Origin of the sequence: Amycolatopsis sp. NPDC006125 (genome assembly GCF_040614195.1) — a bacterium.
In the GTDB taxonomy this organism is placed as follows: domain Bacteria; phylum Actinomycetota; class Actinomycetes; order Mycobacteriales; family Pseudonocardiaceae; genus Amycolatopsis_E; species Amycolatopsis_E tucumanensis.
In genome coordinates this window covers 1-51,711 of record NZ_JBEXTZ010000061.1, presented here as the reverse complement: position 1 = coordinate 51,711, position 51,711 = coordinate 1, and the positions used below count along the sequence as shown (strand labels likewise).

Annotated in this window: 46 protein-coding genes; 19 read left to right on the top strand and 27 right to left on the bottom strand. The window is 72.5% G+C overall.

What is annotated here, in order from left to right; all coding sequences use genetic code 11:
• Positions 1–143: 143 nt before the first annotated feature.
• Positions 144–1,706, bottom strand: coding sequence for a dGTP triphosphohydrolase (dgt, locus tag ABZ193_RS27535; protein ID WP_027936326.1), 1,563 nt, complete (start codon positions 1,704–1,706; stop codon positions 144–146).
• A 110-nt stretch (positions 1,707–1,816) separates the two neighbouring features.
• Here dgt and ABZ193_RS27530 point away from each other — a divergent pair, with 110 nt between their 5' ends.
• The 3 genes from ABZ193_RS27530 (at position 1,817) to ABZ193_RS27520 (ending at position 4,827) form a co-directional block, all read left to right on the top strand.
• The gene (locus ABZ193_RS27530; protein WP_308191200.1) at positions 1,817–3,529 is read left to right on the top strand and encodes a GGDEF domain-containing protein; all 1,713 of its coding nucleotides are present in this window, start codon (positions 1,817–1,819) and stop codon (positions 3,527–3,529) included.
• 111 nt (positions 3,530–3,640) lie between these two features.
• On the top strand, positions 3,641–4,108 hold the full coding sequence (locus tag ABZ193_RS27525) for a hypothetical protein (RefSeq protein WP_237339019.1): 468 nt from the start codon (positions 3,641–3,643) through the stop codon (positions 4,106–4,108).
• A gap of 419 nt (positions 4,109–4,527) precedes the next feature.
• The gene (locus ABZ193_RS27520; protein ID WP_354712001.1) at positions 4,528–4,827 is read left to right on the top strand and encodes a hypothetical protein; all 300 of its coding nucleotides are present in this window, start codon (positions 4,528–4,530) and stop codon (positions 4,825–4,827) included.
• Here the strand turns inward: ABZ193_RS27520 and ABZ193_RS27515 are convergent.
• The 7 genes from ABZ193_RS27515 to ABZ193_RS27485 form a co-directional block, all read right to left on the bottom strand.
• The gene (locus ABZ193_RS27515; RefSeq protein ID WP_020421256.1) at positions 4,824–5,216 is read right to left on the bottom strand and encodes a metal-sulfur cluster assembly factor; all 393 of its coding nucleotides are present in this window, start codon (positions 5,214–5,216) and stop codon (positions 4,824–4,826) included. The two genes, ABZ193_RS27520 and ABZ193_RS27515, sit on opposite strands and share 4 nt — an antisense overlap.
• On the bottom strand, positions 5,213–5,656 hold the full coding sequence (gene sufU / locus ABZ193_RS27510) for a Fe-S cluster assembly sulfur transfer protein SufU (protein WP_017982994.1): 444 nt from the start codon (positions 5,654–5,656) through the stop codon (positions 5,213–5,215). Before sufU ends, ABZ193_RS27515 begins: the two co-directional genes overlap by 4 nt.
• Entirely contained in the window at positions 5,657–6,943 is a 1,287-nt protein-coding gene (locus ABZ193_RS27505) for a cysteine desulfurase (protein WP_354711999.1), read from the bottom strand.
• Positions 6,944–7,063: 120 nt separating this feature from the next.
• Positions 7,064–7,834, bottom strand: a complete 771-nt coding sequence (sufC, locus tag ABZ193_RS27500; RefSeq protein WP_237339016.1) for a Fe-S cluster assembly ATPase SufC — start codon at positions 7,832–7,834, stop codon at positions 7,064–7,066.
• A 41-nt stretch (positions 7,835–7,875) separates the two neighbouring features.
• Complete coding sequence (gene sufD / locus ABZ193_RS27495; protein ID WP_020421259.1) at positions 7,876–9,042, bottom strand: Fe-S cluster assembly protein SufD; 1,167 nt, start codon at positions 9,040–9,042, stop codon at positions 7,876–7,878.
• A gap of 1 nt (position 9,043) precedes the next feature.
• Complete coding sequence (gene sufB, locus ABZ193_RS27490) at positions 9,044–10,492, bottom strand: Fe-S cluster assembly protein SufB (RefSeq protein ID WP_020421260.1); 1,449 nt, start codon at positions 10,490–10,492, stop codon at positions 9,044–9,046.
• Entirely contained in the window at positions 10,489–11,202 is a 714-nt protein-coding gene (locus ABZ193_RS27485) for a metalloregulator ArsR/SmtB family transcription factor (protein ID WP_157358746.1), read from the bottom strand. The genes sufB and ABZ193_RS27485 overlap by 4 nt, the downstream gene beginning before the upstream one ends.
• 422 nt (positions 11,203–11,624) lie before the next feature.
• Here ABZ193_RS27485 and mptB point away from each other — a divergent pair, with 422 nt between their 5' ends.
• The 5 genes from mptB (at position 11,625) to ABZ193_RS27460 (ending at position 16,996) form a co-directional block, all read left to right on the top strand.
• Positions 11,625–13,235, top strand: coding sequence for a polyprenol phosphomannose-dependent alpha 1,6 mannosyltransferase MptB (gene mptB, locus ABZ193_RS27480; protein ID WP_020421262.1), 1,611 nt, complete (start codon positions 11,625–11,627; stop codon positions 13,233–13,235).
• A gap of 24 nt (positions 13,236–13,259) precedes the next feature.
• A complete protein-coding gene (locus ABZ193_RS27475) occupies positions 13,260–14,186 on the top strand; it encodes an ABC transporter ATP-binding protein (RefSeq protein WP_020421263.1) in 927 nt (308 codons plus the stop codon).
• Positions 14,187–14,251: 65 nt separating this feature from the next.
• Entirely contained in the window at positions 14,252–14,977 is a 726-nt protein-coding gene (locus tag ABZ193_RS27470) for an ABC transporter permease (RefSeq protein ID WP_157358747.1), read from the top strand.
• A 15-nt stretch (positions 14,978–14,992) separates the two neighbouring features.
• Entirely contained in the window at positions 14,993–15,970 is a 978-nt protein-coding gene (locus ABZ193_RS27465) for a COX15/CtaA family protein (protein WP_237339014.1), read from the top strand.
• A gap of 111 nt (positions 15,971–16,081) precedes the next feature.
• Positions 16,082–16,996, top strand: a complete 915-nt coding sequence (locus tag ABZ193_RS27460) for an acyl-CoA desaturase (RefSeq protein ID WP_020421266.1) — start codon at positions 16,082–16,084, stop codon at positions 16,994–16,996.
• A gap of 3 nt (positions 16,997–16,999) precedes the next feature.
• On the opposite strand, the gene ABZ193_RS27455 is transcribed toward ABZ193_RS27460, so the two are convergent.
• Complete coding sequence (locus tag ABZ193_RS27455) at positions 17,000–17,305, bottom strand: hypothetical protein (protein ID WP_020421267.1); 306 nt, start codon at positions 17,303–17,305, stop codon at positions 17,000–17,002.
• 78 nt (positions 17,306–17,383) lie between these two features.
• Between ABZ193_RS27455 and ABZ193_RS27450 the strand changes: the two genes are divergently transcribed.
• Positions 17,384–18,355, top strand: coding sequence for a quinone oxidoreductase (locus ABZ193_RS27450; RefSeq protein ID WP_027936331.1), 972 nt, complete (start codon positions 17,384–17,386; stop codon positions 18,353–18,355).
• Here the strand turns inward: ABZ193_RS27450 and ABZ193_RS27445 are convergent, their stop codons facing one another.
• From ABZ193_RS27445 to ABZ193_RS27435, 3 genes are read right to left on the bottom strand one after another with little or no spacing between them, the layout of a single operon-like run.
• Positions 18,356–19,573 carry an MFS transporter gene (locus tag ABZ193_RS27445; RefSeq protein ID WP_354711996.1) on the bottom strand — a complete coding sequence of 406 codons (1,218 nt, stop codon included), beginning with the start codon at positions 19,571–19,573 and terminating at the stop codon, positions 18,356–18,358.
• The gene (locus ABZ193_RS27440) at positions 19,570–20,925 is read right to left on the bottom strand and encodes an MBL fold metallo-hydrolase (RefSeq protein WP_354711995.1); all 1,356 of its coding nucleotides are present in this window, start codon (positions 20,923–20,925) and stop codon (positions 19,570–19,572) included. Before ABZ193_RS27440 ends, ABZ193_RS27445 begins: the two co-directional genes overlap by 4 nt.
• A 6-nt stretch (positions 20,926–20,931) precedes the next feature.
• Positions 20,932–21,588 carry a methyltransferase domain-containing protein gene (locus ABZ193_RS27435; protein ID WP_354711994.1) on the bottom strand — a complete coding sequence of 219 codons (657 nt, stop codon included), beginning with the start codon at positions 21,586–21,588 and terminating at the stop codon, positions 20,932–20,934.
• Between the two features lie 90 nt (positions 21,589–21,678).
• On the opposite strand from ABZ193_RS27435, the gene ABZ193_RS27430 reads away from it, so the two are divergent.
• Positions 21,679–22,326 carry a metalloregulator ArsR/SmtB family transcription factor gene (locus ABZ193_RS27430; protein ID WP_354711992.1) on the top strand — a complete coding sequence of 216 codons (648 nt, stop codon included), beginning with the start codon at positions 21,679–21,681 and terminating at the stop codon, positions 22,324–22,326.
• 49 nt (positions 22,327–22,375) lie between these two features.
• A complete protein-coding gene (locus ABZ193_RS27425; protein ID WP_354711990.1) occupies positions 22,376–22,777 on the top strand; it encodes a hypothetical protein in 402 nt (133 codons plus the stop codon).
• Positions 22,778–22,812: 35 nt separating this feature from the next.
• Here ABZ193_RS27425 and hpnH read toward each other — a convergent pair whose 3' ends face one another.
• From hpnH to hpnC, 7 genes are read right to left on the bottom strand one after another with little or no spacing between them, the layout of a single operon-like run.
• Entirely contained in the window at positions 22,813–23,817 is a 1,005-nt protein-coding gene (hpnH, locus tag ABZ193_RS27420) for an adenosyl-hopene transferase HpnH (RefSeq protein ID WP_020421274.1), read from the bottom strand.
• A 3-nt stretch (positions 23,818–23,820) separates the two neighbouring features.
• The gene (ispH, locus tag ABZ193_RS27415) at positions 23,821–25,293 is read right to left on the bottom strand and encodes a 4-hydroxy-3-methylbut-2-enyl diphosphate reductase (RefSeq protein ID WP_354711988.1); all 1,473 of its coding nucleotides are present in this window, start codon (positions 25,291–25,293) and stop codon (positions 23,821–23,823) included.
• On the bottom strand, positions 25,290–27,191 hold the full coding sequence (gene shc, locus ABZ193_RS27410; RefSeq protein ID WP_020421276.1) for a squalene--hopene cyclase: 1,902 nt from the start codon (positions 27,189–27,191) through the stop codon (positions 25,290–25,292). The genes ispH and shc overlap by 4 nt, the downstream gene beginning before the upstream one ends.
• Positions 27,192–28,202: a polyprenyl synthetase family protein gene (locus ABZ193_RS27405; RefSeq protein ID WP_020421277.1), complete on the bottom strand. Its 1,011-nt coding sequence runs from the start codon at positions 28,200–28,202 to the stop codon at positions 27,192–27,194.
• Entirely contained in the window at positions 28,199–29,554 is a 1,356-nt protein-coding gene (gene hpnE, locus ABZ193_RS27400) for a hydroxysqualene dehydroxylase HpnE (protein ID WP_354711987.1), read from the bottom strand. The genes ABZ193_RS27405 and hpnE overlap by 4 nt, the downstream gene beginning before the upstream one ends.
• Complete coding sequence (gene hpnD / locus ABZ193_RS27395; RefSeq protein ID WP_237339003.1) at positions 29,551–30,411, bottom strand: presqualene diphosphate synthase HpnD; 861 nt, start codon at positions 30,409–30,411, stop codon at positions 29,551–29,553. Before hpnD ends, hpnE begins: the two co-directional genes overlap by 4 nt.
• Complete coding sequence (hpnC, locus tag ABZ193_RS27390) at positions 30,408–31,304, bottom strand: squalene synthase HpnC (protein WP_084506185.1); 897 nt, start codon at positions 31,302–31,304, stop codon at positions 30,408–30,410. The genes hpnD and hpnC overlap by 4 nt, the downstream gene beginning before the upstream one ends.
• A 136-nt stretch (positions 31,305–31,440) precedes the next feature.
• Here hpnC and ABZ193_RS27385 point away from each other — a divergent pair, with 136 nt between their 5' ends.
• Positions 31,441–32,658: a PucR family transcriptional regulator gene (locus ABZ193_RS27385; RefSeq protein ID WP_235716248.1), complete on the top strand. Its 1,218-nt coding sequence runs from the start codon at positions 31,441–31,443 to the stop codon at positions 32,656–32,658.
• Positions 32,659–32,662: 4 nt separating this feature from the next.
• Here the strand turns inward: ABZ193_RS27385 and ABZ193_RS27380 are convergent, their stop codons facing one another.
• Together ABZ193_RS27380 and ABZ193_RS27375 are read right to left on the bottom strand one after the other, a co-directional pair.
• Entirely contained in the window at positions 32,663–34,624 is a 1,962-nt protein-coding gene (locus ABZ193_RS27380; protein ID WP_354711986.1) for a phosphatase PAP2 family protein, read from the bottom strand.
• 75 nt (positions 34,625–34,699) lie between these two features.
• Complete coding sequence (locus ABZ193_RS27375) at positions 34,700–35,290, bottom strand: dihydrofolate reductase family protein (RefSeq protein WP_354711985.1); 591 nt, start codon at positions 35,288–35,290, stop codon at positions 34,700–34,702.
• A gap of 89 nt (positions 35,291–35,379) precedes the next feature.
• Here ABZ193_RS27375 and ABZ193_RS27370 point away from each other — a divergent pair, with 89 nt between their 5' ends.
• The gene (locus tag ABZ193_RS27370; protein ID WP_354711984.1) at positions 35,380–35,832 is read left to right on the top strand and encodes a helix-turn-helix domain-containing protein; all 453 of its coding nucleotides are present in this window, start codon (positions 35,380–35,382) and stop codon (positions 35,830–35,832) included.
• 757 nt (positions 35,833–36,589) lie between these two features.
• Here ABZ193_RS27370 and ABZ193_RS27365 read toward each other — a convergent pair.
• The 6 genes from ABZ193_RS27365 to ABZ193_RS27340 all read right to left on the bottom strand — a co-directional run bounded on the left by ABZ193_RS27365 (position 36,590) and on the right by ABZ193_RS27340 (position 43,224).
• Positions 36,590–37,276: a hypothetical protein gene (locus tag ABZ193_RS27365; protein ID WP_027936334.1), complete on the bottom strand. Its 687-nt coding sequence runs from the start codon at positions 37,274–37,276 to the stop codon at positions 36,590–36,592.
• A 110-nt stretch (positions 37,277–37,386) separates the two neighbouring features.
• Positions 37,387–38,364 carry a DMT family transporter gene (locus ABZ193_RS27360; RefSeq protein WP_020421285.1) on the bottom strand — a complete coding sequence of 326 codons (978 nt, stop codon included), beginning with the start codon at positions 38,362–38,364 and terminating at the stop codon, positions 37,387–37,389.
• Positions 38,365–38,406: 42 nt separating this feature from the next.
• Positions 38,407–39,168, bottom strand: coding sequence for an SDR family NAD(P)-dependent oxidoreductase (locus tag ABZ193_RS27355; RefSeq protein ID WP_020421286.1), 762 nt, complete (start codon positions 39,166–39,168; stop codon positions 38,407–38,409).
• A gap of 105 nt (positions 39,169–39,273) precedes the next feature.
• The gene (locus tag ABZ193_RS27350) at positions 39,274–39,861 is read right to left on the bottom strand and encodes an FKBP-type peptidyl-prolyl cis-trans isomerase (protein ID WP_354711982.1); all 588 of its coding nucleotides are present in this window, start codon (positions 39,859–39,861) and stop codon (positions 39,274–39,276) included.
• 9 nt (positions 39,862–39,870) lie between these two features.
• Positions 39,871–42,159, bottom strand: a complete 2,289-nt coding sequence (locus ABZ193_RS27345) for an AAA family ATPase (RefSeq protein WP_354712003.1) — start codon at positions 42,157–42,159, stop codon at positions 39,871–39,873.
• A gap of 87 nt (positions 42,160–42,246) precedes the next feature.
• Positions 42,247–43,224 (bottom strand): heme o synthase, encoded by a 978-nt coding sequence (locus tag ABZ193_RS27340; RefSeq protein WP_027936336.1) that lies wholly within the window; start codon positions 43,222–43,224, stop codon positions 42,247–42,249.
• A gap of 297 nt (positions 43,225–43,521) precedes the next feature.
• On the opposite strand from ABZ193_RS27340, the gene tkt reads away from it, so the two are divergent.
• The 6 genes from tkt to pgl are packed head-to-tail and all read left to right on the top strand — an operon-like array spanning position 43,522 to position 51,672.
• Complete coding sequence (gene tkt, locus ABZ193_RS27335) at positions 43,522–45,627, top strand: transketolase (protein WP_354711981.1); 2,106 nt, start codon at positions 43,522–43,524, stop codon at positions 45,625–45,627.
• Positions 45,628–45,650: 23 nt separating this feature from the next.
• On the top strand, positions 45,651–46,760 hold the full coding sequence (gene tal / locus ABZ193_RS27330) for a transaldolase (protein WP_354711979.1): 1,110 nt from the start codon (positions 45,651–45,653) through the stop codon (positions 46,758–46,760).
• Between the two features lie 4 nt (positions 46,761–46,764).
• A complete protein-coding gene (locus ABZ193_RS27325) occupies positions 46,765–48,381 on the top strand; it encodes a glucose-6-phosphate isomerase (RefSeq protein ID WP_020421292.1) in 1,617 nt (538 codons plus the stop codon).
• Positions 48,378–49,910, top strand: a complete 1,533-nt coding sequence (gene zwf / locus ABZ193_RS27320) for a glucose-6-phosphate dehydrogenase (RefSeq protein ID WP_020421293.1) — start codon at positions 48,378–48,380, stop codon at positions 49,908–49,910. The genes ABZ193_RS27325 and zwf overlap by 4 nt, the downstream gene beginning before the upstream one ends.
• Positions 49,907–50,893 (top strand): glucose-6-phosphate dehydrogenase assembly protein OpcA, encoded by a 987-nt coding sequence (gene opcA, locus ABZ193_RS27315; RefSeq protein ID WP_020421294.1) that lies wholly within the window; start codon positions 49,907–49,909, stop codon positions 50,891–50,893. The genes zwf and opcA overlap by 4 nt, the downstream gene beginning before the upstream one ends.
• Complete coding sequence (gene pgl / locus ABZ193_RS27310; RefSeq protein ID WP_020421295.1) at positions 50,893–51,672, top strand: 6-phosphogluconolactonase; 780 nt, start codon at positions 50,893–50,895, stop codon at positions 51,670–51,672. Before opcA ends, pgl begins: the two co-directional genes overlap by 1 nt.
• Positions 51,673–51,711: the final 39 nt, after the last annotated feature.

Below are 51,711 nucleotides of genomic sequence, written 5' to 3'. Positions count from 1 at the left end.
GTTGTCAAGGCGGGAAAGCGTGCCTTGACAACCCTGGTCGGCGACTAAAGATCGGCTGTGGATCGGGGGCGGGGGAGGTCTGGTTGGGGTAGTCGGTGGCGTTGCGTTGCCGGCCGGCGGTTGGTTGCTGGATGGCGTGCTGGTCAGAGCACGAAGCTGTCCGACCACGGCTGGCCGGATCGGCCGGAGAGCGCGTCCAGCAGGCTGACCGCCTGCTTGTCCGTCAGCGACGACACGAAGTCGATCACCGCGCGGCCCCTCGCCAGCCCGCGCACGGCGTCGGCGCCCGCGACCGGCTCGCCCGTCGCTCCGACCAGCAGTTCGGGCGCGTTCCGGGCCAGGTCCTCGAACTCCGACTGCGCCAGCTCGACCAGGTCGTGCAGGCGCCGCGGCAGGCGCGACACCTCGTCCCGGTCGGCGAGCCACGCGTCGAGCGCGTCGACCAGCGTCGTCAGCAGCGAGGCCTGTCCCCGCTGGTGGAGGGCCAGTTCCGGGCGCAGCAACACGAACCGGCGGTGCACGAACTTGAGCACCTGCACCTCGTGCCACTGGGCGGTCCGCAGCGACACGTGCCCGGCCCGGGTGGACGGCGACGGCAGCACGATCACGCCGTCCACCAGCCGGTGCGTCCACCGCGCGGAGAACGCCGCCGTGGCCTGCTCCGCCTCGATCGAACCGTCGAACGGCTCCGCGAGCAGGCCGTCGACCAGCTCGGCCCGGATCCGCGACACCGCGTGGGCGAACGCGTCGTCGTCGACGATCCACGCGTCCTTGGCGTGCATGCGGCGCCGCAGCTGCTCCAGCGACCGGCCGGGGCGGCGGATCTGCGCGGCGAGCGTCGCGTTGTCCAGTCCGGCCAGCTCCACCGCGTGGTCGAGCCACTCCCCCAGCTCGGCGGCCACCGGCGCGTGCTGCAGGACCCCGATGCGGTGGAAGTCCTGGATGTCGTGGATCGCGTAGGCGAGGTCGTCGGCGGTGTCCATCACGGACGCCTCGACGGTCTGCTGCCACGGCTCGATCCGCCCGGCGAACGGCCTGCGCGCGGCCACCACGTCGTCCAGCTCGGTGCAGTACGCGGAGAACTTGCTCGACCCGGTGCCCGGCGCCTCGTCCGGCTCGGCGGCGCCCCGCGGCGGGATGCGCATCGCGGCCGGGTGCGGGTCGGGCCAGTGCAGCCGCGCCCACGGGTACTTCAGCACCGCCGCCCGCACGGCCGCGGTGAGGTCCAGGCCGACCGCCGCCGGGCCGCGCACGTCGGTCGTGGTGATGATCCGGAACGTCTGCGCGTTGCCCTCGAACCCGTCCGGCAGCGAGAACCGGTGCCGGGCGATGCGGTCCAGCACCTGCTCCCCCAGGTGCCCGAACGGCGGGTGCCCGAGGTCGTGGGCGAGCGCGGCGGCCTCGGCGACGTCCGGGTCGAGCCCGCCGAGCTTGCCGATCAGCTCGGCGGAGTCCACCGAGGACAGCAGCCGCTGCGAGATGGCGCGGGCGACCTGGGCGACCTTGAGGCTGTGCGTGAGCCGGTTGTGCAGCAGACCGGACCCGGCCGCGCTGACCACCTGGGTCACGCCGCCGAGCCGGGCGAAGAACGGCGACACCACGATGCGGTCCCGGTCGGCCCGGAAGGGGTTGTCGGCCAGGTCGGACCACGCCGGTTCGCTGGCGTTCTCCCGGCGTAGCGTCCGCGGATCGGGTTCCATGCGCATCACCGTATCTGTCCCGCCCGTACCCCCGCGGGAGTACGCTGCCCGCCCCGCAGGTGAACATCAGTCGACATCTCTTTCAATACGACCACCTCACCAGCGAAGATCGGTCCGTGCGCCCAGTCCGGTTCGCCTTCCAGCCGCTCTACAGCCTGAACACCGGCGGCATGGTCGCGCTCGAAGCGCTGGCCCGCCCCGCCGAGGGGTCCGTGCACGAACTGCTCGACACCGCGCGCCGCGAACGGCGCCTCGTCGAGACCGACATCGCGCTGGCGTGCGACGCCGTCCGCGCGGAAGCCGACCAGCAGACGCTGCTGCCGCTGCACCTGAACATCACGGCCGCCACCGCGGCCGCGCCCGCGGTCGATCCTCTGCTCGACACCCTCGCCCGCGTCGGCAAGCGGCCGCGCGAGGTGGTGCTGGAGGTCGGGCCGCCGTTCTGCTCGGTGTGGCCCGAACAGCTGCTCGCCGGCCTGCACCGGCTCGGCGAGCTGGGTTTCCGGCTCGCGCTGGACGGCCTCGGCCGCGGCGACCTGCCGTTCGCGATGCTCGCGGCCGCGCCGGTGGACGTCCTCAAACTCGACCGCAGCGTGCTGCGCGGGCTACCCGGTGACGCCGGCTCGGTCGCGGTCGTCGAATCCCTGCTGCACTTCACGTCCCGGACCAACGCGCGACTGGTCGCGACCGGGGTCGAGACCGAAGCGCAGCTGGGAGCGGTGCGCCGCCTGGGGGTGCGCATCGCTCAGGGCAACCTGTTCGCCCCCGCCCGGGACGGGGTGAACCTGGGGCATCTGCTCACCCCGGCGATCCCGGACCCGGAGGAGCGCCTCACGCCGGGGCCGCTCACCACGCCGCGCGTGCGGGACTTCCTGCGCCCGGCGAGCACCCTGCCGCACGACGCGACCTGCGACGACGTCCGCACCGCGCTGGCCGCGGGCGACGCGCCGAGCGGCATCGTCGGGATCGACGCCGACGGGCGGCCGCGGTGGTCGATCGACCGCACCCGGTTCCTGGTGTCGGTCACCGGGCCGTACGGGCACGCCCTGCACGCGAAGCGCAGCGCGGAACGGCTCGCCGACAGCCCGCACACGATCCACGCCGACGCGGGCGCGCTGGAGCTGCTGGAGCTGGTGACCGACGCGGACTGGGGCCGCACCGGCGACGACGTGGTGGTGGTCGACGACGCGGGCCGCTGCCTCGGTGTGGTGCTCGTGACCGAGGTGGTGCGCGGGGTGGCCGAGGCGAAGGTCGAGGAGGCGGCGGCGCTGAACCCGCTGACACGGCTGCCGGGCAGCGACACGGTGGCGCGGGACGTGGACCGGCGGATCGGCAGCCGGGAGGCGTTCGTCGCGGCGTGGCTGGACGTCGACTCGTTCAAGGCGGTCAACGACAACGCCGGTTTCGCCGCCGGGGACGACCTGATCCGCGCCATCGGCCGCACCCTGACGGACCTGGCGTCGCGGCTGCCGAGGATGGTGGTGAGCCACGTCGGCGGCGACGACTTCCTGATCGCCTGCGACGTGGACGAGATCGGCACGATCGCGGGCGCGCTGCTGGACACGCCGTGGAGCGCGGAGGGCATGCCGGTGACGGTGTCGCTGGCGACGCTGGTCTGCGCCACGGCGACGATCGAGTCCTACCGGGAGGCGTCGCGGCTGCTGGCGCCGCTGAAGAAGCAGGCCAAGTCGGTGCCGGGGTCGAGCTGGGTGCTGGGCCGTCCTGGTTCGGAGCGGGTCGAGGTGCTGCGCGGCCGTTCGCGGCACGCGCTGCCGGAGCAACGGCCAGCGGGGCCGGTGGGGCCGGTGGGGTTGAGCCGCGCCGGGTAGGGGCGCAGCCCGTCGGCCGGTACTGCACAGGTGGTCGCGGTGAGCGTGCCGGAGCAGTGCCGGGGAGGCGTGCAACCGGCGGGCCGCGTGGTCCGTCTGGGAAGCATGCGGATGTTGCCGGTGTTGGCGCTCGGGCTGGCTGTGCTGACGGCGTGCGGGGCGTCGGAGGGTGCGGCGGGCGGTGAGCGGGCCTGCACGCTGATCGGTGCGATGCCGGGGATCAGTCTCGACGTCGCGCCGCGGGCGGATGTCGCGGGCGCTGAGGTGACCGCCTGCTGGGGCGCGGACTGCCGGACCTGGCGGCCGGACCTGCACCGCGCGACGACCGCCGAACCGCAGGGCTGCACCGGCACCGGGCCCGACGACACGTGCTCGGCGCGGGTGGTGGAGACCGGTGGGTGGTACGCCTTCGTCGACGTCCCCGACCTGCGGGAGGGGCCGGTGGAGATCACGGTGGTGCTGACGAACGCGGCCGGGGTGGAACTGGCCCGCACGACGCAGGCCACCGCCGCCGAGCTGGTGTACCCGAACGGCCCGGACTGCGGCGGCGGCGTTCCGCAGGCGAACATCCGGGTATAGACGATGCGGAACCACCCGGCACTGCTGGCCGCCCTGGCAGCCTGCGGCGGCGTTTCGCACGCGGACGTCGGGGGTAGACGGTGCGGAACTGCCCGGCACTGCTGGCCGCCCCCGCGGCCTACGGCGGCGTTCCGCAGGCGAACAACCGGGAGTAGACGATGCGGACTCGCCCGGCGCTCCGTCTGGCCTCGGCCGTTCTCGCAGCTTCCGGCGGCGTACCGCACGCGAACGTCAGGGTGTTGACGATGCGGAACCACCCGGCACTCCTGCTGGCCATCCTCGCGGACTGCGGCGACGTCCCGCAGGTGAACAACCGGGGGTAGACGATGCGCGCGGCACTCCTGCTGGCCTCGGCCGTCCTCGTGGGCTGCGGCGGAGCGCCGCACACCACTGAGGTCCTCCGTCGGCCGTGTCCCGCCGTGGCCCTGGTTCCCGGGATCTGGCTCGACGTGGGGCCACGGCCCGGCCAGGTCATCACGGCCGCGACGGTGACGGCGTGCCGCGACGGCGTCTGCCGGACCGAACAGGCGTCACTCGCTCCGCAGGACACCGGGTGGACGGGGTTCGCCGCGTTCGACGATCTGCGCGTCGGTCCCTACGAAGTCACCGTCGTCCTGCCGGGCGGCACCCCCACAACGCAGAACACCGCCGCGCGGCTCGAGTTCCCTGGTGGGCCCGAGTGCGGCGGCGGTGTTCCGCGGGCGGAAATCCAGCTCTAGACGGTGAAGCCCAGCGCCCGGAGCTGCTCCCGGCCGTCGTCGGTGATCTTTTCCGGGCCCCACGGCGGCATCCAGACCCAGTTGATCCGGAAGTCCTTCACCACGCCGGCCTGGCCGACCAGCACGGACGCCGTCTGGTCCTCGATCACGTCGGTCAGCGGGCAGGCCGCCGACGTCAGCGTCATGTCGATCGTGGCGGTGTTGTCCGGCTCCACGCGGATGTCGTAGACCAGCCCGAGGTCGACCACGTTGATGCCGAGCTCGGGGTCGACGACGTCCCGCATGGCCTCCTCGATGTCCTCGATCTTGGCCACGTCCGCGGCCGGCGGCTGCGCCTGCTCGGGCAGGTCCTCCGCGGTGCGGCCCTCGCGCGTCTGCTCCTCGGTCACTTCTCGGCTCCGTTCGTGCGGGTCAGCGCATCCTTGAACGCCATCCAGCCCAGCAGGGCGCACTTCACCCGCGCCGGGTACTTCGACACCCCGGCGAAGGCGACCGCGTCCTCCAGCACATCCTCGTCCGGCTCGATCTGGCCGCGGCTCTGCATCATCTCCACGAAGGTGTCCATCGTGGACAGTGCCTCCGACACGGTGTGACCGGTCACCAGATCGGTCAGCACCGACGCCGACGCCTGGCTGATCGAGCAGCCCTGCCCCTCGTAGGAGACGTCGGCGACCTTGTCGCCCTCGACCTTCAGCCGCAGGGTGATCTCGTCACCGCAGGTCGGGTTGACCTGGAACGACTCCGCGTCGAAGGGCTCCCGCAGGCCGTGGCCGTGCGGGTTCTTGTAGTGGTCCAGGATGATCTCCTGGTACATGCTCTCCAGGTTCACCTACGCCACCCCGAAGAACTTCTGCGCCTCGCGGACACCACCGAGCAGCGCGTCCACTTCGGACAGATCGTTGTACAGGTAGAACGTCGCCCGCACGGTGGCGGGCACCTGGCAGACCCGGTGCAGCGGCCACGCGCAGTGGTGTCCCACGCGCACGGCGATGCCCAGGCTGTCCAGCACCTGGCCGGCGTCGTGCGGGTGCACGCCGTCGACGACGAACGCCACGGTCGCGCCGCGGTCGGCGCTGTCCCCGGGACCGATCAGCCGGACGCCGGGGATCTCGGCGATCCCGGCCAGCGCGGCCTCGACGAGCGCGTGCTCGTGCGCGGCCACCCGCTCCATGCCGATCGCAATCAGGTAGTCCACCGCGGCGCCGAGCCCGACGGCCTGCGACGTCATCGGCACGCCGGCCTCGAACTTCTGCGGCGGCGGCGCGAACGTGGTGCGCTCCATGGTGACCAGCTCGATCATCGACCCGCCGGTGAGGAACGGCGGCATCGCTTCGAGCAGCTCGCGGCGCCCGTAGAGCACGCCGATGCCGGACGGCGCCAGCATCTTGTGCCCGGAGAACACCGCGAAGTCCACCCCGAGGGCGTGGAAGTCGACCGGGAAGTGCGGCACCGACTGGCACGCGTCGAGCAGTGTCAGCGCGCCGACCTCGCGGGCCCGGCGGACGATCGGCTGGACCGGGTTGATCGTGCCGAGCACGTTGGACTGGTGCGCGAACGCGACGATCTTCGTGCGCTCGTTGACCAGCTCGTCCAGGTTGGACAGGTCCAGCCGGAACGTGTCGGTCAGGTCGAACCACCGCAGCGTCGCGCCGGTGCGCTGGCACAGCTGCTGCCAGGGCACCAGGTTCGCGTGGTGCTCCATCGCGGTGATGACGATCTCGTCGCCCGGCCCGATGCGGAACCGCTCGGCCTCGGGTCCCGCGGTGGCCGCGTTGCTCATCGCGTACGCGACCAGGTTGATGCCCTCGGTGGCGTTCTTGGTGAACACCAGCTCGCCCGGGTCCGCGCCGACGAACTCGCCGGTGCGGGCACGGGCGTACTCGTAGGCGTCGGTCGCCTCTTCGGCGAGCTGGTGCGCACCGCGGTGCACCGCCGCGTTCGAGGTCTCCAGGAACCGGCGCTCGGCGTCCAGCACCTGGGTTGGCCGCTGCGAGGTGGCGCCGGAGTCCAGGTACACCAGGGGTTTCCCGTCGCGCACGGTGCGCGACAGGATGGGGAAGTCGGCGCGCAGCGCAGCGACGTCCAAAGGCGTGTTGGCCGCGGCTGTGGTGGTCATGCGCGCCAACTCCTCTCTCGCGGTGTCAGTTCGGGCTCGGAGGCACATCCGGGCGAAAATTGCGAAGCCGCCTGGATGTGCCGACCGGGTGCGGGTGTCCCGCACAACACAGCAACAACGTCAGACCGCCGCGGCTTCCTTCTTGCCGGTGTACTTGACGTAGCCGTTCTCCTCCAGCTCGTCCGCCAGCTCCTTGCCGCCGGACTCGACGACCTTGCCGTCGGCGAAGACGTGCACGAAGTCGGGGGTGATGTGGCGCAGGATCCGCGTGTAGTGCGTGATCAGCATGACGCCGACCTCGTTGTTGGCCTTGTACTCGTTGACGCCCTCGGAGACGATCCGCAGCGCGTCGACGTCCAGGCCGGAGTCGGTCTCGTCCAGGATCGCGATCTTCGGCTTGAGCAGCGCCAGCTGCAGGATCTCGTGGCGCTTCTTCTCACCGCCGGAGAAGCCCTCGTTGACGCTGCGCTCGGCGAACTCGGCCGAGATCTCCAGCTTGGCCATCTCGTCCTTGACTTCCTTGACCCAGTGGCGCAGCTTCGGCGCCTCGCCGCGCACGGCGGTGGCCGCGGTGCGGAGGAAGTTCGACATGGACACGCCCGGCACCTCGACCGGGTACTGCATCGCCAGGAACAGCCCGGCGCGCGCACGCTCGTCGACGCTCATGTCGAGCACGTTCTCGCCGTCCAGCAGCACCTCGCCGGAGGTCACCTCGTACTTGGGGTGGCCGGCGATGGCGTAGGACAGGGTCGACTTGCCCGAGCCGTTCGGGCCCATGATCGCGTGCGTCTCACCCGAGCGGATCGTCAGGTTGACGCCCTTCAGGATCTCCTTGGCGCCCTCGTCGGTGGTGACGCTCGCGTGCAGGTCCTTGATTTCCAGTGTGGCCATGGCCCTTTTTCGTCTCTGTCTCTCGTGGTGGAAGGAGTGGCTCAGCTGCCGACGGCTTCGAGTTCGGCCTCGATCGCCTCGGCCAGGCGCTCGCGGACCTCGGGAACGTCGATCTTCATCAGGATCTCGTGGAAGAACCCGCGGACGACCAGACGCCGCGCCTGCTCCTCCTCGATCCCACGCGACTGCAGGTAGAACAACTGCTCGTCGTCGAACCTTCCCGTGGCGCTCGCGTGCCCGGCGCCGGCGATCTCACCGGTCTCGATCTCCAGGTTCGGCACCGAGTCGGCGCGTGCGCCCGTGGTGAGCACGAGGTTGCGGTTGAGCTCGTAGGTCTCGGTGCCCTCGGCCGCGGCCCGGATCAGCACGTCGCCGATCCACACCGCGTGCGCGTCGTCGCCCTGCAGCGCGCCCTTGTACATCACGTTCGACTTGCAGTTCGGGACCGCGTGGTCGACGAAGAGGCGGTGCTCCTGGTGCTGCCCGGCGTCGGCGAAGTACAGGCCCAGCATTTCCACGTCGCCGCCGCGGTCGGCGAACGTCGCGGTCGGCGAGACGCGCACCAGGTCGCCGCCCAGGGTGACCACGATGTGCTTGACCGTGGCGTCCTTGCCGAGCCGCAGGTGCTGCTCGGAGACGTGCACCGCGTCGTCGGCCCAGTCCTGGACGCTGACCACGGTGAGCTTGGCGCCCTCGCCGACGACGAACTCGACGTTGTCGGCGTAGGTGCCCGAGCCGAGGTGGTCGAGCACGACCACGCCTTCGGCGTAGGCCTCGGCGCGCACCTGCACGTGGCCGTAGGCGGTGTTGCCCTCGCCGGGGCCGGTCAGCCGCAGCACGGTCGGCTTCGACGCCTTGGTCTCCTTGGGCAGGGTCACCAGGGTCGCCGCGGCGAACGAGCTGTACGCCTGCGCGGCGATCCGGTCGCTCGGGACACCGGCCTGGCCGAGACGCTCGTCCTCGCGGCCGACGGTCTCGACGCGCACCTCGGGGGCGGCGTCGACGTCGACCTTGACCTCGCCGGAGGCCGTGGCGGTGCCGTCGTGCAGCCCGCGCAGCCGCTTCATCGGGGTGAAGCGCCAGTTCTCCTCGCGGCCGCTGGGGACCTCGAAGGCCTGGACGTCGTACCCGGTGAAGCGCTCCGCGCGGGAGGCCGCCGGAACGACGGCCTCCGCTGCGGCAGCGGTGTTCTCAGCAGACACCGTCATGTCAGCCGACGGCTCCTTCCATCTGCAGTTCGATCAGGCGGTTCAGCTCGAGCGCGTACTCCATGGGCAGCTCGCGCGCGATGGGCTCGACGAACCCGCGCACGACCATCGCCATGGCCTCGTCCTCGGTGAGACCGCGGGACATCAGGTAGAACAGCTGGTCCTCGGAGACCTTCGACACCGTCGCCTCGTGGCCCATCGACACCTCGTCGTTGCGGATGTCGACGTAGGGGTAGGTGTCCGAGCGGGAGATGGTGTCGACCAGCAGCGCGTCGCACTTCACCGTCGAGGCGGAGTGGTGCGCCCGCTTGGCGACCTTGACCAGGCCGCGGTAGGAGGTGCGGCCGCCGCCGCGCGCCACCGACTTCGACACGATGGTCGAGGAGGTGTGCGGCGCCAGGTGCTCCATCTTCGCGCCGGCGTCCTGGTGCTGACCCTCGCCCGCGAAGGCGATCGAGAGGACCTCGCCCTTGGCGTGCTCACCCATCAGGAAGACCGACGGGTACTTCATGGTCACCTTGGAACCGATGTTGCCGTCGATCCACTCCATGGTCGCGCCCTCTTCGCACTTGGCGCGCTTGGTGACCAGGTTGTAGACGTTGTTCGACCAGTTCTGGATGGTCGTGTAGCGGCAGCGGCCGCCCTTCTTCACGATGATCTCGACGACGGCCGAGTGCAGCGAGTCCGACTTGTAGATCGGCGCGGTGCAGCCCTCGACGTAGTGCACGTAGGCACCCTCGTCGACGATGATCAGGGTCCGCTCGAACTGGCCCATGTTCTCGGTGTTGATCCGGAAGTAGGCCTGCAGCGGGATGTCCACGTGCACGCCCGGCGGCACGTAGATGAACGACCCGCCGGACCACACCGCGGTGTTCAGCGCGGAGAACTTGTTGTCACCGGCCGGGATGACCGAGCCGAAGTACTCCTGGAACAGCTCCGGGTGCTCCTTGAGGCCGGTGTCGGTGTCCAGGAAGATGACGCCCTGGGCCTCGAGGTCCTCGCGGATCTTGTGGTAGACGACCTCCGACTCGTACTGGGCCGCGACGCCGGCGATCAGGCGCTGCTTCTCCGCCTCCGGGATGCCCAGCTTGTCGTAGGTGTTCTTGATGTCCTCGGGCAGCTCGTCCCAGCTGGCGGCCTGCTGCTCGGTGGAGCGGACGAAGTACTTGATGTTGTCGAAGTCGATGCCCGACAGGTCCGCGCCCCAGTTCGGCATGGGCTTGCGCTCGAAGAGCTTCAGCGCCTTCTGGCGCGCCTCGAGCATCCACTCCGGCTCGCTCTTCTTCGCGGAGATGTCAGCCACCACGTCGGCGTTCAGCCCGCGGCGGGCGCTGGCGCCCGCGGCGTCCGGGTCGGCCCACCCGAACGCGTAGTTGCCCAGGGACTCGATGGTCTCTTCCTGGGACAGCGGCGTCGTGGTGGGATTGCGCTGCTCGGCAGCGGCAGTCATTCGCGTTCCCCTCCGTCCGGAGCTTTCGCTTGCAGACCCGGCGGATTTTCCGCAGGGACGTGTGTCGTGCACGCGGCGTCACCGCGTGCGATGGTCGCCAGCCGCTGGACGTGGGTGCCCAGCAGCTTGGCGAACGCCTCGGTCTCCGCCTCGCACAGCTGCGGGAACTCAGCGGCGACGTGGGCGACCGGGCAGTGGTGCTGGCACAGTTGCGCGCCGGCACCGGTGGCCGATGCGCCCACCTGGCGGGTGGACGCAGCGTAGCCTTCCCTGGTCAGGGCGGCGGCCAGGGCCTCCGCCCGGTGTGCGGGGCCGTCGGCCGCGTTGACCGCGGCCCGGTGCGGCTCGACCAGGGCGGCCACCCGCCGCTCCGCGAACGCCCGCACCGCGTCCTCGCCCGCGTGCTCGGCGAGGAACCGGATGGCGGCGACCGCGAGGTCGTCGTAGGCGTGCCCGAACCGCGCCCGTCCCGTCTCGGTGAGCAGGAAGAGCTTGGCCGGGCGGCCCCGGCCACGCGGTCCGCGCCGGGGCGCGTCCCGCGTCTCGGCCTCCCCGTCGGCGACCAGGGCGTCCAGGTGGCGGCGCACGGCGGTCGGGCTGATGCCCAGCCGCTCCGCGACGACACCCGCCGTCATGGGGCCGTCCTCCAGCAGGAGGCGGGCGACCTCGTGGCGAGTCCGCCCTTCCGGGGTGGCCTGAGCGGGCACCACGGCACCGGGACGGCTCGCGCCGTCCTCGTGCTGGGTGGTCCCGCTGTTTTTCACAACATAAGTGTGTCGTATTTCGGGCGGGGAGGCAAAGAGTGGTCATCTCACGGTGAGCGGGGTCACTGCGCCGGAAGCGTAGGCGCTGGTCGGGGCCGGTCGGCGAGGTCGGCCGGGTCACTCTGGTGGGTGAGCGCGGCGTGCCACCCGCCGCCGGACGTGCGCGCCCCGGCCGCTCGGCTCGCGCCCGCCGCGAGCTCCGCACCCAGGGGCGCGCGCCCGACCCACCACCGCAAGTCCCCCAGGGCTCGCGTACCGCGCCCGGAGCGGCGGCGGCCTGCTCCACCGCACGTCAGACACGGTGTTCGCGCTCGTGAACTGCCCTTCACCACAGCCCTTCGCGGCGTCGATACCCTCTCTGTGTGGCATTGGGCGAGCAGAGCACCGGTGGCGGTGCGGTGGCGGTACCGCTGTCCCCGGTGCGGCCCCCCGAGGCCGGGCCGCTGGAGCAGCGCGAACTGCGCGCGCTCGACATCATCCGCCGCCTCGGCACGATCGGCGCCCTGCTGCTCGCGCTCGGCTCGCTGGGCGCGGGGGCGGCCCCGGTGCTCAACCCGGTCCAGGACATCCCCGTCCTGCGCCTGTTCGCCCGCATCCCCACCGTCTCGCTGGCCATCTGTTTCGCCGGCATGGGCATGCTCGTCGTGGGCTGGCTGCTGCTCGGCCGGTTCGCGCGGCCGGGGCGCGCCCGCCTCGCCACGCGTGCGCAGCTCACCCGCACCCTCGTCATGTGGCTGACGCCGCTGATGTTCATCCCGCCGCTGTTCTCCCGCGACGTCTACAGCTACCTGGCGCAGAGCGAGATCGTGCACCGCGGCATGGACCCCTACTCGCTGGGCCCGGCGCAGGCCCTCGGCGTCGCCGACCCGCTCACCAGCGGCGTGTCCAACATGTGGCGCGAGACCCCGGCCCCCTACGGCCCGCTGTTCCTCAAGCTGGGCAGCTGGATCTCCGCGATCGTCGGCGACAACATCGTCGCCGGCGTGCTGCTGCAGCGCGCCCTGGCACTGGCCGGCGTCGCCCTGATCATCTGGGCCCTGCCGCGGTTGGCGCAGCGCTTCGGCGTCGAACCGGCCACCGCGCTGTGGCTGGGCGCGGCCAACCCGCTCGTGTTGTTCCACCTGGTCGCCGGCGCGCACAACGAAGCCCTCGGCATCGGCCTCATGGTCGCGGGCCTCGAGCTGGGCATCCGCCGCCTCCCGGTGCGCGTCACCGGTGACACGGCGCCGCCGCTGGCCCGCGGCGAGGTCCTGTTCATCGTGCTCGGCGCGGCCGTCATCACGCTCGGCGCGGCGGTGAAGATCAACGCCATCATCGCGCTGGGCTTCTTCGGCGTGATGATCGCCCGCCGCTGGCACGGCCGCATCACCGACCTGCTGCGCGCCGCGGCGCTGGTCACGGGCGTGTTCGCGGTGGTCATGGTGGCCGTGTGCCTGGGCACCGGGCTGGGCTTCGGCTGGGTCGGCGCCCTCGGCACGCCGGGCCTGGTGCGCAGCTGGATCTCCCCCACCGCCGAGCTGGCCAACCTGGGCGGCGTGCTGGGCATCGCGCTCGGCCTGGGCAACCACACCAACGCGCTCGTGTCCATCCTGCAGCTGGCCGGCACCGCGCTGGCGGGGCTCATCACGGCCAAGTTCCTCTGGGACAGCTTCCGCTGGCGCTACCGGCCCATCATCGGCCTCGGGGTGTCGCTGGGCGCGTTCATGATGCTGCACGTCGCGATGCAGCCGTGGTGGCTGCTGTGGGCGGTCATCCCGCTCGCCGCCGCGGCGGGCACCTCCCGCTTCCGGGTCGCCGCCAGCGTCGCCAGCGTCGCGCTGGCGTTCCTCGCCGCGCCACCGGGGAGCACGTTCGACGGCCGCTCGTTCGTCGTGCCGCAGGCCTACCTGGCCGCGGCTCTCGTCGTCGCCGTCGCGGTGGTCGTCGTGTGGCGCAGGGCACCTCTTCTGCTGAAGAGGGATCCGCAGCCGGTGGCCTGAGCCGAGGTCGTACGCTTGACAGTCGTGAGCACACCTGCCGTTGAGATCACCGGGCTGGTGAAGCGGTACGGCTCGAAGACCGCGGTCGACGGCCTGGACCTCAAGATGGACCGCGGGCGCCTGCTCGCGCTGCTCGGTCCCAACGGCGCCGGCAAGACCACCACCGTCGAGATCTGCGAGGGCTTCCGCCGCGCCGACTCCGGCTCGGTGCGGGTGCTGGGCCTGGACCCGGTCCGCGACGGCGCCGCGCTGCGCCCCCGCATCGGCGTGATGCCGCAGGGCGGCGGCGCCTACCCCGGCGTCCGCGCCGGCGAGATGCTGGGCCTGGTCGCCGCCTGCGCCGCCAACCCGCTCGACCCCGCGTGGCTGCTCGACGTCCTCGGCCTCGCCCCCGCGCGCCGCACCCCGTTCAAGCGCCTCTCCGGCGGCCAGCAGCAGCGCCTGTCGCTGGCCTGCGCCCTGGTCGGGCGGCCGGAGCTGGTGTTCCTCGACGAGCCGACCGCGGGCATGGACCCGCAGGCCCGCCGCCTGGTGTGGGAGCTGCTGGGCGCGTTGCGGGCCGACGGCGTCAGCGTGCTGCTCACCACGCACCTGATGGAGGAGGCCGAGGCGCTGGCCGACGACGTGGTGATCGTCGACCACGGCAAGGTCATCGCCGAGGGCACGCCGAGCGCGCTGACCGCCGACGACGCCGACACCGCGCAGCTGCGGTTCAAGGCCCGCGCCGGGCTGGACACCGACCTGCTCTCCGCCGCGCTGCCCGAGGGCTACCACGTCAAGGAGTCCGCGCCGGGCAGCTACCAGGTCTCCGGAAAGGTGAACCCGCAGGTGGTGTCCACGGTGACGGCGTGGTGCGCGCAGCAGGGCGTGCTGGCCGAGGAGCTGCACGTCGGCAAGCGCGACCTGGAAGAGGTCTTCCTCGAACTGACCGGACGGGAGCTGCGCTCGTGACCGCACCGGCCCGGTTCCCCGCCGGCACCTTCACCCCCGCGCCGGGCGCGGGCAGCCGCGCGCGCATGCTGCTCACCCACGCGAAGCTGGAGACCAGCCTCACGCTCCGGCACGGCGAGCAGATCCTGCTCACCCTGCTCATCCCGCTCGCCCTGCTGATCGGCCTGACGCTGCTGGACATCCTGCCGTCCGGCGACCTCGCCGGAGTGTCCAAAGCGGACTGGGTGACGCCGCGGATCTTCGCGCTCGCGGTCATGTCGTCGGCGTTCACCGGGCAGGCCATCGCGCTCGGCTTCGACCGCCGCTACGGGGTGCTCAAGCGGCTGTCGGCCACCGCCATCCCGCGCTGGCTGCTCGTCGCGGGCCGGATCGTCGCGGCCCTGGTCGTGGTGCTGCTGCAGGTCGTCGTGCTCGGCGTGGTCGCCGCATTCCTCGGGTGGAGCCCGTCGCCGGCGGGCATCGCCGAGGCGGTGGTGCTGCTGGTGCTCGGCACGCTGAGCTTCGGCGCGCTGGGCGTGCTGCTCGGCGGGTCGCTGCGCGCGGAGGCGGTGCTCGCGCTGGCCAACATCGTGTGGTTCGTGCTGCTGCTCGCGGGCGGCATCCTGCTCGCGCCGTCCACGCTGCCGTCGGCGGCCGCGACCGTGATCGAACTCCTGCCGTCCGGAGCGCTGGCCGAGGGACTGCGCGCCGCGCTCGTCGACGGGCAGTTCGCCGTCGGCCCGGTCCTCGTGCTCGCCGTGTGGGGCGTGCTGGCGGCAGCGGTGGCCGCGAAAACGACAAAACTGACATAACTCTAGGATGTTGCTGTGGCCCTGAGCTCCCTGATCGCCCGTCTGCCCTACCCGTCGCGCCCGGTGCAGCGCGCGATCGCCGTCGCCGCGATCGTGGCCCAGGCGGGCATCGGGGTCACCGGCTCGGTCGTCCGGGTCACCGGTTCGGGCCTGGGCTGCCCCACCTGGCCGCAGTGCTTCCCGGGCAGCATGGTCCCGGTCGCGCACCCCGAGTTCGACACGCTCAACCAGTGGATCGAGTTCGGCAACCGGCTGCTCACCGTCGTGGTCGTGCTGGTCTCCGCGCTGGCGGTGCTCGCCGCGTGGCGCGTGCAGATCGCCCACCCCGAGCGCAAGCGCCTGGTGAAGCTCGCCTGGACGATGCCCGGCGGGGTCGTGCTGCAGGCCGTGGTCGGCGGCATCACGGTGCTCGCGAAGCTCGAGTGGTGGACTGTCGCGATCCACTTCCTCGCCTCCACCCCGCTGGTGTGGCTCGCGGTGCTGCTGCTGCGCGCGTTCAACGAGGGTGACCAGCCGGCCCGCTGGCTCATCCCGCCGCTGGCGAAGAAACTGCTGGTCACGCTCGTCGTGGCGCTGTGGGCGATCCTGATCGCCGGCACCACCGTGACCGGCGCGGGCCCGCACGGCGGCGACCCGGAGACCCACCGGCTGGACGCGCCGATCGAGGTGCTCGCGCAGGTCCACGGCGGCCTGCTGGTCGCCTACCTGCTGGTGCTCGCGACCTTCGGACTGGTGCTCATGCGCGGCGGCACGCCGGCCGCGCTGTGGCGGCGTTACGCGATCGTGTGGGTGGTCGCGCTGGCGCAGGGTGTGCTGGGATCGGTGCAATACGCCCTCGGCATCCCGGAGGCGCTGGTGTCGCTGCACGTCCTGGGCTCGGCGCTGGTGATCGTGGCGACCGCCGCACTGTGGTGCGGCTGCCGCGACCGCGGCCCGGTCACCTCGGCCGGCCCGGCGCCGCGCGAGCCGGAGCTGACCGCGGCCCGCGGCTGACCGCGGCTGGGGCGAGGTTTCGTCGCCCGTCATGCGGTAGTAACGCCCGAGGGGGGTATTCGCCAAGACGGCTCCGTACGGTGGGGCCGGAGAGAGAGGTTACTGCCGCCCATGACGAAACCGCTGATCTCGCATCGCCGGTCCTCCGGTCAGATGATCGTGCTCAAAGCGTTCCTGCTGATCCCGTTCCTCGCCCTGATCACCGCTGTTCCGCTGGCGTGGGGCTGGGGCCTGACCTGGCTCGACCTGGGCCTGGCGGTGTTCTTCTACGTCGTCGCGACCCTCGGGGTGACGGTCGGCTACCACCGGTACTTCACGCACGGCGCGTTCAAGACCGGCCGTCCGCTGCGCGTCGCCATGGCGATCGCCGGCAGCATGGCGGTGCAGGGGTCGGTCATCTTCTGGGTGGCCAGCCACCGCCGCCACCACGCGTTCGCCGACCGCGAGGGCGACCCGCACTCCCCCTGGCTGTTCGGCACGAGCCCGGCGGCGCTGCTGCGCGGCTTCTGGCACGCGCACATGGGGTGGATGTTCCAGCGTGAGGTGACCAACTACGAGCGGTTCGCGCCGGACCTGCTGGCCGACGACGACCTGCGCGTGGTCAACCGGCTGTTCTGGCTGTGGATCGTGCTGAGCCTGGGCCTGCCGACGCTGCTCGGCGGGCTGCTGAGCTGGTCGTGGTGGGGCGCGGTGACCGCGTTCTTCTGGGCCGGGCTGGTGCGGATCGCGTTCCTGCACCACGTGACGTGGTCGGTGAACTCGATCTGCCACATGATCGGCGACCGGCCGTTCGCCAGCCGGGACAAGGCGGCGAACTTCTGGCCGCTGGCGATCCTGTCCATGGGCGAGTCCTGGCACAACTCCCACCACGCGGACCCGACGTGCGCCCGGCACGGCGTGCTGCGCGGGCAGGTGGACGTGTCGGCGCGGGTGATCTGGATCTTCGAGAAGCTGGGCTGGGCGCGCGACGTGCGGTGGCCGCGCGCCGAACGCCTCGCCGCGAAGCGGCTCGAACCCGCTTCCTAGTTCCTACAGGGCGTGCCCGGCCATCCGGCGACGGTGGCCGGGCCCGATCCGCGTGGAGTTGACGGTCTCGGCGTCCCACTCGGCCGGTTCCAGGTCCTCCACGGCCTCGACGAGCTTCTGGCCGGTCTCCACGGACGGGACGACGACGTCGCCCATCGCGCCGTCGTGGCCGACGAGCACCACGCGCGCCCCGGCGCGGCCGATGTTCTCCACGACGGCCTTGGCCGGCTTGCCGTGCTCGGCGACGAAGCGGCGGGCGGTCGTAAGCTGCTTGGCGGTGGGCGCCGGTGCCTCGGTCTCTTCAGCCATGTCGGCATCTTAGGGAAGATCCGCGCGGCCCACCCGGTTGTGCGAGGTGAACCCGACCACGTCAGGAGGACACAGGCGATGCCCACGGCAGTGCAGATTCGGCAGACCGGCGGACCCGAGGTGCTGGAGGCCGGTGACGTCGAGGTCGGCGATCCCGGGCCGGGCGAGCTGCTGGTCGACGTGGCCGCCGCGGGCGTGAACTACATCGACACCTACCAGCGGAGCGGGATCTACAAGATCGACCTGCCGGTCACGCTGGGCATGGAGGGCGCCGGGACGGTCGCCGCGGTCGGCGAGGGCGTGACGGGCTTCTCGGCCGGTGACCGGGTGGCGTGGCAGGGCGTGCTCGGCGGGTACGCGCAGCGGGCCCGGATCCCGGCGAGCGCGGCGGTCGCGGTGCCCGAGGGCGTGTCGCTGGAGACCGCCGCGGCGACGATGCTGCAGGGCATCACCGCGCACTACCTGGTGCGGTCCACGTACGAGGTGCAGGAGGGCGACACGATCCTGCTGCACGCGGCCGCGGGCGGCGTCGGCCTGCTGCTGACGCAGCTGGCGAAGGCGCGGGGCGCGCGGGTGATCGGCACGGTGTCGACCGAGGAGAAGGCGGCGCTGGCCCGCGAAGCCGGCGTGGACGAGGTGATCCGGTACGACCAGGTCGATTTCGCCGAGGAGGTCCGGAAGCTGACCGGCGGCGAGGGTGTGGCCGCGGTGTACGACGGGGTCGGCAAGTCCACTTTCGACGGAAGCCTGGCGAGCCTGCGGGTGCGGGGTTTCCTGGTGCTGTTCGGGGCGGCGAGCGGCCCGGTCCCGCCGGTCGACCCGCAGCGGCTGAACTCGGCGGGCTCGGTCTACCTGACGCGCCCGACGTCGGCCCACTACGTGCGCACGCGCGAGGAGCTGGAGTGGCGCACGGGCGAGCTGTTCGAGGCGGTCACCTCGGGCGCACTGAAGGTCCGCGTGGGCGCCAAATACGCGCTGTCCGACGCCGCGAAGGCGCACGAGGACCTGCAGGGCCGCCGCACGACGGGCAAGGTGCTGCTGATCCCGTAGTCAACCGGGGCGGGTTTCGGGCATGCGGATCGCGACCGCGATCCCGGAGGCGGCGGTGAGCACGGCGACGAGCGCCACCGCCGCCCGCACGCCCCACAGATCGGCGGCGAGCCCGGACACCACCGCCCCCACCGCGAAGCCGCTGTCCCGCCAGAGCCGGTAGACACCGACGGCGCGGGCCCGCCACGCGGGATGCGCGACGTCGCCGACCACCGCGAGCAGCGTCGGGTAGACCATCGCGGTGCCCGCGCCGAGCAGCACCATCGCCACCGCCCAGGTCGCGAAACCGGTGGCGAGCGCGGTCAGCCCGAGCGCGGCGGCCTGCACCAGCATGCCCGCGGTGATCAGGTGCTTGCGGCCCCAGCGGTCCGACAACGGGCCGGTGACGAGCTGCCCGGCGCCCCAGACCGCGGGGTAGAGCGCGGCGAGCACGCCGGCGCCGGCCACGGACAGCCCCGCGGTGACGAACAGGATCGGGAACAGGCCCATCGCGAGGCCGTCGTTGAGGTTGTTCACCAATCCGGCTTGGCTGGCCGCGGACAACGCGCGATCCCGCACGCTGGTGCGGGCGAACACGGCCCAGCCGCTCAGTTCTCCGGTGGCGGCGTGGGCGCGGGACTCGAAGCGGGCGTGGCCGCGTGTCTCCCGCACGAACACCGCGGTCAGGCCAAGGCCGAGCGCGACGTAGGCCGCGCCGAGGAGGAACGGGGCGGGGCGCAGGCCGTAGTGCGCGGCGAGGTAGCCGGTGGCGGCCGCGGTGATCGCCAGCGCGCCGTACCCGGCGGCCTCGTTGAGCCCCATCGCCAGTCCGCGCCGCCGCGGGCCGGCGAGGTCGATCTTCATGATCACGGTGGTCGACCAGGTCAGCCCCTGGCTGAGACCGAGCAGGACGTTGGCGGCGACGATCCAGCCCCAGTCCGGGGCGAGAGCGAGCAGCGCCGGCGCCGGCACGGCGGTCAGCCACCCGGCGAGCAGCACGGGTTTGCGCCCGTAGCGGTCGGACAGGGTGCCGGCGAGGTAGTTGGCGGCGGCCTTGGTGAGGCCGAACGCGAGCACGTAGGTGAGCAGGACGGTGTAGCCGGTCAGGCCGAACACCGGCCCCGCCAGCAGCGGGAGGACGGTCCGTTCCTGGCCCAGCACACCGCCGACCAGGGCGTTGACCGCGACCAGGAGGCTGAATTGGGCGAGGTTGGCGCGCAGGCCCAGCCGGACCGTCACGCGCCGGTCACCAGGGCGTTCCCGGTCGCGCGGGCCCACTCGGCGGGGCCGCCGGCCAGCACCACCGAGATGTCCCGGTGGCCGGCCTGTTCGAGGAGGCTCGCGGCGCTCATCGCCCGTTCGCCGTGGCCGCACATCACCACCAGTGGTTCCCGCGGCAGCTCGCGCGCGTCGAGGCGGCCCAGCTCGCGGTGCCGGGCGCCGGGCAGGTGACCGGCGGCGAACTCGGCGTCCTGGCGCACGTCGAGCACCGGCCGCCCGCCGACCCCGTCGGCCGTGACGACCCGCGCGCGCCGCACCGGCTGCCCGGCGGCGGTCCACGCGGCGAGCCCGCCGTCGAGCTCGCCTGCCAGGTCGGTGCGGCCGATCTTGACCGCCTGCCAGGCGATTTCGGCCGGGTCCTGGTCGCCGCCGCGCACGACGACGATCGGACGGTCGGAGGGCACGAGCCAGCCGAGCCAGGACGCGAACGCCGGGCGCAGCGGGATCGACAGCGCACCCGGCACGTGCCCGGCGGCGAAGTCGGCGGCGGGACGCGCGTCGACCACCACTGCGCCGTCGGCGGCCAGCGCGCGCACCCGGTCCACGTCGAGGCCGGGCAGGACCGGATCACCGGGCAGGACCACGCCGCGGCGGTTGGTGTCGGCCAGTTCCCGGAAGTAGGACGGGAAGCTGCCCAGCGATCCCCGCAGCGCGGCGACGAAGGCGTCCTCGTTTTCCGCGCGCAGCAAGGAGTTGCTCGCCTTCTCGGCGCCGATGGTGCTGGTGCGCCGCGCGCCGGGCGGTGCGGAGCAGAACGAGCCGGCGCCGTGGGTGGGCCACACCGCGACCTCGTCGGGCAGGGTCGCCAGCCGCCGCAGGGAGGCGTACTGCCGGCGGGCCAGCTCGTCGGTGCGGGCCGGGTCGACCAGGTCGGTGCGGGCCGCGGCCCCGACGATCAGGGAGCCGCCGGTGAACACCCCGACCGGGGCGGCGCCGTCGAGCAGGAGGAACGACAGGTGCTCGTGGGTGTGGCCCGGGGTGAACAGGGCGCGCAGGCGCAGCCCGCCCAGGTCGGTTTCGTCGCCCTCGCGCAGGCCGTCGTGGGTGAACTCGCGGTGCCCCGCGGCAGAGGCGAGGACGCGGGCGCCGTCGGTGGCCGCGAGCTGCCGGGCGCCGGAGACGAAGTCGGCGTGCAGGTGCGTGTCGGCGGCGAAGGCGAGCCGCAGACCACGGCGCGCGGCCGCGCGCCGGGCGGCCCGCAGGTCCAGGCTCACGTCGACGACCAGCGCCCGGCCGTCACCGAGGTCGACGAGGTAGGCCGAGTTGCCGAGCCCTTCGTCCACGAGGGGCAGGACGTCTACAGTGGACATGGTCGGTCACCGCCGCGGTTTGGTGGCCAGCACGGAAACGCTGCGCACGCCGTAGCTCGCACCGGCGTCGCGGTAGCGGTCTCGTGGGGCGGCGGCGTTGCCCACCACGGATTCCGGCAGCGGCGGTTCGCTGACGATGTCGGCGACGGCCGGCCGCAGCACCCGGGCGGCCTCGGCGAAGACGGCTTCCTTGTCCGGGCACAGGTTGATCACACCGTTGGAGATCACGCAGTCGGCGCTGCCGTCCGCCAGCGGGAGGTGCTCGATGTGCTCGTCCACGAACTCCAGTGTCGTGGCGCCCGACTCGGCGGCGAGGCGGCGGGCCTTGGCCGGCTGGGCCGGAGTGAAGTCGACGCCGATCACGTGACCGGACGGGCCGGTGAGAGCGGCGGCGCAGAAGGCGTCCATGCCCCAGCCGCTGCCGAGGTCGACCACGGTCTCGCCGGGGGCGAGTGCGGCGAGGTCGAAGAGGTAGCCGACCCCGGCGAAGGACTCGACCGCGGGCGCCGGGACCGCGTCGAGCACCGCGGGGTCGTAGCCCGCCCGGACGGCGTCCTCGCGCCCGAGCTCGAAGTGGAACCCCGCGCCCGGCTCCGTCGCGACCAGTTCGTACATCCGCTTGACCCGGGTCTCCAGGGCCCGGGTGTCCACGCCGGTGGTCATCGCGCACCTCCGCGCTTGTTCAAGTGAGTTCTTGAATAAGAGACCCGCGCCCGGTTGCTTGTCAAGAGTTCTCTTGAATATGCTGGTCGCGTGGGTGAGCGAGCGGCGAAGACCGAGCTGTACGACGCGCTGGCCGAGACCGCGAAGGCGCTGGCCAGCGGGCGGCGCGCGGAGCTGGTGGACGTGCTCGTGCAGGGTGAGCGGCCGGTCGACGAGCTCGCCGCCGAGATCGGCCAGTCGGTGGCCAACACCTCCCAGCACCTGCAGCGGCTGCTGCGGTCCGGCCTGGTGCGGACCCGCCGGGAGGGCACGCGCGTGTTCTACTCACTGGCCGGCGCCGCGGTGGCGCAGCTGTGGCTGGCGATGCGCGCGGCGGCCGAGCAGCACGTCGAGGGCCTGGCCCGGCTCGCGGAGGACTACGTCGGCGACCGGTCCGGCCTGGACACCATCACGCGCGACGAGCTGGACCGGCGGCTCCGCGACGGCGACGTGGTGGTGCTCGACGTGCGCCCCGCCCCGGAGTTCGCGGCGGGCCACATCCCGGGCGCGGTGTCGATCCCGATCGGCGAGCTGCGGGCGCGGCTGACGGAGGTCCCGGACGGCGCCCAGGTGGTCGCCTACTGCCGCGGCCCGTACTGCGTCTACGCGGACGAGGCGGTCCGGCTGCTCACCGAGGCGGGCCGCGGGGCGGCGCGCCTGGAGGACGGCTACCCGGAGTGGGCCGCGGCGCACGGCTGATACCCGCGCGGGAATTGTCCGCAATCCCGGCCCCGGCGAAGCTTCCGCCATGGATCTTGTCGAACGCTATGTCGCGCTGTGGAACGAAACCGACGCGAGCGCGCGCCGGAAGCTGATCGAGCTGCTGTGGTCCGAGGACGGCGTGCACCTGCTGCAACCGCCCCGGGAGATGCGGGACCGTGCGACCGCCCTCGGGTTCGGCCAGGCGGTCCTGGCGGCCCGCGGTCACGCCGCCATCGAACAGCGCGTGCGCCACGGCCACGAGGACTTCCTGGCGCCCGCCGGCGTCACGCTCAGAGCCCTCGGCAACACCGACCGCCTCGGCGACACCGTCAAGTTCAACTGGGAGCTCGCCGACGACACCGGGCAGGCGCGCAGCGCGGGACTGGAGATCCTGACCCTCGCCGCGGACGGGCGCATCGCCGTGGACCACCAGTTCTTCGAGAGCTGACCCCGCCCCCGGACGAGGAGGCGGGGCCGGACAGCTCACACGCTCACGGCGGCGCGGATCGTCTCCTTCAGGCTGCTCGTCGTCGCGATCACGGCCGTCGGTTCGTAGCCGCAGTGCGCCATGCAGTTCGCGCACCTCGGGTCCTTGCCGCGGCCGAACTTGTCCCACTCCGTCTCCTCGATCAGCTCCCGCCAGGTCTTGGCGTAGCCGTCGTCGAGCAGGTAGCACGGCCGCTGCCACCCCAGCAGCGAGTACGACGGGATCCCCCACGGCGTGCACTCCAGGTCCCGCTTGCCCTCGATGAAGTCGAGGAACACGGGCGAGTGGTTGAGCCGCCACTTCTTGCGGCGCCCGTCGGCGAAGGCCTTGGAGAACAGCTCCCGCGTCTGCTGCACCCCGAGGAAGTGCTCCTGGTCCGGGGCCTTCTCGTACGCGTACCCGGGCGAGAGCTGCATGTTGTCGACCTTGACCACGTCGTTGAGGTAGTCCAGCACGTCGATGACGTCCTGCGGGGTGTCGGTGTTGAAGAACGTGGTGTTCGTCATCACCTTGAAGCCCTTGGACTTCGCGAGCTGGATCGCGTCGACCGCGGCCTGGAAACCGCCCTCCTTGCGCACCGACGCGTCGTGCTTCTCCTCGAGCCCGTCGATGTGGACCATCCAGGTGAAGTTGCGGTGCGGCTTGAACTTGTGGATGTGCTTGGGCAGCAGCAGGGCGTTCGTGCACAGGAACACGATCTTGTTGCGCTCCAGCAGGATCCGCGTGATCTCGTGGATCTGCGGGTGCATCAGCGGCTCACCACCGGCGATGGACACCATCGGCGCGCCGCTCTCCTCCACGGCGCCCACGGCCTGCTGCACCGGCATCCGCTGCTTCAGCAGGTGCGCGGGCTGCTGGATCTTCCCGCAGCCACCGCACTTGAGGTTGCACGCGAACAACGGTTCCAGCTCGACCAGGATCGCAAACTTCTCCTTGCGCAGCAGCTTCTGCTTGGCCAGGAACGCACCCAGCCGGATCGACTGGCGTAGTGGCATGCCCATGGTCTAGCTCACCTCCCGGGGTAGTGTGAAAACCACGTCTTCATCGGCCTCCGCGCGCTCGGTCACCGTCGACCTGCCCAGCCCGCGAAGGCACCGCACCAGCTCCGCCACCAGGTCCGGTGGGGCCGAGGCGCCCGCGGTGATCCCGATCCGCTTCACCCCGGCCAGCCAGCGCAGGTCCACTTCGGACACGTCGTCGACGAGCCTGGCCCTGGTCCCCCGCCGCCGCGCCACTTCCACCAGGCGCACCGAGTTGGACGAGTTCGCCGAGCCGACCACGAGAACGAGGTCCGCCTCCTCGGCCACCGCCGTCACCGCGCGCTGGCGGTTGGTGGTGGCGTAACAGATGTCGTCGCGTCGCGGGCCCTCGATCCCGGGGAACCGCGAGCGCAGCACCGAGGCGATCTCGTCGGCCTCGTCCACGGCCAGCGTGGTCTGCATCGCGTAGGCCACGCCGCCCTCGGGGGCCCGCACGTGCGCGGCCGCTTCGGCGTCCTCGACCACCACGATCCGCTCCGGCGCCTCCCCGACCGTGCCCTCGACCTCCTCGTGGTCGGCGTGCCCGATGAGGAACACCGTGTCGCCGCGCCCGGTGTAGCGCTTGACCTCGGTGTGCACCTTCATGACCAGCGGGCAGGTCGCGTCGATCACGCGCAGGTCCCGTGCCTGCGCCGCGGCCCGCACGGCCGGGGCGACGCCGTGTGCGGCCAGCACCGTCGTCGCGCCGCGCGGCACCTCCCCGACCTCCTGCACGAACACCGCGCCCAGCGCCTCCAGCCGCTGCACCACGTGCGCGTTGTGCACCACCTGGCGGCGCACGTAGACCGGCGCGCCGTACCGCTCCAGCGCCCGCTCGACGATCTCGATGGCGCGCTCGACGCCGGCGCAGAACGAGCGCGGGCTGGCGAGCAGCAGTTCGCCCTCCCCCGCCGCCTCGCACCACTCGCGCAGCGCCGGGACCGCCGCCCGCAGCGACCGCAGTCCGCTCAGGCCACGCAGCACCGTGCCCGGCCGCCACAGCGGCTGGTCCGGGGTGTCCACAATGGCCCGCACGACCGCGACCGGACCGGGCAGCGACGCGAACTCCGCGGACTCCATGTCGACAGCCAGCGCGCCGTTTCGCGTGTACCTGGCCCGTTCCGCACCGTCCACGACGGAGGGCGCGGACGCGATCGGTCCGAGGTGGACGGTCAGCCCGAGCCGCCGCAGCGCCGCGGCGAGCACCGGCGCCGAGTGCAGCGGCACCCGCCCGTCCGGGCCGTCGATCTCGGTCGCCACCACCAGGTCGCCCGGCCGCACCTCCGGCACGAGCGCCCCGCCGACCCCGGCGACCAGGACCGGCCGTCCGGCCTCGGCCAGCCGCTGCGCCGATTCCGCCGCGCGGCGCGGGCCCATCCCGCCGCGCAGCACCACCAGGCCCGGCGTCCGCAGCGCGGAGGCCTCGACGCGCATCGGCGCGACCACGACGCCGGTCATGACCGTTCCAGGTACCGGCCGAGCGCGGTCACCGGGAACACCAGCCGGTACAGGTGGTAGTTGATGTAGAAGTCGCCGGGGAAGCCGGTGCCGGTGAACTGCGGCTCGTCCCAGGTGCCGTCGGCGCGCTGGGTCTGCGCCAGCCACCGCACGCCGCGCGCGGTCACCTCCGAGTCCCGCTCCCCCGCCGCGAGCAGCGCCAGCAGCGCCCACGCGGTCTGCGACGCGGTCGAGTCGCCGCGCCCGGCCCACGACGGGTCGCGGTAGGACCGCAGGTCCTCGCCCCACCCGCCGTCGGCGTTCTGGTGCTCGGCCAGCCACCGCACCGCCCGGCGGATCGCGGTGGCCGACGCAGGCACCCCGGCCTCGACGAGCGCGGGCACGACCGCGCCGGTGCCGTACACGTAGTTGGCGCCCCAGCGGCCGAACCACGACCCGTCGGGTTCCTGGTGGTCCAGCAGCCACTTCACGCCGCGGCGGCACTCCCGGCTGCTTGCCCTGCCCTCCTTGGCCAGCATCTCGACCACGTGCGCGGTGACGTCCGCGGACGGCGGGTCGATCACCGCGCCGAAGTCGCAGAACGGCAGCTTGGTGGTCAGTTCCTGAGTGTTGTCGGCGTCGAACGCGCCCCAGCCGCCGTCGCGGGACTGCATGCCGGTCACCCACGCCACAGCGCGGTCCAGCGCCCCGGACAGCCGCTCCCGGTCCGGATGCGCGACGCGGCGCAGGCCGAGCACGACCTCGGCGGTGTCGTCGGTGTCCGGGTAGAGGTCGTTGGCGAACTCGAACGCCCAGCCGCCCGGGTCGAGGTCGGGCCGCCGCACGGCCCAGTCACCGCGCACGGTGATCTCCTCGCCGAGCATCCAGTCGACGGCCTTGAGCACGTGCGGGTCGTCGGCGGGCGCGCCCGCGTCCAGCAGCGCGGTGATCGCCAGCGCGGTGTCCCACACCGGCGACTGGCAGGCCTCCAGCCGCCGCACGGTGCCCTCGGGCGTCTCCTCGCGGATCAGGAACCCCTCCAGCCCCTGCAGGCCCGCGCGCATCGCCGGGTGGTCCAGCGAGTAGCCGAGCAGGTGCAGCGCGAGCAGGGAGTACACCCACGGCGGCTGGATGCCGCCCCACCCGCCGTCGGCCTCCTGCCTGGCCAGGATCCACTCCGCGGCCTGCCGCATGGCGAACTCCCGCACCGGCTTGACCGCGACCTTGGCGTAGAGGTGCAGGGCCTTGTCGAGGTAGTGGAAGGCGCCGGACCAGGTCCACGGCGCGACGAGCCCGCCGCCGCGCTTCACGCCGGTGCGCAGCTCATCGATGCCGAACGGCAGCGGGCGGACCGGCCGCAGGGTGCTGACCACGGTCAGCGGCACCACGGTCTGCCGCGCCCAGCAGCCCCAGTCGTAGACGTTGAGCGGCACCCAGGACGGCAGCAGCACCAGCTCGGGCGGCATGTTCGGCAGGTCGTCCCACGACCACAGCCCGAACAGCGCCAGCCAGATCCGGGTGAACACGCGGCTGGCCTCGACCCCGCCGCCCGCGCGGACGAACTCCGCCGCCCGCCGCATGTGCGGCTCGTCCGGCGAGTCCCCGGCCAGCCGCAGCGCGACCCACGCCTCCAGCGTGGTCGACAGGTCGCCGGGGCCGCCGTGGAAGGTGGCCCAGGTGCCGTCCGCGCGCTGCTGCGAGCGGATCCAGCGCGCGGCCTCCTCGGTCTCACGCGCGGTGCGGATGCCGAGGAACTCCCGCATCAGCAGGTCCTCGGCGTCCATGGTGACGTTGGTCTGCAGCTCGCCCTTCCACCAGCCGCCGTCGCGTTGCAGCCCCTTGAGGTGGGCGACCGCACGGTCCAGCGTCTCGGCGGCGCCGGCGGCGGATCTGGCCGCCGGGTCCGCGGTCTGCGTCATTCAGGCCTCCCTGGTCACGATGAACCGCGCGAGGGCCAGCAGCTCCTCGCGCACCCGTCCCGGGACCTCGGCGTCCTCGAGCTTCTGCCGTCCCGCCGCCATCCGGCGGTGGGCTTCCTCCAGCGCCCACGCCCGCCCGCCGGCCAGGTCGACCAGGTCGGCGGCGCGGCGCACGGCCGCGTCGTCGGCGACGTCGCCGCCGGTCAGCCACGCGGCCAGCTCCCGGCCGGGCGCGCCGCCGTGGGTGACGGCGTAGGTGACCGGCAGGCTCTTCTTGCGGGCCCGCAGGTCGGAGTGCACCGGCTTGCCAGTGACCGACGGCTCGCCCCAGATTCCGAGCACGTCGTCGACCAGCTGGAAGGCCAGGCCGAGGTCGGCGCCGAACCCGGCGAGCGCCTCGACCGTGCGGGCGGGCGCACAGGCGAGCACGGCGCCGATCGCGGAGCTGGCCGACAGCAGCGCGCCGGTCTTGCCGCCCGCCATGTCCAGGCACTCGTCGAGGGTGACGTCGTCGCGCTGCTCGAAGGCCACGTCGAGGACCTGGCCGCGGATCAGCTCGCCGACCGCCTCGGACAGCAGGCGCGCCGCGGCGACCGCGCCCGGTCCCTCGGCGTCCAGCAGGACCTCGTTGGCCAGGGCGAGCATCGCGTCGCCGGTGAGGATGGCGCTGGCCGCGCCGCGCACCGCCCACACGGTCGGCCGGTGCCGCCGCTCGGTGTCGCCGTCCATCAAGTCGTCGTGCAGCAGCGAGAAGTTGTGCACCAGCTCCACCGCGACCGCGCCGGGCAGCCCGGTGGCCGGTGGCGCGCCCGCGGCCTCGGCGGACAGCAGCGCCAGCGCGGGACGCACGGCCTTGCCGCCGCCGGAGGTCGGGTTGCCGTCCAGGTCGGTCCAGCCGAGGTGGTAGTAGGCGATGGCGCGGCTGGCCGGGTCGAGCCGGTCGACGGCGGCCCGCATCGCGGGCAGGACGGCCTGCCTGCCCTGCTGCAGGGAATCGAGTACAGCGGTCATGCGGGTATCCCTTCCGATCGGCCCGGCGCCCCCGCGGGGGTCCCGAGCACGGCTTGGGCGGCCGCCTCACCGCTGCGCACGGCGCCTTCCATGGTCGCCGGCCACCCGGTGGCGGTCCACGCGCCGGCCAGAACCAGCCCCGGGGCGCGGGTGCGGGCCTGTGGGCGCAGCCCCGCGCTGCCCGGCGCGGGACGGAACGTGGCGTGCCGTTCTCGTGTCACGAAGAAGTCGAGCACCTCCGCGTCGCGTGCGGCGGGCAGCACCTCGCGCAGCGCGGGCAGCAAGCGTTCCCGCAGCGCCCGCACCGGCAGGTCGATCTCCTCCTCGGCCGCGGACAGCGAGATCGCCAGGTACTGGCCGCGGTCGAGGCCGGCGGAGGCGGTGCGGTCGAACACCCACTGCAGCGGCGAGTCGACGACGGCGAAGAACGGCTCGTCCGTGACCGGGCGGTCGAGGACGACGTGCGCGTTGACGATCGGCGAGCTGCCCAGCGCGTCGGCGAAGTCCGCGGGCAGCCGGACTGCGCCCGCGGGCAGCAGTTTCGCCGCGACCGGGGGCGGCACGGCCAGCACGACCTGGTCGGCCTCGACCGGCTCGCCGGTCCCGATCCGCCAGGAGCCGTCCGCACGGGACAGCCCGGTCACCTTGGCGTTGAGCCGGACGGTGACGCCCGCCTCGGTCAGCCGGGCCAGCGCGGGCTCGCCGTGCAGCCGCCGCAGCGGGACGGTGGCCCAGCCGATGTCGGCCGCGTCCGCGTCGGTCAGCAGGCCCACCTGGAAGACGGTCGCGGCCAGGCCGAGCGACGCCCGCTCCGCGGGGGCGTTCAGCGTCGCGATGCCCACCAGGTCCCAGAGTTTGGTGATCGCCTCACGGCTCTGCCCGTGCGCGGACAGCCATTCGCCGAACGTGCGCCGGTCGGAGCTGGGCGCGGCCGGGTCGACCGACTTCAGCGCGAGCGCGGCGCCGGCGAAGCGCATCCGGTCGCCGAGGCCGAGCGGGGTGTAGCGCAGCACCGAGTCCGCGAGGTGCAGCGGCGCGGGCAACGGGTTGCGGCGCAGCCACACCGGACGGCGCAGCCGCGGCGAGCGCACCGGGATCTCCAGCCGCGGCTGGAGGTGCACGCGGTCCATCACCCCGAGCCGCCGCAAGAGATTCACGTACGCGGTGCAGCAGCGGAGGAACACGTGCTGCCCGTTGTCGACGTGCAGGCCGCCGCGGGTGAACGAGTGCGTCAGGCCGCCCAGCAGGCCGCGGGACTCCAGCAGCGTCACCTCGTGCCCGGCGTCGGCGCAGCGCAGGGCCGCGGTGATCCCGGCGAGACCGCCACCGACGACCGCGACCCGCTGCCTCATGCCGCCCGCCCGCCCAGCGCGCGGACCGCCACGCCCAGCTTTTCCCTGCCGGACAACGAAAGCCGCTTGTCGTACACCGCGGCGGGGTCGTCGGCGATCCGTTCCAGCAGCTGCCGGTAGATGCCGGCCATCGCCAGGCAGCACGCGCCGCTGCGGCGATCCAGCAGCGGGCCCAGCCGCATGCCGTCGGCGTACCACTCGCGGGCGCGGGCCGCGCTGTGGCGGATGAGGTTCGCCAGGCCGCCGTCCGGGTCGGCCAGCGCGCCGTCGGTGATCCGCAGCTCGACCCCGAACGCGTCGAGGTCCTCCTTCGGCAGGTAGATCCGGCCGCCCAGGAGGTCTTCGCGGATGTCGCGGAGGATGTTCGTCTGCTGCAGGGCGATCCCGAGCGCGTCGGCGTAGCGGGCGGCCTGCGGGTGCGGCTTGTGCCCGAACACGCCCAGGCACAGCCGCCCGATCGACCCGGCCACGCACCGGCAGTACTCGGTCAGCTCGTCGAAGGTGCCGTAACGGCGGCCCTCGATGTCCATCCACACGCCGTCGAGCAGCTCCTCGAACGCCTCCAGCGGCACCGGATAGCGGTGGGCGGCGTCGGCGACCGCGACCATCACCGGGTCGGTGCTGCGGTCCAGCGCGGCCAGCTCCTTGCGCACGATCTCCAGCTGCGCGGCCTTCTCCTCGACCGGCAGGTCGCCGTCGCCGATGTCGTCGACGCGCCGCGCCAGCGCATACACCGCGCACAGCGCCGACCGGCGCTGACGGGTGAGCAGCCGGATGCCCCAGTAGAAGTTGCGGGCCTCCGTCCTGGTGATGTCCTCGCAGGTGGCGTAGGCCTGGTCGATCGTGGGTGTCGTCATGTGAGCCGACCACCTTCCCGGATCCGTCGGACATGGGCGGACGGGCGCACCAGCAGGGCGGTCAGGTGCGCCAGGACGTCGGTCTTGCGCGGGCGCGGGGTGCCTGCCAGGACGTCCCAGCGGGCGCGGCGCAGCGCGTCGAGGGTGGCCAGTCCCCCGGCGATGTAGCCGGCCACGGCGAGCCGCGCCCAGCCGTGCAGGCGGTCCAGCAGCGCCGCGCCCTCGGTGAGGAGGTCGAGCGCGCGGGCGGTCTGGGCGGCGACGGCCAGCCGCACCGGGCGGCTCGTCGTGGTGGCGTCCAGGTCGGCCTCGGTGGCGCCGAACGCGGCCAGGCCGGTTCGCGGCAGGTAGACCCGCCCGTTGCGGCGGTCCTCGGCCACGTCCTGGCAGTGCTCGATCAGCTGGAGCGCGGTGCACACCCGGTCGGACAGGCGCTCGGCGACCGGGTCGCGCACGCCGAAGACGCGCAGCACGATCCGCCCGACCGGATCGGCGGAGAGCACGCAGTAGTCCTCCAGTTCGGCCTGCGTGGCGTAGGACGCGACTCGCTGGTCCTGGAGGTTCGCCCGCACGAGGCGATTGAACGGGTCGAGTTCCAGATCCCGCCGGTGAATCGCGGGAAGAAGATCACGCAATACCCGTTCGTGTGGTTGATCCCCCCGAAAGGCGCGTTCCAGATCGCGCTGGAATCGCAATAACCCGGGCGTGCGGTCCTCGATTGCTGACTCATCACCCAGATCGTCGATGACCCGGGCGACGTCGTACACCGCCACCAGGTCCGCGCGCAGGTCACGGGGAAGTATCCGCAGTGCTACCGGAAAGTTCTCGGCCCGCTCCTTTTCACGCAGCACGCGGTCGCCGACCGTGCCGGGACCAGGGGGTGCGGGAGCCATCGCCTCATAATCACTCCGCGGCCGCGTTCGATTCTTCGCTCCGGAAACAAAAATGGAGAAGCCACGGTTGTCACGAGCTGACAGTATTGACCCGGACGATGGACGGCACGCGGGCAGGCGAGTGGGGGTCCACGACATGGCGGGCAGACGAACGGAGACCAGCGACGGCACGCTGGCGGATCTGGCGAAGGCGACCTCGGAACGGTTGCCGCGCATGCTGGACGACGTGGCGCGGCTGCTGAACGAGCACTGGCCGGACTACGCGGAGTTCATCGTCACCGAACGGGACGAGGTCCTGGTCTCCGCCAACATGTTCCTGCAGCGGCTGCTGCGGATGGCCAAATGGGACATCGCGGAGCTGTCCGGCATCACCGACCACGGCGCGGACCGGTTCGGCGAGCAGCCGCTGTTCGAGGAGATCGGGCGGGCGCAGTGGCAGCAGGGCCGCGATCTGACGAGCCTGCTGTCGGCCTACCAGATCGGCGCGCGGGTGGCGTGGCACCACGTCGCCGAGGTCGCGCTCGAGGTCGGTGTCCCCTCCGACATGTTCGCCTCGCTGGCCGAGGCGGTGTTCATCTTCGTGGACCAGCTGTCCTCGGCGTCGGCGCGCGGTTACGTGCTGGAGCAGTCCGAATCCGCCGCGATGCGGGAGCGGTTGCGCGACGAGCTGGCGGACATGCTGCTGTCCGACCGCTCCGATTCCGCCGCGATCCGCGCCGCCGCGGCCAGGGTGGACTGGCCGCTGCCTCGGCAGGCGGCGGTCGTCCTGGTGGAGCCGGACAATCCGGTCGGCAGCGCGCTGCTGGGGCGGCTCGGGAACTCGTCGCTGCACGTCCGGCGGCAGCGGCTGGTCTGCGCCATCGTGCCCGATCCGGACGGACCGCAGCGGCGGGAGCGGCTGGCGTCGGCGTTGCGCGGCGCGGGCGCGGTGGTCGGGCACGCGGTGCCGCTGGAACGCCTGCCGGCCAGCATGCACGTCGCCGAGCTGGCCGCGCAGCTGCGCCGCACGCACGTGCTGGAGGACGATCCGGTGTTCGTGGACGAGCACCTGGACTCGATCATCGTGCACCGCGACGCGAAGCTCTTCGACGCGATGCGCCACCAGTGCCTCGCTCCGCTGGCGCACCTCGGGCCGGTGACGCGCAAGCGGTTGTGCGAGACGCTCGCCTGCTGGCTGCGGCACCTCGGCGACCGCCGCGCCATGGCGGAGGAACTGCACATACACCCGCAAACGGTGCGCTACCGGATGGCCCAGTTGCGTGAGCTGTTCGGCGAGAGCCTGGACGATCCGGACAACCGCCGCCGCCTCACCCTCGCGCTCGCCTGGGGCACTTCGGACCCCGGCGACGTGTGACGCGTCAGTCCAGTTCCGCCAGCACCGCGCGGAATTCGGCGAGGAAGCCGTCCACGCTGTCCACCAGCGCCGCGTCCACGGTGGCGCTCATGGAGAACGATCCGTACCACCCCAGCACGCCGATGGTGAACGGGGTGCCCGGCGCGAGCGGGATGATGGCGAACGCCGTGCGCAGCGGGAAGTCGCCGAAGTCCACCTGCCACGCGGCACCGGGCATGTTGGACACGGTGCCGTTGAAAAACCGTTCGTTGTAGACGGTCCGGGCGAACCAGCGGTGGAAGAACGCCGGCATCAGCCCGGCCAGCGTGTGCTGCACGAACCGGGACGCGATGACCCTCGTGCCGGTGCGCAACCGCTTGGTGGCCTTGGCGATCCGCTTCAGGCGCTCGGCTTCGGGCATGCCCCCCAGTGGGATGTCCACCATGACGGCGGCGGTGACGTTGCCCTCCGCGCCGGGCCGCGGCTCGGCGGCCATCAGCGTGACCGAGGTCAGCATCGACTCCGGCAGCGGCGCCACCGCGACCCGCCGCAGCGCGCCGGCCACCCCGCCCAGCAGCAGGTCGGTGACCCGCACGCCGTGCTTGCGCGCCAGCTCACGCACGTCGTCGAGCGGGATCTGCAGGGTGGCGTAGCGACGGTCCGGCGGGTCGCCCGCGGGCAGCCGCGTCTTGGGGCGCCCGTCGGTGGCCAGCTGCGCCAGGCCGACGGCGCCCGCGGCGGCCTTCTGCAGGGCGTTGGGCCGCTTGGTTTCGTTGAGCCCCTCGAGCAGGCTGGGCGAGTCGAACAGCTCCAGCATCAGGCTGATCGTGCCGATGCCGTCCGCCACCGCGTGGTGCACCAGCGAAATCACCGCCGCGGTGTTCTCCTCCACACCGCGCACGACGGCGAACCGCCACAGCGGCCGGTCCCGCGGCAGCGGCTCGCTCTGGAACCGCGCGACGAGCTTGTGCAGCTCCCCCATGCCACCGGGCGTGCCGTCCGGGCGGGTCAGGTCGAAGTCGGGGACGTGCCAGTCCCAGTCGATGTCCGGGTGCGGCACCCAGTGCTGGCGGCGCCAGGGCGAGTAGTCCGACAGGCGCTGCGCGTAGCGGGGCATCGCGGGCAGTTTGTCGCGGATGGCCTGCTGCACCCACTCCCGGGTCGGCCCGGCGGGGTGGGCGGTGGTGTCGAGCATGATGAGCCCGCCGACGTGCTGCGGGTACGCCGGGGTCTCGACGTGCAGGAAGAACGTGTCGGAGGCGGACACCCGGTCGACCGGCCGGGCGACCTGCGCGAGCCAGGTGGCCGCGGCGATGAACACCACGGCGGCGGCCGCGTCGATCCAGTAGTGGTTGCCGGTGGCGATGATGACCGCGAACGTGATGGCGACGTGCACCGCGCTGACGATCTGCACGACCCAGCCGCCGCGGATGCGCGCGAGGACCACTGAGACCCACAGCGCCCACCCGACGTGCAGGGACGGCATCGCGGCCAGCTGGTTGGCCCCCTGGAGCATCGGCGAGCCCCAGGACAGGAACGTGTTCCCGAGCCGCACGGTGTCGACGAACCCGGCGCCGTCGAGCATCCGCGGCGGCGCGACCGGGTAGAGCCAGAAGCAGGCGAGCGCAAACAGGTTGAGCCAGACGAAGCTGTTGCGCACCGAGCGGTAGTGGACCGGGTGCCGGGCGTGCACCCAGATCAGCAGGATGATCGCGCTCGCGATGTAGGTGATCGCGTACTCGTAGTTGGCGAAGACGCGGATCCAGCCCTGCTCGGCGAGCCACAGGTTGACCGGGAGTTCGAAGTCCAGGTGCATCCAGCGTTCGAACGCCAGCAGCGCTTCGCCGTTGGCGTGCGCCCGCGGTTCGCGGCCCGGCAGCGGGAACGCCTCGACCAGCAGGTAGATCCCGAACAGGCCGAGCCCGAGCAGCAGTTCACCCCACCAGCCCGGACGCTGGACGGCCGCCGCGCGGGCGTCCGGGACCACCGGGGACCGTGAGGTGGAACCGACGGTGAGCACACCGTCATATACCACGCTTCGTGGCCGGAGCGCTCGCGCGAATCACCGCTCGACCGCGTAGTGCAGGTGGGTGACGCCCGGCGCCGGGACGGCTTCGACGAGGCGGAGCCGCACGTGCGCGGGGAGTTCCCGGAAGTAGGGTCGTCCCGCGCCCAGCAGGACCGGGACCTGGTGGAGGACGATCTCGTCGACGAGGCCGGCCGCGAGCGCCGAGGTCACCACGCCACCGCCCATGAGGCCGACGTCCCGGCCGTCGGCGGCGTCGCGGGCCTGGGCGATCGCGTCCTCGATCCCGGTGGTGACGAGGGTCTGCCGGGTGCTGGTTTCCGCGGGCCGGTGGGTGAGGACGACGAGCCGCGCCTTCGGGTGCGGGCTGCCGCCGCCGAAGCGGTCGGAGTCCTCGTAGGTGGTGCGCCCGGCGACGATGGCGCCCACCCGGCCGGCGAGTGCGTCGAACACCCGGGCGCTGGGCTCGCTCAGCCGGAAGCCGTCGAAGACGCCACTCGGGGTGTCGCCGTCGAAGTACCAGTCGAACAGCATCCCGCCGTCGCCGAGGCCGTGGCCGGGGCGGGGGTCGCGGCCGGTGATGAAGCCGTCGACGGAGACGGCGTGGGCGGCGATGACCTTGCTCATCTCGGCGCTCCTAACGGGGTTCCTTCAAGAGACTCCGACGGTAGCAGTCTGAGTTCCTTCAGGGAACCCCAATTGCTAGAGTCGGGTCCATGCAGCGGACGAACTTCGGCGGGATGGCGTGCTCGATCGCGCGCACGCTGGACGTCATCGGGGAGCCGTGGTCACCGCTGGTGCTGCGGGACGTGTGGGCGGGGATGACCCGGTTCGAGCAGATCCAGGCCGACCTGGGCATTTCGCGGAAGGTGCTGACCGAGCGGCTGAACCACCTGGTGGAGCGCGGGGTGCTGGAGCGACGGCCCTACGACCGGCGGCCGCGCTACGAGTACGTGCTGACGGAGCGGGGCGCGGAGCTCGTGGAGGTCCTGATGGCGATGGCGCACTGGGGCGACCGGTGGCTGGCGGGCGAGGCCGGGCCGCCGGTGGTGTACCGGCACCGGACGTGCGGGTCGGTCAGCGGCGCCGGACTGCGCTGCGACCACTGCGGCGAGGCAATGCACGCCCGGGACGTCGACCTGCTGCCCGGCCCCGGCGCGGCGGCTTGACCGGGTGCCGCCGGGCGGACAGTGGCCCGCAAAGTTGGGGATGGGCGCGGGGCTGCCGCGAGGGCTCACGCGGACGTGAGGCTCGCACGCGGAGCATGCGGGGCGGGAACGCGGAACTCGCGGGCGGGGGCACGGGGCTCGGCACCCTGGAGCGCGGGGCTCGGCCGCGGAAGCGGCGAACGGGCCGCGGGCGTGGGGCGCGCGTGCACGTGGGGCTCGCGCGCGGAGCGTGCGTGCGGGAACGCGGAACTCGCGGGCGGGGCGCGAGGCTCGGCACCCTGGAGCGCGGGGCTCGGCCGCAGGAGCGGGGAGCTGGCGCGTGGGCGTCGGGCTCACGCGGGGGCGTGGGGCTCACGCGGGGGCGTGGGGCTCGTGCGTGGAGCGTGCGGGGCGGAAACGCGGAACTCGCGGGCGGGGGCGTGGGGCTCGGCCGCTGGAGCGCGGGGCTCGTGCCTGGAGCGTGCGGGGCGGGAACGCGGAACTCGCGGGCGGGAGCGCGGGGCTCGGCCGCTGGAGCGTGGGGCTCTCGCGCGCGTGGGACTCTCGCGCCGGTGGAGCTTGCGTCGGGAGCGTGCGCTCGCCGACAGGGGCGTCGGGCCTTGCCCGGGGCATGCGGCTCGCCCACAGGGCGCGGGGCCTCTCGCCCGGCAACCTCGCCCGCGCGCGGGTGGGCCTCACCCACCCGCGCGTGCGGCTCTCGCGCACGGGCGCGGCTCGTCCGCGGGAGCGCCGAACTGCCCGCGAGCGCGCGGCGGCGTCAGGCGGCGGCCGGTGCGGGGCTGTGGCGGCCGGCCAGCCGGAGCGTCACGCCGTCGCGGCGGAGTTTGCGCCATCCGTGGCCCACGCAGGCCGCGACGGTCAGCGCGGTGAGCAGCCCGCTGAGGATGCCGCGCGACATCAGGCCCGCCTCGACGCCCCAGTGCAGGAACCCGATGGTCATCGCGGCGTCGATGAGCCGCGAGCCGCCCCAGAGCAGTGCCACCTCGATGAACACGCGGTTCACCGTGCGGTGCTTGAACAGCTCCGCGGGCAGCCGCACGAAGTCCTTCGCCAGGCGCGCCGTGATGGGGCGCCCGATCATCGCGCTGCCGACGAAGATCAGGAACATCAGCACCGAGCCGACGGCCGGTTGCAGCACGTACACCACCGCACTGGACGTGACCAGCGCGAACGCCGCGCGTCCGACCAGCATCGCCGTGCACAGCAGCAGTGTGCGGGGCATGTCGCGCTTCATCAGGCGGCGCGCGCCGATCACGACGGCCGCCCAGCCCAGAACCGCGCACAGCGCGGGAACCAGGCCGACGAAATGCAACAACAACGCCAGCAGAACCGACGGGACGACGACCGTTTCCAGCAACAGGATCGCCGCATCCTTGATCGTTTTCCGCAGGTGCGGTATTTCGATCACCAAATGGCGGTCGCCGGACGACGCTCGGTGGTGCACGGGCTCCAGCCTCCAAGGGTCTGCCCTGGGTGCGCGGGGGCAGCGCACTCTCGACAGGCTCTGTAGGTTCCACCGCCCGCCGGGCCCGAAACCTACGCCGGATACCTGAATTAATCCTGAGCGAAGGAGTCCGAAGAACGGGACCGGGAGGGAACGGTTCCCGAGAATTTACCACTTCCGGGATAAACCCCGTGTTGGGCCGACCGGGTCGTCTCCGCCTGCACGCTCGGCGAGTGCGCGAGCCCGAACACGCCGAGGATCAACAACAGGGCCGCGCCGGCGGTCGCCGCGAGCGGGCCCGGCTCGGTCACCAGCGTCGCGTTGAACGCCAGTAGTCCCAGGAAATAGCTGGCCGCGGGGTTCACGATGGACATCACGGCGATCGCCGCGGACAGCGAACCCGACCCGTACGCCTGCTGCCCGAGCAGCAGCCCGGAGAAGGTCGACAGCGCCAGCACGTACCCCGGCCAGGTGAGCGCGGTGTGAGCGACACCCTCGTTCAACAGCAGGTCGGTGGTCACCTTCATCATGGCCGCGCTGATCGCGTAGCAGATGCCTGCCGCGGTGGCGATGAGCGCGCTGTGCAGCAGCGGGCCCCGGTTCTGGGCGACCTGCACGAGGGTGACGACGGTGGCCGCGGCGATCAGCACTGCGATCAGCAGGCGGCCCTGGTCCGGCGACCCGCCCAGCGGCGCGGTGCCCTCGACCGCGAGGAACACCACCACCCCGCCGGTGATGGCGAGCCCGGCCAGCCAGTCCCGCAGCGGCGGCCAGCGGCGGATCGCGGCCGAGGCCATCGGCAGCGCGAAGAGCAGTTCGGTGACCAGCAGCGGCTGCACGAGCGCGATCGACCCGAAGTGCAACGCGGCGGCCTGGCTGAAAAAGCCCAACAGGTTCGTGGCCCATCCCGCGAGCCACACCCTCTTGCGCAACAGCTTGCGGATCAGCCACAGTACGGGGACGCGATGTCGCGCGGCGCGCCCCTCGACGTCACTGTCGGCAACCTCGATCACCGCGCGTCGCTGCAGCGCGGCTGACGCCGCGAACAGGAACGCCGCGGCGAATCCGAGGAATACCGGGACTAACACGTCACTTGTCAGCGCTTCCAGTGGCGGAAAGATTCCGGGAACTCAGTCCGAACCCCCGAACCGGGCAGATAGTGCACGGTACACCGAGGGCACGGTCCCCCGCACCGCAATTGGCAATCTCAGCCAACGCGGCACGTACTGCTCGGCCCGGTCCGCCGTGATCGCCGCCAGCACCGCCGCGGCCACCTTGTCCGCGGGCACCGGCCTGGGGCTGCGCCGCTGGTAGGGACGGCCGCGGCGGGCGAAGAACTCGGTGTCCACCACCCCGGGCACGACCACCCCGACCCGCACCCCGGTACCGGCTAGTTCCAGCCGCAGGCTCTCGGCGAAAACGTCCACCCCCGCCTTGGTCGCCGAGTACACCGACTCCCCCGCCACCCCGGCCCGGCCCGCGATGGATGTGACGAAGACCACCGCCGCCCGGGGCCGGTCGAGCAGCGCGGGCAGCAGGGCACGGGTCAGTTCGACGGGTGCGGCGAAGTTCACGGAGAGCAACCGCCGCACGTCGGCACCGGACATGCCGGACACCGGGCCGGCGTAGCCCATCCCGGCGTTGTTGACGAGCACGTCCACCCGCCCGGCCCGCGCGGCGATCTCCTCCGCGGCGGCCTCGACCGCGCCGGGCTCGGCGAAGTCGGCGCGGACGGCGACCCCGCCGGTGCGCTCCGCGAGCGCGTCCAACCGGTCGCCGTCACGCCCGTGCAGCACGAGGCGAGCACCTGCCTCGTGCAGCCGGAGCGCGGTGGCCGCCCCGATGCCCGACGAGGCGCCGGTGACCACCGCGACCGCTCCGCGGACGTCCATGGGTCAGCCTCCGATCCGGGCGGCGTTCCCGCCCGCCGAGCCCAGCGCCGCGAGGGACGAGCCCGGCTGCCGCCGGTCAGGCTCCCCCGCGGCTGCCACCGGACGTCAGCCGGTGACCTGGACCGCGTCGACGACGAAGACGAGCGTCTCGTTCGGCTTGATCGGGCCGTTGCCGCGGGCGCCGTAACCGAGGTCCGGCGGGATGACCAGCAGGCGGCGGCCGCCCTGCTTGATGCCCTCCAGGCCCTGGTCCCAGCCCGGGATGGCGGTGCCCTCGCCCAGCGCGAACGAGAACGGCGCCGAGCCGAACGAGTTCTGCTGGTCGACCTTGTCCGACCAGGTCACCAGGTCGTAGTCCATCTGCAGCGTGCTGCCCGCGTGGGCGGTGGCGCCGGTGCCCGGCTTCAGGTCCTTCGTCAGCAGCCTGGTCGGCGCGCTGCAGGTGTCCGGGATCGTGATCGTCGGCTTGGCGCCGAAGTCACCGGTCACGGTGATGTCGTCCGCGGTGCACTCGTGCGCGGCGCTGCCCGTGTCGTGCCCCGCCGAAGCGCTCGCGGACGCCCCCGCCGGCTCGGGAGCCGGGTAGGTCGGGCCGCCTCCGGGCGGGAAGGACGACGGTTCCTGGTCGGGCGCGCAGGCCCCGAGAGCGAGGGCGGCTGCCGCCGCGAGCACGATCTTGCCAGCGTTACGCATGGCGACACCTTAACCGGGCGTTGACGTCGGCCGTCCGGCGGAGTACAAGATGCCGAGCCGTTGCGTGGCACGGGTGTAGGCGACGTAGAGGTCGTTCCAGCCGCGCGGCGACTCCGCCACGATCTCCTCCGGCGCCAGCACCACGACACCGTCGAACTCGAGCCCCTTGGCCTCGGCGACGGTCAGCACCGACACCGCGTCGCCGTGACCGTCCAGTTCGGACCGGACCGCGCCCAGCCTGGCGGCCGGGACCAGCACCGCGACCGTGCCGCCGTCCGCGGCAGCCACCTCTTCGTCCACGATGGACGCCAGTGGGCGCTCGCCGAGCGGCGCGCCCCACGGCTCGACGCCGGTTTCCCGCACCGATGTCGGCACCCGCAGGTCCGGGTCGACCTCGCGCAGCGCCTCGGCGGCGCGGTTCATGATCTCCACCGGGGTCCGGTAGTTGACGGTCAGCTCACGCAGCCGCCAGCGGTCCCCGACGTAGTGGCCGAGCATGTCCCGCCACGACGACGCCCCGCCCGGCGCGCCGGTCTGGGCGACGTCCCCGACGACGGTCATCGACCGGCTCGGGCAGCGGCGCATCAGCAGCCGCCAGTCCATCGCCGAGAGCTCCTGCGCCTCGTCGACGATGACGTGCCCGAACGTCCAGGTGCGGTCGCGGGCCGCGCGCTGCGCCGCGGTCAGGTGGCTGCTGCGTTCCTGCCGCTCGGCGAACAGCTCGGCGTCCAGGATGTCGGCGATGTTGATCTGGTCCTCGTCCAGGAGCTCCTCGTCCTGGTCCATGATGTCGAGCACACCTTCGGCGTAGGCGCGCTCCTCGCGCTCGCGCCGCTCGCGCGCGGCGCGCTCGGCCTCGTCGTCCTCGCCGAGCAGCTCGGCCAGCTCGTCGAGCAGCGGCACGTCGCCCGGTGTCCAGGGCGAGCGGGCCGGGCGCTTCAGCGCCGCGCGGTCGGCGTCGGAGAGCAGCCCCTCGGACGCGGACAGCAGGCGGTCCGGCTCGGCGAACAGGTCGCGCAGCAGCCGCTGCGGCGTGATCTTCGGCCACAGCTCGTCGATCGCGGCGGCGACGGTCTCGGATTCGGCGAGCTCCTTGCGGATCTCGACCCGGTCCCCCGCGTCCAGCACCGGCGCGTCGGCGTCTTCGCCCTCGGCGAGCGGGATGTCGGGGACCCCCTCGAAGAGGTCGACCTCCATGCGCACCGCGGCCCGCTCGGTCAGCGCGTCCAGCATCGCGTCGACGAAGACGCGGCGTGCCAGGTTGTGCGGGCGGCGGGTGCGCCGGGCCTTGGCGCGCGCCCGCTCGACGACGGCGCGGTCGAGCACCAGCACGTCGTCGTCGAAGGCGACCTCGAACCGCTCCTCCGGCACCCGCTGGCGGTCGGCGACGGCCCTGGTGAGCACGTCGACCATGGCCAGCCTGCCCTTGACCTCGGCGGCCGCGCGGCTGTCCGCGCCGCGCGCCCGGATGCCGGGGAACAGCTGCCCGATCGTGGACAGCAGCACCCCGGTCTCGCCCAGCGACGGCAGGACCTGGCCGATGTAGTGCAGGAACGTGCTGTTCGGCCCGACCACGAGCACGCCGCGGGAGGCGAGCTGCTGGCGGTAGGTGTAGAGGAGGTAGGCGGCCCGGTGCAGGGCCACGGCGGTCTTGCCGGTGCCCGGCCCCCCCTGGACCACGACGACGCCACTGAGGTCGTCCCGGATGATGTCGTCCTGCTCGGCCTGGATGGTGGCGACGATGTCGCTCATCTCACCCGTGCGCTTGCGCTCCAGCGCGGCCAGCAGGGCGGCCTCGCCTGCCAGGCCCAGGTCGGCCTGCTGCCCGTCGACGGCGCGCAGGTCGAGGATCTCGTCGTCGAGACCGACGACCTTGCGGCTCAGCGTGCGGATGTGCCTGCGGCGCCGCACGCCCTCCGGCGAGGCGGCGGTGGCCAGGTAGAACGGCCGCGCGGCCGGCGCGCGCCAGTCCAGCAGCAGCGGCTCGTAGTCGCCCTCCTCGTCGAACAGGCCGAGCCGCCCGATGTAGGCGGGCGCCTGTTCGTCGTGGAAGTCGAGCCTGCCGAAGCACAGGCCCTGCTCGACGGAGCCGAGCTGCGCGAGCCGCTCGTGGTGGAGGCTGCTGGCGGCGTCCCGCTCGGCGCTCTCCTGCGGGGTTTCGCCGTGCGAGCGCAGCGCCCGCTCCAGGCGCCGCTCAGCGGTGGTGCGCTCGGCGTCGAGCCTGCGGTAGAGCATGGACACGTAGTCCTGCTCGTGCTGAAGGTCGGTCGTGTTCTGGGGTTCCCGGTCCTCAGCCACGGACAAGAGCAACCTGCTTTCGGCATCGGGTGACAAGTCGGCCTGGAACCCAACGAAGGCGAGCGCCGGAAGATTCCCGGCCGCGCGTCAGAACGGCAGGCCGAGCGTGGGCAGACCGATCGCCGAGTCGACCGCGAGCGCGCAGAACAGGATCATCAGGTACGTGTTCGACCGGTGGAACAGGGCCATCGGCTTGGTCTCCACGCCGCGCTTGACGCCCGAGTAGAGGCGGTGCGCGTAGAAGAGGAACCAGGACCCGGCCAGCACCGCGAAGCTCGCGTACAGCCAGCTCGTCGCGGGCAGCAGGAGCAGCGTCCAGCCGACCATCACCCACGAGTAGATGAGGATCTGGCGAGCCACGTGCTCCGGCGTGGCGACCACCGGCAGCATCGGCACGCCGGCGCGCTCGTAGTCGTCGCGGTACTTCATGGCCAGCGCCCAGGTGTGCGGCGGCGTCCAGAAGAAGATGACGGCGAACATCACGAACGCGGGCCACTGCACCGTGCCGGTGACCGCGGCCCAGCCGATCACCACCGGCATGCAGCCCGCCGCGCCGCCCCACACCACGTTCTGCGCCGTGCGCCGCTTGAGCACCAGCGTGTACACGAAGATGTAGAACAGGATCGTCGCGATCGCCAGCACGGCGGCCAGCAGGTTCACCGTGAAGTACAGCATCGCGAACGAACCGGCGCCCAGCGCCAGCGCGAACACCAGCGCGTTGCGCCGCGGCACCGAGTCGCGGACCAGCGGGCGCCGCTTCGTCCGGTTCATCACCTTGTCGATGTCGGCGTCGATGACGCAGTTCAGCGCGTTCGCGCTGCCCGCGGCCATGGTGCCGCCGACCAGCGTCGCCAGGATCAGCCACGGCGACGGGATCGTGCGCGCGGCGAGGAACATCGCCGGGATGGTGGTGACCAGCAGCAGCTCGATGACCTGAGGCTTGGTCAGGGCGACGTAGGCGCCGACGATCCGGCTCACGCGCCGCAGACCACGCGGGCGCTCGCCTCCGGGGTCGACAGCGCTGGTGCTGTCACTGCGCCCGTGCGCAGCGTTCACCAACGACAATTCCGCTCCCTGAGTCAGATTCGGGGGCACCGGGGCAGCCCGGCACCGCAACCGATCGTAATCGCCGGGTTCGCACCCCGCGCGCACCGGGGTGGGCCAGCCGCGTGTGTCGGCCCCGGAGGCGCCGGGTACCCGACCTACTAGGCTGGCGCCGGGGGTTGCGCTTGTGGTCGTGCGCACGCCCGCTAGCAGGAATATCGTCTCTTCGGGATCGATTGAGATGAGTGGAGCCTGCGCGCGCGAAGACCCCCACGAACAGAAGAGTTGCCACCGAGAAGGACGGGGAGTTCGAGTTCAGTGTCCGATATCGCCTCCATCAGCGAGAACAACCCACTGCTGCGGCGGAACCTGCCCGCCGACTGGACCGACCTCGACACCCGTGCGGTCGACACCGTCCGGGTGCTGGCCGCCGACGCGGTCGAGAACTGCGGCAGCGGTCACCCCGGCACCGCGATGAGCCTGGCGCCGGTGGCGTACTCGCTCTTCCAGCGGATCATGCGCCACGACCCGAGCGACCCGGAGTGGCCGGCGCGTGACCGGTTCGTCCTGTCCGCCGGGCACTCCAGCCTGACGCTCTATATCCAGCTGTACCTCGCCGGCTACGGCCTCGAGCTCGAGGACCTCAAGCAGCTGCGCAAGTGGGGCTCGCAGACCCCGGGCCACCCGGAGTACCAGCACACCAAGGGCGTGGAGACCACCACCGGCCCGCTCGGCCAGGGCCTGGCCAACGCGGTCGGCATGGCGATGGCCGCCCGCCGCGAGCGCGGCCTGCTCGACCCGGACGCCGCGCCCGGCGAGAGCATCTTCGACCACCACATCTTCGTGATCGCCTCCGACGGCGACATCGAGGAGGGTGTGACCTCCGAGGCGTCGTCCATCGCGGGCCGCCAGGAGCTGGGCAACCTGGTCGTCATCTACGACGACAACAAGATCTCGATCGAGGACGACACCAACATCGCGCTGTCCGAGGACACCGCGAAGCGGTACGAGGCCTACGGCTGGCACGTCCAGGTCGTCGAGGGCGGCGAGGACGTCGTCGCGATCGAGGAGGCCATCGCGGCCGCCAAGGCGGAGACCACCCGCCCGTCGTTCATCCTGCTGCGCACCGTGATCGGCTACCCGGCGCCGAACAAGATGAACACCGGCAAGGCGCACGGCGCCGCGCTGGGCGCCGAGGAGGTCGCCGCGGTCAAGGAGATCCTCGGCTTCGACCCGGAGCGCAGCTTCCAGGTCGACGACGAGGTGATCGCGCACACGCGCAAGGCACTGGACCGCGGCAAGCAGGAGCGCGCCGCGTGGCAGGAGCGCTTCGACGCGTGGGCCGCCGCCAACCCGGAGCGCAAGAAGCTCGCCGACCGGCTGGCCACCCGCGACCTGCCCGAGGGCTGGGCCGAGAAGCTGCCGAGCTGGGAGCCCGACGCCAAGGGCATCGCGACCCGCAAGGCCTCCGGCGAGGTGCTCAACGCGCTGGCCGACGTGCTGCCGGAGCTGTGGGGCGGTTCGGCCGACCTGGCCGAGAGCAACAACACCACCATGAAGGGCGCCGACTCGTTCGGCCCGGAGAAGGCCTCCACCGGCATGTGGCAGGCCAACCCCTACGGCCGCACGCTGCACTTCGGTGTCCGCGAGCACGCCATGGGCTCGATCCTCAACGGCATCGCGCTGCACGGCGGCACCCGGCCCTACGGCGCCACCTTCCTGGTGTTCAGCGACTACATGCGCCCGCCGGTGCGGCTGGCCGCGCTGATGCACGCGCCGGTCATCTACGTGTGGACGCACGACTCGATCGGCCTCGGCGAGGACGGCCCGACGCACCAGCCGATCGAGCACCTGGCCTCGCTGCGCGCCATCCCGGGCCTGAACGTGGTCCGGCCCGCGGACGCCAACGAGACCGCGGGCGCGTGGAAGGCCGCGCTGGAGGACAAGCGCCACCCGTCGGGCCTGGCGCTGACCCGCCAGAACGTCCCGGTGCTCGAGGGCACCGCGGCGGACAAGGTCGCCAAGGGCGCCTACGTGCTCGCCGACGCCTCCTCCGGCGCTCCGGAGGTCGTGTTGATGGCGACCGGTTCGGAGGTCCAGCTGGCCGTCGAGGCCCGCAAGACGCTCGAGGCCGACGGCGTGCCCACCCGGGTCGTGTCGGTGCCGTGCGTCGAGTGGTTCGAGGCGCAGGACGAGGCGTACCGCGAGTCGGTCCTGCCCAGCGGGGTGAAGGCCCGCGTGTCGGTCGAGGCCGGCATCGCGCAGCCGTGGTACCGCTGGGTCGGCGACGCCGGTGAGATCGTCTCGATCGAGCACTTCGGGGCCTCGGCCGACTACCAGACCCTGTTCCGCGAGTTCGGGTTCACCGCCGACGCCGTGGTCGACGCCGCGCGCCGCTCGCTCGCCAAGACCAAGAACTCCTGAATCACCGCAAAGGGGATGAAGTCATGAGCGACAACCTTGCTCAGCTGACGCAGGCCGGCGTGTCCATCTGGCTCGACGACCTGTCGCGCGAACGGCTGAACTCCGGCAACCTGGCCGAGCTCATCCGCGACCGTCACGTGACCGGCGTGACCACCAACCCGACGATCTTCGCCAACGCGCTGGCCGACGGCGAGTCCTACGACGCCCAGGTCCGCGAGCTGGCCGCCCGCGGCGCGGACGTCCACGCCGCCGTCCGCGAGCTGACCACCACCGACGTGCGCAACGCCGCGGACCTGTTCCGCGACGTCTACACCCGCACGAACGGGGTGGACGGCCGCGTGTCGATCGAGGTCGACCCGCGCCTGGCCCGCGACGCCGACAAGACGGCCGCCGAGGCGCAGGACCTGTGGAAGACCGTCGACCGGCCGAACATCCTCGTGAAGATCCCGGCCACCGAGGAGGGCCTGCCCGCGATCACCAAGACCCTGGCCGAGGGCATCAGCGTCAACGTCACGCTGATCTTCTCGGTCGAGCGCTACCGCAAGGTGATCGAGGCGTTCTTCGCCGGGCTGGAGCAGGCCAAGGCCAACGGCCACGACCTCGCGACGATCGAGTCGGTCGCCTCGTTCTTCGTGTCCCGTGTGGACAGTGAGATCGACAAGCGGCTGGACGCGATCGGCACCGACGAGGCCAAGGCGCTGCGCGGCGAGGCCGCCATCGCCAACGCCCGCCTCGCCTTCGCCGCCTACGAGGAGCTGTTCGCCACCGACCGCTGGCAGGCGCTGGCCGCCGCGGGCGCCCGGCCGCAGCGCCCGCTGTGGGCCTCCACCGGCGTGAAGGACCCGTCGTACTCGGACACCCGCTACGTCGACCAGCTCGTCGTCGCGGGCACGGTCAACACCATGCCGGAGAAGACGCTGTTCGCCGCCGCCGACCACGCGAAGGTCGAGGGCGACAAGGTCACCGGCACCGGCGCGCAGGCGCAGGAGGTGTTCGACAAGCTCGCCGCGGTGGGCATCGACATCCCCGACGTCTTCCGCACGCTGGAGGACGAGGGCGTGGAGAAGTTCGACAAGTCCTGGGCCGAGCTGCTGGAGACCGTCACCGGGCAGCTCGAGAAGGCGAAGGGCTGACGCCGTGGTGGGGGAAGAGCTGACCGTCACGATCAGCGACGAGGAGCTGGCCGCGCAAGCGGCCCCGCTGGTCGACGAGCTCGTCGCCGACCAGGTCGCGTCCAAGGTCGCGGCGCAGGACCCCACCCTGTGGGGCGCCGACGCCGAGTCCGAGGCCTCGATCCGGCTGTCCTGGACCACGCTGCACAAGTCGTCGCGCCCGCTGATCGGCGAGATCGAGGCGCTGCGCGAGGAGCTGCGGAGCGAAGGCGTCGACCGGATCGTCCTGGCCGGCATGGGCGGCTCGTCGCTCGCGCCGGAGGTCATCGCGGCCACCGAGAACGTCGCGCTGACCGTGCTGGACACCACCGACCCCGGCCAGGTCGCCGACGCGCTCGCCGGCGACCTCCAGCGCACGGTGCTGGTGGTGTCGTCGAAGTCCGGCGGCACGGTGGAGACCGACAGCCACCGCCGGATCTTCGCGAAGGCGTTCGCGGACAACGGGATCGACGCGGCGCGGCGGATCGTCGTGGTCACCGACCCCGGTTCGCCGCTGTCGGAGCTGGCCGAGAAGGAGGGGTACCGCAAGGTGTTCCTCGCCGACCCGCACGTCGGGGGGCGCTATTCGGCGCTCACCGCGTTCGGGCTGGTGCCGGCCGGGCTGGCCGGGGCGGACATCGCCAGGCTGCTCGACCAGGCCGCGGCCGCCGCGCAGGTCCTCGGCGCCGACAGCGCGGACAACCCGGCGGTCAAGCTGGCCGCCGCGTGGGGCGCCGCGCACAACGCCGGTGCGGAGAAGGTCGTGCTGGCCGACACCGGCTCCGGCATCACCGGCTTCGCCGACTGGGCGGAGCAGCTGATCGCGGAGTCCACCGGCAAGCTCGGCACCGGCCTGCTGCCGGTCGCCGTGGACGGCCCGGCCGCGCCCGGCTTCGCCGACGCGGGCGCCGACGCGACCCCGGTCGCGATCGGCCCGGTCACCGGCGCCGCCAAGGTGGCCACCACCGGCTCGCTCGGCGCGCAGTTCCTGCTGTGGGAGTTCGCCACCGCGATCGCCGGGCGGCTGCTGAAGATCAACCCGTTCGACCAGCCGGACGTGGAGGCCGCGAAGAAGGCCGCCCGCTCGCTGCTGGACGACCCGTCGAAGCTGACCGGCGGCGAGACGCCGACCGCGGTGGACGACGCGGTGGAGATCTTCGCCCCGGCCGGGGTCTCGGGCGACGGCTCGCTGTCCGACGTGCTGCGGGAGTTCCTGGCGACCGCGCCGGAGGGCGGCTACCTCGCGGTGCAGGCCTACCTGGACCGGCTCGACGACGCCTCGGCGGCGCTGCTGCGTCCCGAGCTGGCGAAGCGGACCGGGCTGCAGACCACCTTCGGGTGGGGGCCGCGGTTCCTGCACTCGACCGGCCAGTACCACAAGGGCGGTCACCAGAACGGCATCTTCCTGCAGATCACCGGCGCGAACGAGGACGACCTCGACGTGCCGGACCGGCCCTACACCCTGGGCCAGCTGCAGCACGCGCAGGCGCTCGGCGACGGCCAGGTGCTGACCGAGCGCGGCCGTCCGGTGCTGCGGCTGCACCTGACCGACCGGGCCGCGGGCCTGGCTGAGCTCATGCGCGCGGTACAGGAGGCTGAGTGAGCACGAAGGGGTGGAGCAACCCGCTGCGGGATCCCCGCGACAAGCGGCTGCCGAGGATCGCCGGGCCGTCCAGCCTGGTGATCTTCGGCGTCACCGGTGACCTCTCCCGCAAGAAGCTGATGCCGGCCATCTACGACCTGGCCAACCGCGGGCTCCTGCCCGCCGGGTTCTCGCTGGTCGGCTTCGCGCGGCGGGACTGGGAGAACGAGGACTTCGGGCAGCTCGTGCACGACGCGGTCGCCGAGCACGCCCGGACCCCGTTCCGCGAGTCGGTGTGGAACCGGCTCGCCGAGGGCATCCGGTTCGTGCAGGGCACGTTCGACGACGACGACGCGTTCGACCGGCTCGCCCAGACCGTGCGCGAGCTGGACGCTGAGCGCGGCACCGGTGGCAACACCGCGTTCTACCTGTCGATCCCGCCCAGCGCGTTCCCGGTGGTGACCAAGCAGCTGGCCCGTTCGGGCCTGGCGCAGTCCGACGACGAGTCGTGGCGCCGCGTGGTGATCGAAAAGCCGTTCGGCCACGACCTGGCCAGCGCCAAGGAGCTCAACGCGATCGTCAACGACGTCTTCCCCGAGGAGTCGGTGTTCCGCATCGACCACTACCTCGGCAAGGAGACGGTCCAGAACATCCTCGCGCTGCGCTTCGCGAACCAGCTGTTCGAGCCGATCTGGAACGCCAACTACGTCGACCACGTGCAGATCACCATGGCCGAGGACATCGGCCTCGGCGGTCGCGCCGGGTACTACGACGGCATCGGCGCGGCGCGGGACGTGATCCAGAACCACCTCCTCCAGCTGCTCGCGTTCACCGCGATGGAGGAGCCGCTGTCGTTCGAGCCGCGGGCGCTGCGGGCGGAGAAGATCAAGGTCCTGCGGGCCACCAAGCCGATGCAGCCGTTCGCCGAGACGACGGCGCGCGGCCAGTACACCGGCGGCTGGCAGGGCGGCAAGAAGGTGCCGGGCCTGCTGCAGGAGGCCGGGTTCGCCAAGGACTCGACCACCGAGACCTACGCCGCGGTGTCGCTGGAGGTGCAGAACCGCCGCTGGGCCGGGGTGCCGTTCTACCTGCGCACCGGCAAGCGGCTGGGCCGCCGCGTCACCGAGATCGCCGTCGTGTTCAAGCGGGCGCCGCACCTGCCGTTCGACTACACCTCGACGGAGGAGCTGGGGCAGAACGCCCTGGTGATCCGGGTGCAGCCGGACGAGGGCGTGACGCTGCGGTTCGGCTCGAAGGTGCCGGGCACCACGATGGAGGTCCGCGACGTCACGATGGACTTCGGCTACGGGCATGCGTTCACCGAGTCCTCGCCGGAGGCCTACGAGCGGCTGATCCTGGACGTGCTGCTCGGCGAGCCGTCGCTGTTCCCGGTCAACGAAGAGGTCGAGCTGTCCTGGCAGATCCTCGACCCGATCCTGGAGTTCTGGGCCAAGAACGGCGCTCCGGAGCCCTACGCCCCGGGCACCTGGGGCCCCGACACGGCCGACGAGGTCCTGGAGCGCAGCGGCCGGAACTGGAGGCGCCCGTGATCATCGACCTGCCTTCGACCACGACCTCGCAGGTCAACCGCAAGATGGTCGAGTTGCGCGAGCGCGGTGGCGCCGTCGCGCTGGGCCGGGTGCTGACGCTGGTGATCGTCGACGACGACGGCGAGCACCTGGAGGAGCACATCGACGCGGCCAACGAGGCCAGCCGCGAGCACCCGTGCCGGGTGATCGTGCTGGCCCGCGGGTCGCGCACGGCCGCGGCCCGCATCGACGCGCAGATCCGCGTCGGCGGCGACGCCGGCGCGAGCGAGGTCATCATCCTGCGGCTGTACGGGCCGCTGGCGTCGCAGGGCCAGAGCGCGGTGATCCCGCTGCTGCTGCCCGACGCACCGATCGTGGCGTGGTGGCCCAGCTCCGGCCCGAAGGTGCCGGCGCAGGACCCGATCGGTGAGCTGGCGCAGCGCCGCATCACCGACTCGGCGGCGGAGCGCAACCCGATAAGGGCCCTGGCGGCGCGCCGGAAGGCGTACGTGCCGGGCGACACGGACCTGGCCTGGACGCGGCTGACCAACTGGCGCGCCCAGCTGGTCGCGGCGCTGGACCTGCCGCCGTACGAGAAGGTCACCGGCGCCACGGTGACCGGTGAGGCCGACTCGCCGTCGACGGAGCTGCTCGCCGGCTGGCTCGCCGAATACCTGAAGGTGCCGGTGCGCCGGGTCAAGACGACCACGGCGCAGGGCATCGTGTCGGTGGAGCTGGAGCGCCGGTCGGGCGCGATCGCGCTGCACCGGCCGGACGGCAAGGTGGGCACGCTCATGCAGCCGGGCCAGCCGACGCGGCGGATCGCGCTGCACCGGCGCAACACCAAGGACTGCCTGATCGAGGAGCTGCGGCGGCTCGACCCGGACGAGGTGTTCGAGGCGTCGCTGCAGGGCCTGGACAAGCTGGCCTCGGGTTCGGCGGGCGCCGCCAAGAAGAAGGCGCCCGCGAAGAAGCCGGCGAAGTCGGCGAAGGCGAGCGCGTGATGGCCTCTTCCGAAGTGGTGGTCTACGCCAACGGCGAGCTGCTGGCGGCCGCCGCGGCGGCCCGGCTGGTGACGCGGCTGGTGGACCTGCAGGCCGCGAAGGGTTCGGCGTCGCTGGTGCTGACCGGCGGCGGCACCGGGATCGCGGTGCTGGAGCAGCTGCGCCGCTCCCCCGCCCGGGACGCGGTGGACTGGTCGCGGCTGGACCTCTACTGGGGCGACGAGCGGTTCGTGCCCGCGGACGACGACGAGCGCAACGAGAAGCAGGCCCGCGAGGCGCTGCTGGACCACGTGCCCGTCGATCCGAAGCGGGTGCACGCGATGGCGGCCTCGGACGGCGAGTTCGGCGACGACGTGGACGCGGCCGCGGCGGCGTACGCGCAGGTGCTGGCGGACAACGCGCGGCCGGAGGACCACGGCGACGTGCCGCAGTTCGACATCTGCCTGCTGGGTCTCGGCGGCGAGGGGCACACCGCGTCGGTGTTCCCCGAGTCGCCGGCGGTGTACGAGACGGAGCGGTCGGTGGTGGCGGTGCGCAACTGCCCGAAGCCGCCGCCCACCCGCGTGTCGCTGACGCTGCCCGCGATCCGGCGGTCGCACGACGTCTGGCTGATGACGACGGGTGAGGCGAAGGCCGACGCCGTCGCGCTGGCCCTGTCCGGCGCGGGCGAGGTGCAGGTGCCCGTGGCGGGCGCCCGCGGCCAGCGGCGGACGCTGTGGCTGCTGGACCGCACGGCGGCGAGCAAGCTGTCGAACGTGTACCAGCCGCCCACGGCGTGATCTGAGGCAGAAACGAAGGCCCGCCGGCGCGCTCGCCGG

What these genes read in the sequence shown, in the direction of transcription:
- hpnD (WP_237339003.1), bottom strand. Translation starts at nt 30,411, where the DNA reads ATGACGACACCCACGATCGACCAGGCCTACGCCACCTGCGAGGACATC.
- ABZ193_RS27525 (WP_237339019.1), top strand. Translation starts at nt 3,641, where the DNA reads ATGTTGCCGGTGTTGGCGCTCGGGCTGGCTGTGCTGACGGCGTGCGGG.
- ABZ193_RS27435 (WP_354711994.1), bottom strand. Translation starts at nt 21,588, where the DNA reads ATGACCACCGGCGTGGACACCCGGGCCCTGGAGACCCGGGTCAAGCGG.
- ABZ193_RS27375 (WP_354711985.1), bottom strand. Translation starts at nt 35,290, where the DNA reads ATGAGCAAGGTCATCGCCGCCCACGCCGTCTCCGTCGACGGCTTCATC.
- sufD (WP_020421259.1), bottom strand. Translation starts at nt 9,042, where the DNA reads ATGACGGTGTCTGCTGAGAACACCGCTGCCGCAGCGGAGGCCGTCGTT.
- ABZ193_RS27470 (WP_157358747.1), top strand. Translation starts at nt 14,252, where the DNA reads ATGCTGCTCACCCACGCGAAGCTGGAGACCAGCCTCACGCTCCGGCAC.
- ABZ193_RS27450 (WP_027936331.1), top strand. Translation starts at nt 17,384, where the DNA reads ATGCCCACGGCAGTGCAGATTCGGCAGACCGGCGGACCCGAGGTGCTG.
- sufB (WP_020421260.1), bottom strand. Translation starts at nt 10,492, where the DNA reads ATGACTGCCGCTGCCGAGCAGCGCAATCCCACCACGACGCCGCTGTCC.
- hpnH (WP_020421274.1), bottom strand. Translation starts at nt 23,817, where the DNA reads ATGGGCATGCCACTACGCCAGTCGATCCGGCTGGGTGCGTTCCTGGCC.
- ABZ193_RS27385 (WP_235716248.1), top strand. Translation starts at nt 31,441, where the DNA reads ATGGCGGGCAGACGAACGGAGACCAGCGACGGCACGCTGGCGGATCTG.
- hpnC (WP_084506185.1), bottom strand. Translation starts at nt 31,304, where the DNA reads ATGGCTCCCGCACCCCCTGGTCCCGGCACGGTCGGCGACCGCGTGCTG.
- ABZ193_RS27355 (WP_020421286.1), bottom strand. Translation starts at nt 39,168, where the DNA reads ATGGACGTCCGCGGAGCGGTCGCGGTGGTCACCGGCGCCTCGTCGGGC.
- ABZ193_RS27350 (WP_354711982.1), bottom strand. Translation starts at nt 39,861, where the DNA reads ATGCGTAACGCTGGCAAGATCGTGCTCGCGGCGGCAGCCGCCCTCGCT.
- pgl (WP_020421295.1), top strand. Translation starts at nt 50,893, where the DNA reads ATGGCCTCTTCCGAAGTGGTGGTCTACGCCAACGGCGAGCTGCTGGCG.
- dgt (WP_027936326.1), bottom strand. Translation starts at nt 1,706, where the DNA reads ATGCGCATGGAACCCGATCCGCGGACGCTACGCCGGGAGAACGCCAGC.
- ispH (WP_354711988.1), bottom strand. Translation starts at nt 25,293, where the DNA reads ATGACCGGCGTCGTGGTCGCGCCGATGCGCGTCGAGGCCTCCGCGCTG.
- shc (WP_020421276.1), bottom strand. Translation starts at nt 27,191, where the DNA reads ATGACGCAGACCGCGGACCCGGCGGCCAGATCCGCCGCCGGCGCCGCC.
- ABZ193_RS27440 (WP_354711995.1), bottom strand. Translation starts at nt 20,925, where the DNA reads ATGTCCACTGTAGACGTCCTGCCCCTCGTGGACGAAGGGCTCGGCAAC.
- ABZ193_RS27460 (WP_020421266.1), top strand. Translation starts at nt 16,082, where the DNA reads ATGACGAAACCGCTGATCTCGCATCGCCGGTCCTCCGGTCAGATGATC.
- sufC (WP_237339016.1), bottom strand. Translation starts at nt 7,834, where the DNA reads ATGGCCACACTGGAAATCAAGGACCTGCACGCGAGCGTCACCACCGAC.
- tal (WP_354711979.1), top strand. Translation starts at nt 45,651, where the DNA reads ATGAGCGACAACCTTGCTCAGCTGACGCAGGCCGGCGTGTCCATCTGG.
- ABZ193_RS27405 (WP_020421277.1), bottom strand. Translation starts at nt 28,202, where the DNA reads ATGACCGCTGTACTCGATTCCCTGCAGCAGGGCAGGCAGGCCGTCCTG.
- hpnE (WP_354711987.1), bottom strand. Translation starts at nt 29,554, where the DNA reads ATGAGGCAGCGGGTCGCGGTCGTCGGTGGCGGTCTCGCCGGGATCACC.
- ABZ193_RS27455 (WP_020421267.1), bottom strand. Translation starts at nt 17,305, where the DNA reads ATGGCTGAAGAGACCGAGGCACCGGCGCCCACCGCCAAGCAGCTTACG.
- ABZ193_RS27370 (WP_354711984.1), top strand. Translation starts at nt 35,380, where the DNA reads ATGCAGCGGACGAACTTCGGCGGGATGGCGTGCTCGATCGCGCGCACG.
- ABZ193_RS27505 (WP_354711999.1), bottom strand. Translation starts at nt 6,943, where the DNA reads ATGACCACCACAGCCGCGGCCAACACGCCTTTGGACGTCGCTGCGCTG.
- ABZ193_RS27425 (WP_354711990.1), top strand. Translation starts at nt 22,376, where the DNA reads ATGGATCTTGTCGAACGCTATGTCGCGCTGTGGAACGAAACCGACGCG.